Annotated in this window: 49 protein-coding genes (2 of these 49 cut by a window edge); 29 read left to right on the forward strand and 20 right to left on the reverse strand. The window is 65.2% G+C overall.

Annotated features, from left to right (window positions below; translation table 11 throughout):
• The 3 genes in view from priA to ABD154_RS17280 are tightly spaced (at most 40 nt apart) and all read left to right on the forward strand, a layout consistent with a single transcriptional unit that may run on beyond the window.
• Positions 1–363 carry the 3' end of a bifunctional 1-(5-phosphoribosyl)-5-((5-phosphoribosylamino)methylideneamino)imidazole-4-carboxamide isomerase/phosphoribosylanthranilate isomerase PriA gene (gene priA / locus ABD154_RS17270; protein WP_211979070.1) on the forward strand. The gene continues 366 nt to the left of window position 1, outside the view, so only the last 363 of its 729 coding nucleotides appear in the window; its start codon lies off the left edge, out of view; its stop codon occupies positions 361–363.
• A gap of 4 nt (positions 364–367) precedes the next feature.
• Entirely contained in the window at positions 368–1,114 is a 747-nt protein-coding gene (locus ABD154_RS17275) for an SseB family protein (protein WP_344251751.1), read from the forward strand.
• A gap of 40 nt (positions 1,115–1,154) precedes the next feature.
• Entirely contained in the window at positions 1,155–2,501 is a 1,347-nt protein-coding gene (locus ABD154_RS17280; protein WP_344251752.1) for a M20 family metallopeptidase, read from the forward strand.
• Between the two features lie 26 nt (positions 2,502–2,527).
• On the opposite strand, the gene ABD154_RS17285 is transcribed toward ABD154_RS17280, so the two are convergent.
• The 3 genes from ABD154_RS17285 to ABD154_RS17295 all read right to left on the reverse strand — a co-directional run bounded on the left by ABD154_RS17285 (position 2,528) and on the right by ABD154_RS17295 (position 6,453).
• On the reverse strand, positions 2,528–3,787 hold the full coding sequence (locus ABD154_RS17285) for a metal-dependent hydrolase family protein (RefSeq protein WP_344251753.1): 1,260 nt from the start codon (positions 3,785–3,787) through the stop codon (positions 2,528–2,530).
• 68 nt (positions 3,788–3,855) lie between these two features.
• Positions 3,856–5,085 (reverse strand): PucR family transcriptional regulator, encoded by a 1,230-nt coding sequence (locus tag ABD154_RS17290; protein WP_344251754.1) that lies wholly within the window; start codon positions 5,083–5,085, stop codon positions 3,856–3,858.
• 45 nt (positions 5,086–5,130) lie between these two features.
• Positions 5,131–6,453: an MFS transporter gene (locus ABD154_RS17295; RefSeq protein ID WP_344251755.1), complete on the reverse strand. Its 1,323-nt coding sequence runs from the start codon at positions 6,451–6,453 to the stop codon at positions 5,131–5,133.
• Between the two features lie 178 nt (positions 6,454–6,631).
• Between ABD154_RS17295 and ABD154_RS17300 the strand changes: the two genes are divergently transcribed.
• Both ABD154_RS17300 and ABD154_RS17305 read left to right on the forward strand, forming a co-directional pair.
• A complete protein-coding gene (locus tag ABD154_RS17300) occupies positions 6,632–7,903 on the forward strand; it encodes a M20 metallopeptidase family protein (protein ID WP_344251756.1) in 1,272 nt (423 codons plus the stop codon).
• Positions 7,904–8,106: 203 nt separating this feature from the next.
• Entirely contained in the window at positions 8,107–9,750 is a 1,644-nt protein-coding gene (locus ABD154_RS17305; RefSeq protein ID WP_344251757.1) for an AbgT family transporter, read from the forward strand.
• Positions 9,751–9,880: 130 nt separating this feature from the next.
• On the opposite strand, the gene ABD154_RS17310 is transcribed toward ABD154_RS17305, so the two are convergent.
• Positions 9,881–11,005, reverse strand: a complete 1,125-nt coding sequence (locus tag ABD154_RS17310) for an NAD-dependent epimerase/dehydratase family protein (protein ID WP_344251758.1) — start codon at positions 11,003–11,005, stop codon at positions 9,881–9,883.
• 147 nt (positions 11,006–11,152) lie between these two features.
• On the opposite strand from ABD154_RS17310, the gene ABD154_RS17315 reads away from it, so the two are divergent.
• Entirely contained in the window at positions 11,153–11,902 is a 750-nt protein-coding gene (locus ABD154_RS17315; protein WP_211979079.1) for a TetR/AcrR family transcriptional regulator, read from the forward strand.
• Positions 11,903–12,101: 199 nt separating this feature from the next.
• On the opposite strand, the gene ABD154_RS17320 is transcribed toward ABD154_RS17315, so the two are convergent.
• Entirely contained in the window at positions 12,102–12,473 is a 372-nt protein-coding gene (locus tag ABD154_RS17320; protein WP_137825247.1) for a DUF1844 domain-containing protein, read from the reverse strand.
• A 263-nt stretch (positions 12,474–12,736) separates the two neighbouring features.
• On the opposite strand from ABD154_RS17320, the gene infC reads away from it, so the two are divergent.
• The 4 genes from infC to ABD154_RS17340 all read left to right on the forward strand — a co-directional run bounded on the left by infC (position 12,737) and on the right by ABD154_RS17340 (position 15,186).
• A complete protein-coding gene (infC, locus tag ABD154_RS17325; protein ID WP_249121075.1) occupies positions 12,737–13,423 on the forward strand; it encodes a translation initiation factor IF-3 in 687 nt (228 codons plus the stop codon).
• 96 nt (positions 13,424–13,519) lie between these two features.
• Positions 13,520–13,726, forward strand: coding sequence for a 50S ribosomal protein L35 (gene rpmI, locus ABD154_RS17330; RefSeq protein ID WP_063250542.1), 207 nt, complete (start codon positions 13,520–13,522; stop codon positions 13,724–13,726).
• A gap of 102 nt (positions 13,727–13,828) precedes the next feature.
• On the forward strand, positions 13,829–14,218 hold the full coding sequence (gene rplT, locus ABD154_RS17335) for a 50S ribosomal protein L20 (RefSeq protein ID WP_137825246.1): 390 nt from the start codon (positions 13,829–13,831) through the stop codon (positions 14,216–14,218).
• Positions 14,219–14,364: 146 nt separating this feature from the next.
• Positions 14,365–15,186, forward strand: a complete 822-nt coding sequence (locus tag ABD154_RS17340) for a TrmH family RNA methyltransferase (RefSeq protein ID WP_198499095.1) — start codon at positions 14,365–14,367, stop codon at positions 15,184–15,186.
• A 518-nt stretch (positions 15,187–15,704) separates the two neighbouring features.
• Here the strand turns inward: ABD154_RS17340 and ABD154_RS17345 are convergent.
• Positions 15,705–16,124 carry a VOC family protein gene (locus ABD154_RS17345; RefSeq protein WP_198499094.1) on the reverse strand — a complete coding sequence of 140 codons (420 nt, stop codon included), beginning with the start codon at positions 16,122–16,124 and terminating at the stop codon, positions 15,705–15,707.
• Positions 16,125–16,197: 73 nt separating this feature from the next.
• Between ABD154_RS17345 and ABD154_RS17350 the strand changes: the two genes are divergently transcribed.
• Positions 16,198–17,007, forward strand: a complete 810-nt coding sequence (locus ABD154_RS17350; protein WP_198499093.1) for a pentapeptide repeat-containing protein — start codon at positions 16,198–16,200, stop codon at positions 17,005–17,007.
• Here the strand turns inward: ABD154_RS17350 and ABD154_RS17355 are convergent.
• Positions 16,959–18,596 carry an acetolactate synthase large subunit gene (locus ABD154_RS17355; RefSeq protein WP_198499092.1) on the reverse strand — a complete coding sequence of 546 codons (1,638 nt, stop codon included), beginning with the start codon at positions 18,594–18,596 and terminating at the stop codon, positions 16,959–16,961. The two genes, ABD154_RS17350 and ABD154_RS17355, sit on opposite strands and share 49 nt — an antisense overlap.
• 170 nt (positions 18,597–18,766) lie before the next feature.
• Here ABD154_RS17355 and pheS point away from each other — a divergent pair, with 170 nt between their 5' ends.
• The 5 genes from pheS to ABD154_RS17380 all read left to right on the forward strand — a co-directional run bounded on the left by pheS (position 18,767) and on the right by ABD154_RS17380 (position 26,622).
• A complete protein-coding gene (pheS, locus tag ABD154_RS17360; RefSeq protein ID WP_198499091.1) occupies positions 18,767–19,810 on the forward strand; it encodes a phenylalanine--tRNA ligase subunit alpha in 1,044 nt (347 codons plus the stop codon).
• Between the two features lie 3 nt (positions 19,811–19,813).
• On the forward strand, positions 19,814–22,390 hold the full coding sequence (gene pheT, locus ABD154_RS17365; RefSeq protein WP_198499090.1) for a phenylalanine--tRNA ligase subunit beta: 2,577 nt from the start codon (positions 19,814–19,816) through the stop codon (positions 22,388–22,390).
• Between the two features lie 55 nt (positions 22,391–22,445).
• Complete coding sequence (locus ABD154_RS17370) at positions 22,446–23,327, forward strand: SDR family NAD(P)-dependent oxidoreductase (protein ID WP_198499089.1); 882 nt, start codon at positions 22,446–22,448, stop codon at positions 23,325–23,327.
• Between the two features lie 127 nt (positions 23,328–23,454).
• The gene (pabB, locus tag ABD154_RS17375) at positions 23,455–25,749 is read left to right on the forward strand and encodes an aminodeoxychorismate synthase component I (protein ID WP_232623631.1); all 2,295 of its coding nucleotides are present in this window, start codon (positions 23,455–23,457) and stop codon (positions 25,747–25,749) included.
• 315 nt (positions 25,750–26,064) lie between these two features.
• Positions 26,065–26,622 carry a hypothetical protein gene (locus ABD154_RS17380; protein WP_198499087.1) on the forward strand — a complete coding sequence of 186 codons (558 nt, stop codon included), beginning with the start codon at positions 26,065–26,067 and terminating at the stop codon, positions 26,620–26,622.
• A 5-nt stretch (positions 26,623–26,627) separates the two neighbouring features.
• Here ABD154_RS17380 and ABD154_RS17385 read toward each other — a convergent pair whose 3' ends face one another.
• Entirely contained in the window at positions 26,628–28,187 is a 1,560-nt protein-coding gene (locus tag ABD154_RS17385) for a sodium:solute symporter family protein (RefSeq protein WP_198499086.1), read from the reverse strand.
• Between the two features lie 178 nt (positions 28,188–28,365).
• Positions 28,366–29,073 (reverse strand): aspartate/glutamate racemase family protein, encoded by a 708-nt coding sequence (locus ABD154_RS17390; protein ID WP_198499085.1) that lies wholly within the window; start codon positions 29,071–29,073, stop codon positions 28,366–28,368.
• A 149-nt stretch (positions 29,074–29,222) separates the two neighbouring features.
• Between ABD154_RS17390 and ABD154_RS17395 the strand changes: the two genes are divergently transcribed.
• Together ABD154_RS17395 and ABD154_RS17400 are read left to right on the forward strand one after the other, a co-directional pair.
• Positions 29,223–30,182 carry a LysR family transcriptional regulator gene (locus ABD154_RS17395; RefSeq protein WP_198499084.1) on the forward strand — a complete coding sequence of 320 codons (960 nt, stop codon included), beginning with the start codon at positions 29,223–29,225 and terminating at the stop codon, positions 30,180–30,182.
• A 56-nt stretch (positions 30,183–30,238) separates the two neighbouring features.
• Positions 30,239–32,254 (forward strand): ABC1 kinase family protein, encoded by a 2,016-nt coding sequence (locus ABD154_RS17400; protein ID WP_198499083.1) that lies wholly within the window; start codon positions 30,239–30,241, stop codon positions 32,252–32,254.
• A gap of 20 nt (positions 32,255–32,274) precedes the next feature.
• Here ABD154_RS17400 and ABD154_RS17405 read toward each other — a convergent pair whose 3' ends face one another.
• Positions 32,275–33,123 (reverse strand): MurR/RpiR family transcriptional regulator, encoded by an 849-nt coding sequence (locus tag ABD154_RS17405; RefSeq protein WP_198499082.1) that lies wholly within the window; start codon positions 33,121–33,123, stop codon positions 32,275–32,277.
• A gap of 224 nt (positions 33,124–33,347) precedes the next feature.
• Between ABD154_RS17405 and ABD154_RS17410 the strand changes: the two genes are divergently transcribed.
• The 8 genes from ABD154_RS17410 to ABD154_RS17445 all read left to right on the forward strand — a co-directional run bounded on the left by ABD154_RS17410 (position 33,348) and on the right by ABD154_RS17445 (position 43,235).
• A complete protein-coding gene (locus ABD154_RS17410) occupies positions 33,348–35,090 on the forward strand; it encodes an ABC transporter substrate-binding protein (protein ID WP_232623630.1) in 1,743 nt (580 codons plus the stop codon).
• A 7-nt stretch (positions 35,091–35,097) separates the two neighbouring features.
• Entirely contained in the window at positions 35,098–36,045 is a 948-nt protein-coding gene (locus ABD154_RS17415; RefSeq protein WP_232623629.1) for an ABC transporter permease, read from the forward strand.
• A complete protein-coding gene (locus tag ABD154_RS17420) occupies positions 36,042–37,037 on the forward strand; it encodes an ABC transporter permease (protein WP_198499080.1) in 996 nt (331 codons plus the stop codon). The genes ABD154_RS17415 and ABD154_RS17420 overlap by 4 nt, the downstream gene beginning before the upstream one ends.
• On the forward strand, positions 37,034–37,891 hold the full coding sequence (locus tag ABD154_RS17425; protein WP_198499079.1) for an ABC transporter ATP-binding protein: 858 nt from the start codon (positions 37,034–37,036) through the stop codon (positions 37,889–37,891). Before ABD154_RS17420 ends, ABD154_RS17425 begins: the two co-directional genes overlap by 4 nt.
• A complete protein-coding gene (locus ABD154_RS17430) occupies positions 37,888–38,679 on the forward strand; it encodes an ATP-binding cassette domain-containing protein (RefSeq protein WP_198499078.1) in 792 nt (263 codons plus the stop codon). Before ABD154_RS17425 ends, ABD154_RS17430 begins: the two co-directional genes overlap by 4 nt.
• 21 nt (positions 38,680–38,700) lie before the next feature.
• Positions 38,701–40,218 (forward strand): S10 family peptidase, encoded by a 1,518-nt coding sequence (locus ABD154_RS17435; protein WP_344251759.1) that lies wholly within the window; start codon positions 38,701–38,703, stop codon positions 40,216–40,218.
• 115 nt (positions 40,219–40,333) lie between these two features.
• Complete coding sequence (locus ABD154_RS17440; RefSeq protein WP_344251760.1) at positions 40,334–42,016, forward strand: DUF885 domain-containing protein; 1,683 nt, start codon at positions 40,334–40,336, stop codon at positions 42,014–42,016.
• 160 nt (positions 42,017–42,176) lie between these two features.
• A complete protein-coding gene (locus ABD154_RS17445) occupies positions 42,177–43,235 on the forward strand; it encodes an ankyrin repeat domain-containing protein (RefSeq protein ID WP_344251761.1) in 1,059 nt (352 codons plus the stop codon).
• A 149-nt stretch (positions 43,236–43,384) separates the two neighbouring features.
• On the opposite strand, the gene ABD154_RS17450 is transcribed toward ABD154_RS17445, so the two are convergent.
• The 3 genes from ABD154_RS17450 to ABD154_RS17460 form a co-directional block, all read right to left on the reverse strand.
• On the reverse strand, positions 43,385–46,021 hold the full coding sequence (locus ABD154_RS17450) for a sigma-70 family RNA polymerase sigma factor (protein ID WP_344251762.1): 2,637 nt from the start codon (positions 46,019–46,021) through the stop codon (positions 43,385–43,387).
• Positions 46,022–46,167: 146 nt separating this feature from the next.
• Positions 46,168–48,321 carry a GmrSD restriction endonuclease domain-containing protein gene (locus ABD154_RS17455; RefSeq protein WP_344251763.1) on the reverse strand — a complete coding sequence of 718 codons (2,154 nt, stop codon included), beginning with the start codon at positions 48,319–48,321 and terminating at the stop codon, positions 46,168–46,170.
• Positions 48,322–48,422: 101 nt separating this feature from the next.
• Positions 48,423–49,112: a hypothetical protein gene (locus ABD154_RS17460; protein ID WP_344251765.1), complete on the reverse strand. Its 690-nt coding sequence runs from the start codon at positions 49,110–49,112 to the stop codon at positions 48,423–48,425.
• Positions 49,113–49,262: 150 nt separating this feature from the next.
• Here ABD154_RS17460 and ABD154_RS17465 point away from each other — a divergent pair, with 150 nt between their 5' ends.
• Positions 49,263–49,607 carry a PD-(D/E)XK nuclease family protein gene (locus ABD154_RS17465; protein ID WP_344251767.1) on the forward strand — a complete coding sequence of 115 codons (345 nt, stop codon included), beginning with the start codon at positions 49,263–49,265 and terminating at the stop codon, positions 49,605–49,607.
• Here ABD154_RS17465 and ABD154_RS17470 read toward each other — a convergent pair.
• Positions 49,591–50,127: a TY-Chap2 family putative peptide chaperone gene (locus ABD154_RS17470; RefSeq protein ID WP_425546739.1), complete on the reverse strand. Its 537-nt coding sequence runs from the start codon at positions 50,125–50,127 to the stop codon at positions 49,591–49,593. The two genes, ABD154_RS17465 and ABD154_RS17470, sit on opposite strands and share 17 nt — an antisense overlap.
• A gap of 86 nt (positions 50,128–50,213) precedes the next feature.
• On the opposite strand from ABD154_RS17470, the gene ABD154_RS17475 reads away from it, so the two are divergent.
• Positions 50,214–51,361, forward strand: a protein-coding gene (locus ABD154_RS17475) for an IS3 family transposase (protein ID WP_100227560.1) whose coding sequence is annotated in 2 segments (ribosomal slippage) — positions 50,214–50,484 and positions 50,484–51,361 — 1,149 coding nt in all. Because the reading frame shifts where the segments join, the coding sequence is not laid out codon by codon here.
• Here ABD154_RS17475 and ABD154_RS18010 read toward each other — a convergent pair.
• From ABD154_RS18010 to ABD154_RS17490, 4 genes are all read right to left on the reverse strand, one after another.
• Complete coding sequence (locus tag ABD154_RS18010; protein WP_425546740.1) at positions 51,358–51,564, reverse strand: TY-Chap2 family putative peptide chaperone; 207 nt, start codon at positions 51,562–51,564, stop codon at positions 51,358–51,360. The two genes, ABD154_RS17475 and ABD154_RS18010, sit on opposite strands and share 4 nt — an antisense overlap.
• Positions 51,561–51,857, reverse strand: a complete 297-nt coding sequence (locus tag ABD154_RS17480) for a hypothetical protein (RefSeq protein WP_344251771.1) — start codon at positions 51,855–51,857, stop codon at positions 51,561–51,563. Before ABD154_RS17480 ends, ABD154_RS18010 begins: the two co-directional genes overlap by 4 nt.
• Before the next feature lie 335 nt (positions 51,858–52,192).
• The gene (locus ABD154_RS17485) at positions 52,193–52,987 is read right to left on the reverse strand and encodes a hypothetical protein (protein ID WP_344251772.1); all 795 of its coding nucleotides are present in this window, start codon (positions 52,985–52,987) and stop codon (positions 52,193–52,195) included.
• Positions 52,977–54,485 carry an ADP-ribosylglycohydrolase family protein gene (locus ABD154_RS17490; protein ID WP_344251773.1) on the reverse strand — a complete coding sequence of 503 codons (1,509 nt, stop codon included), beginning with the start codon at positions 54,483–54,485 and terminating at the stop codon, positions 52,977–52,979. The genes ABD154_RS17485 and ABD154_RS17490 overlap by 11 nt, the downstream gene beginning before the upstream one ends.
• 108 nt (positions 54,486–54,593) lie before the next feature.
• Here ABD154_RS17490 and ABD154_RS17495 point away from each other — a divergent pair, with 108 nt between their 5' ends.
• On the forward strand, positions 54,594–55,211 hold the full coding sequence (locus ABD154_RS17495; RefSeq protein ID WP_344251798.1) for an NUDIX hydrolase: 618 nt from the start codon (positions 54,594–54,596) through the stop codon (positions 55,209–55,211).
• A gap of 7 nt (positions 55,212–55,218) precedes the next feature.
• Here ABD154_RS17495 and ABD154_RS17500 read toward each other — a convergent pair whose 3' ends face one another.
• Both ABD154_RS17500 and ABD154_RS17505 read right to left on the reverse strand, forming a co-directional pair.
• Positions 55,219–56,670, reverse strand: coding sequence for an SIR2 family protein (locus tag ABD154_RS17500; RefSeq protein ID WP_344251774.1), 1,452 nt, complete (start codon positions 56,668–56,670; stop codon positions 55,219–55,221).
• Positions 56,671–57,102: 432 nt separating this feature from the next.
• Positions 57,103–57,671 carry the 3' portion of an IS481 family transposase gene (locus ABD154_RS17505; RefSeq protein ID WP_344251775.1) on the reverse strand. 460 nt of this gene lie beyond the right edge of the window, so the window shows 569 of its 1,029 coding nt (coding positions 461–1,029); its start codon lies beyond the right edge, outside the window — the gene reads right to left on this strand; it ends in the stop codon at positions 57,103–57,105.

Raw genomic sequence — 57,671 nt, forward strand, 5'->3', positions numbered from 1 at the left:
GGCGACCAGGTCGCCATCGGCCTCGACGTCCGCGGGCAGACGCTCGCCGCCCGCGGATGGACGAAGGACGGCGGGGACCTCTTCGAGGTGCTCACCGGCCTCGAGGAAGCCGGCTGCGCCCGCTACGTCGTCACCGACGTCCGCAAGGACGGCACCCTCCAGGGACCCAACCTCGACCTGCTCGAATCGATGTCGACGCGCACCGACAAGCCGATCACCGCCTCCGGCGGCGTCTCGAGCCTCGATGACCTCCGCAGCCTCCGCAGTCTCGTCCCCGCCGGCGTCGACTCCGCGATCGTCGGCAAGGCCCTCTACGCCGGGCAGTTCACGCTCGAAGAGGCCCTCGACGTCGCGGGACGCTGAGACCGTGTCGACCGATTCGGCCGGCCAGCCGTGGGAGGGCCGCAGCCTCGCCCCGAACCCGTTTTCCGGGGACACCGGTGAGGCCGACGCGGCCCTGCTCACGGCCCTCGAGACCGTGGCCGGGGCACCGCTCGACCCCGAGGCCCACCGCGGCGTCGTCACGGCCCTGTCCGGCACCCGCCTCTACGCGCCGATCGTGCCCCTGGCCATCGACCACGGCGTCGGGGAGAACGGGCTCATGGTCGACAACTCCTCGGACATGGCGATGGTCCGCCTCCAAGCCGCCGACGGTCGCGAATGCACGCCCGGGTTCTCCGCGATCCCCCCGCTGACGGCCTGGCACCCCGAGGCCCGACCCGTGCCGATCGAAGCCGAGCGCCTCGTCCTCGGCGCCGTCGAAGCCGAATCCCAGCTCGTCGTCCTCGACCCCGGAACCGCACGGTCGTTCCTGTTGCGGCGTCCCGCGCTGTTCGCGTTCGCGCAGGGCCGTCCGTGGACGCCGTCGTGGGCCGACGCCGAGGTGGGACAGGCGATCGCGACGATCGCCGAGGCCTTCCCATGGCTGGCGACGATCAGTCTCAGCCCCGGCAGCGCCCGCGTCCACGTCGAAGGACCGGAACTCGGCATCCGCCTCGGCGTCCGCGGTGACGTCGACGACAGCGAACTCGACCGGTTCCAGCATGCGCTGGCCGTCGATGCGCTCATCATCGACCGCGTCGACTCCCTCGCCCTCCAGCTCACCGCGGCCTAGCGCCTGGCTGTGGGCTTCGGGTCTCCTATGCTTGAGTGACATGAGCCCCCTGCGCGATCTCAGCCGCCCCGCCGTTCCCGACGAGTCCTACCTCGACCACATCTCCGCCGAGACGCAGGCCCGCGCCGGCGCGGCAGGGGAGTGGACCGACACCTTCACCGGCGCCCCGACGACGAGCACCGAGGCGATCGCGGAGGGACTCGAGACCGTCGGCGCCGACATCACCGAACTCCTCCGCACCATCCACGGCCTCGCCGAGACCGCGTACGAGGAGCACGAATCCGTCGCCGCGATCGCCGCCGTCCTCGCCTCCCGCGGCATCGCCGTCGAGACCGGGCGCTACGGCGTCGACACGACCCTGCGCGCGACGACCGGCTCCGGTGAGGGCAGGACGATCGCCATCCTCGCCGAATACGATGCGCTGCCGGAGATCGGCCACGCGTGCGGCCACAACCTCATCGCCGCCGCCGCAGTCGGGGCGTTCCTCGCACTCGACGACCTCGCCAAGAGGGATCCTGCGGCCGTGCCCGGCACCGTCGTCCTCCTCGGCACCCCCGCCGAGGAGGGGCATTCTGGCAAGGAGGTCATGGCCCGAGCCGGTGCCTTCGACGGCATCGACGCGGCGATCATGGTCCACGGGTACGGCTACGACTGCGCCGACCAGGTGTGGCTCGGCCGTCGCCTCCTCGAGGTCACGTATACGGGAGTCGCCGCACACGCCTCGGCGCAGCCCTTCATGGGACGCAACGCACTCGACGCCGCGACCCTCTTCTATCAGGGCCTCGGCCTGCTCCGGCAGCAGATGCCGCCGATCTCCCGCCTCCACGCCGTCATCGCCGACGGCGGGACGAGGCCCTCGATCATCACGGAATCGGCGACCGTACAGTGCTACGTCCGCTCGAAGTACCCGGAGACGCTCAAGGAGCTCTCGCAGCGGGTCGAGGAGGCGGCGATGGGGGCGGCGCTGATGACCGGCACCGGGGTCGAGGTGACGTGGGATGAGCACCCGCCGTCGCTGCCGGTGCGCGGCAATGCGGCGCTGACGACGCGCTGGGCCCTCCACGAGGAGGAGCGCGGACGCTCACCGCTGCCGGCGGGCGTCCTCGACGAGTCGATCGCGGCCTCGACGGACTTCGGCAACGTCTCCTACCGGATCCCCGGCATCCATCCGCTCATCAGGACCGCCGACGCCGAGGTGGCCCTGCATACCCGGGAGTTCGCCGCTGCCGCGATCACCCCGGCCGCCGAGGCCGCGGCCCGCGACGCCGCCTACGGGCTGGCGTGCACGGCGCTCGACTACCTCGTCGACGATGCTCTCGCCGCCGAAGTCGACGCGGAGTTCACCCGCGCCGGCGGCGCCATCGACGTCGAGCACTACTTCGACTGAACGGGTTCAGCGCAACAGGCCGACGATCACCCGGCAGCCGATCCCGCCACGCGCCTGCCGTCGAGGAAGACGTGTGCGATCGTCGACCGGTCGGTGAAGCGGGTGGGATCCTCGAGCGGCGACGCCGTCCACGCGACGAGGTCGGCGCGCTTGCCCTCCTCGATCGTGCCGGTGACCTCGCCGAGGTCGCAGAGCTCCGCGTTGATCCGGGTCGCGGCGATGAGCGCGGCCTCCGGGGACTCGAGCTGCGAGCGCAGCTTCATCTCCTCGGCCCGGTTGACCTGGTTGAGTCCCGTGAGATCCGAGCCGAGACCGATGCGCACCCCGGCCTTCCTGGCTTCGCGCAGGGACGACTCCATCCCGGCGATCACCCCGTCGATCTGCGCGGAGAAGTCGTGTTCGACCCCGGAGGCGCTCGACCCGGTGAGGTAGACGTAGGCGGTGGCGAACGTCGGAACGAGGGAGACGCCGTTCTCGACCATGAGCTGCGCGGTCTCCGCGTCGATGCCGGTGCCGTGCTCGACGCACTTGACCCCGGCCTCGATGGCGGTGCGGATGCCCGTCGCGTTGTGGGCGTGGACCGTGACGTACGTGCCGCGGGCGGTCGCCTCGTGGACGGCCGCAGCGATCTCGTCGAACGTGAACTGGGTGGCCTCGACGTTGTTGCGGAAGCCGAGCACTCCGCCGGTCACGCACATCTTGATGAAGTCGGCTCCGCGGCGGAAGGACTCACGGACGTTCCTGCGGACCTCGTCGGGACTGTCGGCGAGCAGGGCGATCGTCCGCAGCCCCGGGATCGCATGGGTGTCGAAGTACTCGGTCGGCTCCCATTCGCTCGAGTAGTGGCCGTGCCCGCCGGTCTGGGCCTGGATCGGACCGGACTGGACGATCCGCGGGCCCCGGACGCGGCCGCTCGCGATCGCCTGGGGGACGCCGAGGTCGAGGCCGCCGCAGTCGCGCAGCGTCGTGAACCCCGCGTCGAGGGCCTCACCGCAGACGTGGAAGATGTCGGCGGCGAGGACGGCGACGGGCAGATCGTGGCGCAGGCTCGCATCGACGGGACTCGCCATGCCCGCATGCGTGTGTCCGTCGATGAGCCCCGGGGTGAGCGTCAGGCCGGCGGCGTCGATGACCTCGTCCCCCGCCTCGGCGGACCCTCCGATGCGATCGATGAGGCCATCGTCGATGCGGATTCCCGTGACCTCCCGCGGTGCGGTGCCCGGACCCTTGTCGGTCTCGTCGCCGGTGCAGGGAATCACAGTGGGGTTGGCCAGCCAGATCGCCATGGTTACCTCTGATCTCGTCGTTGAAACGGTGGTCGTGTCTCGATTATCTCGAGGTGCGGCCCGTGCGACTATCGCTGACTGTCGTGTTCGACGGTCTCCGGCCACGACAGCTGTCCAGTCGTGCGGAGCAGTTTTAGGCCGAGATGGGCGCTCAGCCGGTCACCGCCGCTGCCGAGGTCGAGGTCGGTGAGCTGTTCGATCCGCTTGAGCCGGTTGTAGAGGCTGCCCCGGTGGAGGTACATCGCCGAGGCGGTGGCGCGGACGTCGCCGGCGGCGTCGAGGTAGCGCTCGAGCGTCTCGGCGAGCTCGGGATGATCGGTGACGAGGGCGGCGATGACTGCGGCGACCGGGGTCGCCAGGGTCTCCGGGCTCGCCTCGGGCAGGAGTCCGTAGTAGCCGAGCTCGGCGAAGCGGCGCAGGGCGACCGGGGCGGTGTCGGTGGTCAGGGCGATGCGCGCGGCCGTCCGGGCGTGACGGTAGGCGGCGAACGTCGCCTCGGCGTCGCGGAGGTCGTCGAGGGCGTCGCCGAGGCCGATGCCGACCCGGGCGATGACGTCCTGGTCGGTGAGCTCGCCCCGCCACCACTGCCGCACCGAATCGTCGGGGAACTCCGCGCCGAGGAGGACGACGCTGTGGTCGGCGAAGTCGTGGAAGAGGCCCGGAGCCAGGGAGAACCAGTCGGTGAAGCGTTCGAGCATGAGCGCGGCGCTCATCCCCGTCTGGGCGGTGCTCGCCGAGGCGGTGGCGGTGAAGTCGAGGACGAGCAGGGTCGAGGCCTGGGCGCCGAAGAGCCTCTCCTGGGCGAGTGCCTCAGCGCCCTTGGTCCGCTCCTCCGCGTCGGGGGAGAGGGCATCGGCGAGGTGCTGTTTGAGGGCGGTGTCCCGGGCACGGCCGGCGTGGGCCTGTCTCCGCAGCTCCCGGCTGATCGAGGCGGCCGCCTCGGCGACGGTCTTCTCCTCCTCCGCACCGAGCGGGCCTTCGCTGCGGAGGAGCCAGATGAAGCCCAGGGTCCGACCATCGGCGCTGATGGGGTGGCCGTAGCGGGCGATGCGGGCGTCGAGGCTCTCGTTTGCTGCGACCTCGAAGAGCCCGGTGGCGTGACGGGCGCCCTGGGAGTAGATGAACTCCTGGAGCTGGGGTGAGACGCGGCGACGGAGCACCGAGTCGATGCGGGCCTGGTCGACGGCTCCCATCTGCCTCGAGTGGGCGATGTGGCGGATCGAGTAGTCGCTGACCGAGACGGTGCGCCCCAGCGCCGTGCTCAGGGCATCGACGATGGACTGGACCTCATCTTGCATGCCTCCAAGAGTAGAGGACGCGGACGCGGCCCAGCCCATGTCGTCTCAGCGGGTGCGCAGCTGCGCACCGTGGGCGATCGAGGAGTCCCTAGTCTCCGGCAGCCACCGGGCGAGGACGAGGAACGCGATCGCACCGATCGCCAGGGTGTAGAACCCGGGCGCCAGGGCGGTGCCGAAGGCGGAGATGAGACTCGAGTTGACGAGGGGAGCGGTGCCGCTGAAGATCGCGTAGGCGATCGCCGTGGGCAGGGCGAGACCGACGAAGCGGAACTGCGGGGGCAGGAGCTCGGGAACGCTGATGCTGCCGACGACGCCGACGAAGTTCGTCGCGACGACCATGACGATCATGCCGAGCCAGGCCAGTGCCGCCACGCCGAGGAGGCCGTAGGCGGGGACGACGGCGATGGCGGCGATCGCGACGCTGGGGATGAGGAGACGGCGGCGACCGTATTTGTCGGCCAGTGCCCCGATCATCGGGCTGGTGATCGCGGCGACGATGAGCATGCCGGTGACGGTGATCGTGGCCTGGAGCGGAGCGAACCGGAGCTCGGAGATGAGGTAGCTCGGCAGGTAGCCGACGACGGAGGAGGTGAGGATGCCGAGGAAGACGTTGTAGACGAAGACGATCATGATGATGCCCTTGTGCTTGGCCCAGAGGTCGCGCAGGCGGGGAGCGTCGTCGATCTTCTCCTCGGTCTTGATGAAGACGGGGGTCTCGGCGAGGCGGAGGCGCACGTAGAGGCCGACCATTGCGATGAGTCCGCCGAAGACGAACGGCACGCGCCACACCCATTCCTGGTAGACGGGGCCGAAGCTCGCCTGGAGGACGAGGATGAGGGCGGTGGCGCCGACGGTGCCGAGCCACGTCGAGGTGGTGACGAAGCTGCACCACAGGCCGCGACGGCCCTGCGGGGCGTGCTCCATGAGGAACGTCGTCGCCCCGACGAACTCGCCGGCGGCGGAGAACCCCTGGAGGCAGCGGAAGACGAGCAGCAGCGCCGGTGCCCACCAGCCGATCGCGGAGAAGCTGGGGATGAGCCCGATTGCGGCGGTGGCCAGGCCCATGATGATGACGGAGATCGACAGGGCGCGGCGGCGGCCGTAGCGGTCCCCGATGCGACCGAGGACGTACCCGCCGACGGGACGGATGACGAACGCCGCGGCGTAGACGGCGAACGTCGCCGCCAGGGCACCGGCACCGCCGTCGGGCGGGAAGAACGTCGCGGCGATGATCGTCGCCGCGAACCCGTAGAGGGCGAAGTCGAACCACTCGACGAAGTTGCCGACCGTGGTGCCCGCGATGAGCGGGAGCGGTGACGATTTCTTCGGAGGTGAGTCCGGTGAGTCTGTGGCCTTGGTCTGCATCATTGCCTCCCTGTGCGACCTGGTGTGTGATGAGTGTCTCAATCCTTGCGCCTCGCCTCTGACCGGAACAATGACGGATTGTCGCGTGTTGGCGGGCGCGGAGACGACAGTTGTCGAGACCTTCGCCGAGCGGCTCGCGAACCGTTGCCGGTCCGCAGCCGCCGACCCTACGTTATTGCCCATGACACCCACAGAATCGCCCACGGACACCCAGCCGACCACGACCGCCGCGCCACAGGCATCCCGGACTCGGGAGCTTGCGCAGAGCTTCGCCGAGGACCTCATCGCCCTGCGCCGCGACCTCCACCGGGAGCCCGAGCTCGGTCGCCAACTGCCCCGAACACAGCAGCGGGTGCTCACCGCGCTCGAGGGACTCGACCTCGAGATCAGCCTCGGCGAGGAGCTGACGAGCATCACCGCGGTGCTGCGCGGGACGAAGCCCGGAGGCCGCACCGGTGCGGACCGGCCGGTGGTCCTCCTGCGCGGTGACATGGACGGGCTGCCCGTCGTCGAGGAGAGCGGTGAGGACTTCGCATCGACGACGGGGGAGACGATGCACGCCTGCGGGCACGACCTCCACACCGCCGGACTCGTCGGCGCGGCGCGGATCCTCCACGCGATGCGCGAGGAGCTCGACGGAGACGTCGTCTTCATGTTCCAGCCCGCCGAGGAGATGGACGGCGGGGCGGAGCAGATGATCGCCGAGGGCGTCCTCGACGCCGCCGGCAAGCGCGCCGACGCCGCCTACGGTCTCCACGTGCTCGCCCACGAGATCCCCCGCGGGGTCTTCACCGGCCGCCCCGGCACCCTGATGTCGGCGCCCGATTCGCTGACCGTGCGGTTCAACGGGGCGGGCGGTCACGGGTCGGCGCCGCACACGACGATGGATCCGATCCCCGCGCTCTGCGAAGCGGTGACCGCACTCCAGACGATGGTGACGCGGCGCTTCAACATCTGGGACCCCGTCGTCGTCACCGTCGGGCGGATCGCCGGGGGCACGAAGGAGAACATCATCCCGGACTCCGCGGAGTTCAATGCGACGATCCGCTCGTTCAGCCGGGAATCGCGCGCCCTGCTCGCCGAACTCGTCGTCCCGCTCATGGAGGGCGTCGCCGCGGCGCACGGACTGGAGTCGGAGGTGACGATGCGCAACGTCTACCCGCTCACGGTCAACAACCCCGATGAGCATGCGTTCATGGCCGAGACCGTCGCCGACGTCTTCGGTGAGGACCGCTTCGCCCTCAAGCCCACGCCCGACGCCGGGGCTGAGGACTTCTCCTTCGTCCTCGACGAGGTGCCCGGGACGTACCTCTTCCTCGGAGCGTGTGCGACGGGGGACCCGGCGACGGCCCCGAGCAACCATTCGCCGCTCGCCCGCTTCGACGACTCCGTCCTCCCCGACGGGGCTGCCCTGCTCGCCGAACTCGCCGTGCGCCGGATCAACCGCGTCTGAGGACGAACCCGCGCAGAGTCCCGCGCACGCATCCGCGCATGTGAGCTCGGACACCGAGGTGTGCCAGACTGTTCCACGACAGCACTGTGATCGTCGGACAATTCCGGCGGACAGGGCAGTCGCGAGTTCAGTGAGCACCACCTCGGCGGTTCGGGCCCTTCACCGGTTTCCTCCCGAACTCAGCGCGTTCATAGGAGAGAGCCATGTCAACGCAGGCGTCAGGGAAAGTCGGAATCGGGCAGCGGATGCTCGACGGGATCGAGCGGATCGGCAACAGACTGCCCGAGCCCTTCACGCTCTTCCTCGGTCTCTTCCTCCTCACCGGGGCGATCTCAACGGCGATGGCGCTCGCCGGGGTGTCGGTGACGATCCCCGGCAGCGACGAAGTCGTCGCGATCAGGGGCCTCTTCACCGGGGAGGGCCTGGCGTGGCTGACGACGACGATGGGCGAGAACTACATCGGGTTCCCGCCGCTGGCGACGGTGCTGCCGATCCTGCTCGCCGTCGGCGTCGCCGAGAAGTCGGGGATGCTCGCCGCGGCCGTCCGCGTCGCCTTCGGCAAGAGCCCGCGCTGGCTGCTGCCCTACGCCGTCGGGTTCGTCGGCGTCGTCGGGTCGATCATGGCCGACTCGGCATTCATCATCATCCCGCCGCTCGCCGCGCTCGTCTTCAAGGCCGCGGGACGGCACCCGATGGCCGGTCTCATCGGCGGGTTCGCCGCGACCGGCGCCGGATACTCGACGTCGATCGTGCCGACGAGCCTCGACGCACTCTTCGCCGGCATCACCACCTCGGTGATGGAGACGCTGCCCGGGGTCGAGTACCAAGCGGTCAACCCGGTCTCGAACTACTACTTCAACATCGTCGCCTCGATCGTCCTCGCCCTCATCGCCGGGCTCATCATCGACAAGCTCATCGAACCGAACATGGTCCGCAAGGGCGTGCCGCGCGACTACGTCGATGCGACGACGCAGGGACTCGACAAGAAGTACCAGGCGTCAGGCTCGGAGTATGCGGAGAACTCCGTGTCGGCGCAGGAGATGGAGGCCGCGCAGACGGCGATGAGCCCGACGCTCGAGCCGGCGGAGAAGCGGGGTCTGCGCTGGGCTGTCCTCGCCGCGCTCGCCCTCACCGCGGTCATCCTCTTCGCGGTCCTCATCCCCGACTCCCCGTGGCGCAACGAGGAGGGCGGCTTCCTGCCGCGGTCCCCGCTGCTGTCCTCGATCGTCTTCATCGTCTTCGCGTACTTCATGCTCATGGGCGTCGTCTACGGTCTCGTCGTCGGCACGATCCGGTCGATGAACGACATCGTCAAGATGATGGGGCAGTCGTTCGTCGACATGATGTCGTTCCTCATCCTCGCGTTCATCCTCGGCCAGTTCATCGCCCTCTTCAACTGGTCGGGCATCGGCTCGTGGATCGCCGTGGCCGGCGCGTCCGGGCTCGAGTCGATCGGCCTCACCGGCTTTGCCGCGATCATCGGATTCATGCTGCTCGCGAGCGTGCTCAACCTCTTCATCGTCTCCGGATCGTCGATGTGGACGCTCATGGCTGCGGTCTTCGTCCCGCTCTTCGCCCTGCTCGGCTACGAGCCCGCGTTCATCCAGGCCGCGTTCCGTGTCGGCGACTCCGCCACACAGGTCATCACCCCGCTCAACCCGTACATGATCGTCCTCCTCGGCCTCGTCCGCCGCTACGAGCCGAACGCCGGCCTCGGCACCGTGATCTCCCGGATGTTCCCGTTCGTCATCCCGTTCTGGCTCGCGTGGGCGGGCCTGCTGGCGATCTGGTACTTCTTCGACCTGCCGCTCGGACCCGGCAACGGGATCTTCCTCGGGCAGAACTGAGATCGATCCCCGCCGAGGTGGGGCTGTGGTGAGTGCCCATCCGCGGTGGGGTGGTGGTTCCGCAGGCGGTGACGAACCGCGCCGAGGTGGTTCCGCGGTCAGTGGGGGACCGCGCCGAGGTGCCCCGTCCTCAGGCGACCATCTCGTCGATTCCGCGGCGCCAGTCGCCGACCGTACCCGACTCGATGAGGCAGGGGCGGCGCCAGATCGGGGCGAGTTCGGCGAGTTCGAACATCGTCCGGTCGAACCATCCGGCGGCTCGGACGACGGCGTGGGGGATGGCGCCGGGTTGTCTGGGGCGTGAGCCGATGGCTTCGTGGGTGTACGCGGCGATGTCGGCGAGCGTGGGATTGGCGCTCGGAGCGATGACGAGACGGTGACGTCCCGCGCCGGCCGTGACAGTGCGTTGCCGGGGAACGTCGGCGGTGGCTGGGTGCTGTCGGCCCGTGTCGGCGATGGTTGCCTGATCGGCGGGGTCGGTCACGGTGGTGGCGGGACCGGCTACGGCTGTCGTGGGACCGGCAACGGTGGTCGCGGGATCGGCAATCTCCGCCGCCGCGTCAATCTGGCCGGCGACCACCGCGTCGGCGGTGTCGGCGAGATCGGCAGCCGCGTCGATCATCGTCCGAGCCATGTCGCCGATGACGGTGATCCCGTGGGGAACATCGGTGCGCGCGAGCACGACTGCCCGACGGCCGGCGGCGATGCGGTCGGTGATGCAGAGGCGCACGACCGAACTCGTCGGCGTGGCCGTCGCTCCGATGAGGTCGCCGGCGAGCACGCTCGCGACCTGCGCCGGGTGAGCCTCGCTGGCGTCGATGAGCTGCCGGCGGATGCGGCCCTTGTCGTCGACCGGGGAGAACGGTGAGTCGGCGGTGATCGGGGTGTCCAGCCCGGCGAACGCGTAGACCGATTCGGGAAAGACGACGGGGATGCCGAGCTCGGCCGCCGCATCCATGATCGCCGCCTCAAGGCCGGGCAGGGTCGTCGCCCACACGCGCGAGTCGTACGCGGCGTGGACACACGCGAAGATCGCTTCGGCATTCGCCTCCTCGGCGGCGGAACGGACAGCTGCGGCGTTCGACGCATCGCCCTGCGTCCACGTGATCGACCCCATGGTGCTGGCGGGAACGGCGAGAGCCTCGGCGGGCGGCGCCGAGCGGGTCATGACACGGGCATCGGTGCCGGCGGCGGCAAGGTCGCGGGCGATCTGGGCGCCGATCTGACCGAGGCCGAGGACGAGTGCTGAGCGCATGGCGGTGTTCCCTTCGTCTGGCGAGCAGCCACGAGATGTGAGCACTGCTCTCTGTTGGTGACGATATGAGCGTAGACCCGTCGCAGCGATAAAACAAGAGCAGTGCTCACATTCAATTCCGGTGCTCTCTCACCGTAGAGTGAGGGAATGGAGAAGAAGCGGACTCCGCGAGAGAAGGCGCGTGCGGAGACCGAAGCGCGCATCGTCGAGATCGGCAATCGGATGCTCGACGCCGAGGGGGCGGAGGCGCTCTCGCTGCGGGCGATCGCGCGTGAGCTCGGCATCGTCTCGAGCGCTGTCTACCGTTACGTGAAGACCCGCGACGAACTCCTCACGATCCTCATCGCCGACGCCTTCACCTCGATCGCCGAGGCGGTCGATGCCGCCCTCGAACGCGACAGGTCGGTGCCGACGCTGGGGCTGGCGATGCTCGCGTGGTCGCGGAGGTTCCCACGGCGCTGGGCACTCATCTACGGCACGCCGATCGCCGCGTATGCGGCGCCGCGCGAAGTGACGGTCGAGCTGGGCACGCGCGTCATGGCCACGCTTGTCACCCTCGTCGACGAGGCGGGCGCTGCGGACTCGGGGGACGCCCCAGAGGTGGGCACTGCAGGCGCACCAGGGTCGGGTGCAGCTGGCACCGCAGATGCGGGCGCAGCGGATGCCGTGCGCGGGCAGGTTGCCTGCGCGCAGCCGAACCCGGGTGTCGAGCGCGTCGCCGCCGAACTCGCCACTCTCGGCATCGACGTCGATGCCGCCACGACGCTTCGGGCAGTCACCGCGTGGGTGGCGATCATCGGACTCATCAGCTCGCTGCGGTTCGGGCAGTTCGGTCCCGGCTTCGATGACGTCGAAGACGACCTCATGACCGCGGTCATCGCCGAACTCGGGTGGTGAGACTGTGCACGCGGTAAGCCCGCGAACCCGGTGAGCCCGTGCACGCGGTGAGACCGTGCACGCGGTGAGACCACGCACGCGGTGAGACCGTGAATGCACTGACGGCCCCCGCTCAGTGAACGGGAGCCGTCAGGGACAAAAAAGCGTCAGGCGACGAGCTGCGAAGAGCCAAGCCCCAAAGGAGCGAGCCTCGACTCGATCAGCGGACGGGGCCGGTGAACTTCTCTCCGGGACCCTGGCCGGGCTCGTCGGGAATCGTCGAGGCCTCGCGGAAGGCCAGCTGCAGGCTGCGGAGGCCGTCGCGCAGCGGGCGGGCGTGATGGTCGCCGATGACGGTGGCGGCACCGGTGACGAGGCCGGCGAGTGCGGTGATGAGCTTGCGAGCCTCATCGAGGTCGATGAGGTCGGCGGCGGACTGGCCGGGGGTGTCCTCGGCCAGGCCGGTCTTCACGGCGGCGGCGGACATGAGATGGACGGCCGTAGACGTGATGATTTCGACGGCGGGCACCTCGGCGATGTCGCGGGTGACGTCGCCGACCGCCTCGGCGGTATTGGGGTCTTGAGAGGTCATGGGTCAAGCTTGGCACATTCCCACGTCCCGGGTGGCCGGGAGGGGTGGCGATGTGCGAAGAGTCATGAACCGTAGTACACTGGATACGGTGCGAAGCGGAGTCTGACTCCCACCTGGATCGCGACGAGCGATCGGGTCCGAAGATCTGATGTTCTTCCCCTCGTTGGAAATCGGGGATGAAGGCAGCGGGTCGAGGTGTATTCACGGAAAGATCCTGTGGTCTCAGACCCCGGTGATCGTGTGTGCAGGCTCCCTTGGCATTCGTGTCGATGGGAGCCTTTTTCATTGCCACGACACCATTTGAGCTAAAAAGGAGTGAACACATCAGCGAGACGCGCATCAATGACCGGATTCGGGTTCCCGAGGTCCGGTTGGTCGGACCCAATGGTGAACAGGTCGGTATCGTTGCCATTCGCAAGGCACTCGATCTCGCCCGAGAGGCAGATCTCGATCTCGTCGAGGTCGCCCCGCAGGCGAAGCCCCCCGTGGCCAAACTCATGGACTACGGGAAGTACAAGTACGAATCTGCCCAGAAGGCCAGGGAAGCCCGGAAGAACCAGGCGAACACCGCGCTGAAGGAGATCCGCTTCCGTCTCAAGATCGACGAACACGATTACGAGACGAAGAAGGGTCACGTGACGCGGTTCCTGTCCGGCGGCGACAAGGTCAAGGTCATGATCATGTTCCGCGGGCGCGAGCAGTCCCGTCCCGAGATGGGCATCAAGCTGCTCAACCGGTTGGCCGAAGATGTGTCGGAACTCGGCACCGTCGAATCCGCCCCGCGGGTCGACGGACGCAACATGGTGATGGTCATCGCTCCTCACAAGTCCAAATCCGACGCCAAGGCCGAAGCCCGCAAGGCATCCTCTGATGCCAAGGGCCGCAACGCCGAGGTCAAGTCCCGACGCGATCGGGTCGCTGCGGAGAAGAACGCAGCGCCCGAGGCGTGAGCAACAGGTAACGAATTGCCGGACACCTGTGTCCGGTGGGTGAAGTAGTTGTGGGCGCCCCCTTGCCCACAACGAAATGCAAAGGAGAACGGCACGATGCCGAAGCAGAAGACGAACAGCGGCGCCAAGAAGCGCATGCGCGTGACTGGCAGTGGCAAGATCATGCGCGAAGGCGTGAACAACCAGCACAAGTTCGAGGGCAAGTCCTCGAGCCGCAAGCGCCGTGTCGGTACGGACCAGGTCCTCACCGGCGGCGATCGCGCCAAGGCCCGCAAGCTTCTGGGCAAGCTCAAGGGCAAGTGACTCGGCCGCTCTGAGGCCGAACGGTCCGCTGCGGACCGATCCCCACAGCTTGAACCAGACTCCGGACTGAGATCCGGACGCAACGAATCAAAGGAGTAACACGTGGCACGTGTGAAGAGGGCAGTCAACGCCCACAAGAAGCGCCGGGTCATCCTCGACCGGGCAAGCGGCTACCGCGGACAGCGCTCGCGCCTGTACCGCAAGGCCAAGGAACAGGTCATCCACTCGCTGGTCTACAGCTACCGTGACCGCCGCGCTCGCAAGGGTGACTTCCGTCGCCTCTGGATCCAGCGCATCAACGCCGGCGCCCGCGCCAACGGCATGACGTACAACCGCTTCATCCAGGGCCTCAAGGCCGCTGGTGTCGAGGTCGACCGCCGCATGCTCGCCGAGCTCGCCGTCAACGACGCACCGACCTTCGCCCACCTCGTCAAGGTGGCCAAGGACGCCCTCCCGGCCGACGTCAACGCCGCGAAGACCCCGGCAGCCTGACGTCCCGCCCGGACTGACGCTTGGACAGCCCGCTGACGCAGTGAATGCGCGCTGACGCTGTCCCAACGGCCCCGAACCCCTGCGTTCGGGGCCGTTGGTCTGTTCTCCCACCCTGTTTTCTCCCACCCCGATCACGAAGGTGCGCCATGAAGCTGCCCGATGTCATCTCCTCGCCGCAGTCGAAGCGGATCAAGAACGCCGCGAAGCTGCTCAGCCGCCGTGGGCGCAAGGCCGCCGGCCGGTTCCTCGCCGAAGGTCCGCAGGCCGTCCGCGAAGCCCTGGCCACCGACGGTGCCGTCGACGAGCTCTTCATCACCGAGGCGGCCGCTGAGCGCCATCCGGAGTTCGCCGAGGCGGCGGCCGGGTCGAGGATCTTCCTCTCCACCGTCACCGAGGAGGTGCTCACCGAGCTCGCCTCGACCGTGAACTCGCAGGGCGTCGTCGCCGTGTGCCGGGCACTCGACGTCGAGCTCACCTCCGTCGTCGACAAGGACGCGCAGCTCATCGTCGTCCTCTCCCAGGTGCGCGACCCGGGCAACGCGGGCACGATCATCCGGCTCGCCGATGCCGCCGGGGCCGACGCCGTCGTGCTCACGTCCTCGAGCGTCGACGTCTACAACGACAAGACCGTCCGCGCCACCGCCGGGTCGATCTTCCACGTCCCCGTCGTCACGGGTGTCGGCCTCCCCGAAGTGACCGAACTCGCCCGTGCCCGTGGCCTGCAGGTCCTCGCCGCTGACGGCAACGACGCCGCGCACGACCTCCACCACCCGTGGGAGTCGGGCCTCGACCTCTCCGCACGCACCGCGTGGGTCTTCGGCAACGAGGCGTGGGGGATGCGGCCCGAAGACCTCGAGGTCACCGACGCCGCCGTGGCCGTGCCGATCTACGGTCAGGCCGAGAGCCTCAACCTCGCAACCGCCGCCGGCATCTGCATCTTCGAATCCGCCCGCAACCAGCGGATGTGAAGGCGTGGCCGCCGTGCGGGTCGGCGGCCGCGGCTGAGCAGGCGGTCAGCAGAGGCGTTTCGGGGCCGCGACCGGGCGAGCGGGCCGCGGCTTCAGCCTTCTGGGCCGCAGCTGCAGCGTCCTGGACAGGGGTCTCACGCACGCTCATGGCGAGTTCTCGCTCGTTCAACACTTGGCGTGAATATGTGGGCTTTGGGGACGACATTTTCACGCCACCTGTTGAACGAGCGGCGACCTCGTCGCCGAACCGTCGATATTCACGCCACCTGTTGAACCAGCCCACCACTTGCTCGCCGTCCGTGACGGCCATGTCACCGCCCGCCGATAGTCTGCACCCATGACGACGACACTTCTCAAGGAAGATTTCGTCTACGCCGCAGCAGTGAAGAGACTGGGGATCATCGATGTTCCGAAGGCGGCTATGGCGGACGCCTCAGCTTCCTACCGACACTGAATCGCGGACGACTGTGCGTTCATCGTGCGCGAAAGCCCTCCGAGACCGGCCGCCAGTTGCGAAACTATTCCGCCGCATCTGCGGCCTTGGCGGTCTGATAGTTGGCGACGAGTTCCCAGATGTAGCCGTCGATGTCGGCGAAGTAGCCCATGTACGAACCATCGACGTCCTGACCCCCATCGGCTGACCCGCCAGCGGCGACAGCACGGTCGAGCACCTCATCGACCTCAGCTCGGGTGGCGAAGGCACAGGAGATGATGCTGGCGCCCGGGACAGGGTTCTTCGAACCGGGCTGGCCTGAGAGCTCGAGGTACTGGCCGTATTCGTCTGCGGCGATGAAGAAGATCGAAAGATTGGGCAGTTCGAAGGCGACGATACCGTCCTCGACTCCGTCGGTTTCGAGTCCGAGTCCATCGACGTAGAAGTTCGCGGTGGCCTGAGGGTCGGCGACGGGCAATGACAGGATCGTCGTCAGTGGCTTCATGCCTGCAGTCTAGTGGGGACGAACACGGTTGGGCAGGGGCAGCCGTGTCACCGCTCGCCGATAGTCTGCACCCATGACGACTGCCGCACCGAAGCCACCGACGATCACGCATGGACAACTCGCTCAGGGCCTCCTCGGCGATATCGGGTCCGACGAGTTCCTCGAAGGGCTCGATTTCACCGACCTCGACCTCGCCGAGGCGGATGCCAAGGGAGCGACGTTCCTCGACTCCGCGCTCACCCGGGTGACGTTCGGCGGGTCGGACGGGCACGCCGACCTCACCGGCGCGCGTCTGTCCGGGGTGCGGCTCACGGACTCCCGCGCGGACACGCTGATGATGCCGCGGGCGAATCTCGTCCACACGGAGGTCTCCGGGTGCCGGATCGGTGCCGGTGTCTGCTACGACAGCGTGTGGGAGAAGGTCGTCATCGACAACTGCCGGATCTCCTACCTCAACCTGCGTTCGGCGAAGCTCACCGATGTCGAGTTCCGGGGCTGCGCGATCGACGAACTCGACCTCGACATGGCGACGGCCACCCGCGTCGCATTCCCGGGCTCGACGGTCGGAAGCCTCCAGCTCGCCGGCTCGACGCTGCGCAGCGTCGACCTGCGGGGACTCGCCCCACACAGGATCACCGGCATCCAGGCGCTGCGCGGAGCGACGATCGACGACCAGCAGCTCATGGTCTTCGCCGAACTCTTCGCCCGCGAACTCGGGATCATCGTCGAGCGAGCGTGCGCGCCGACGGATCAGCCGCCTCGGCGACGGACATCGACACCCCGGCGCCCACGGCCACGCAGAGCCCCAAGCTCACGCGGTTCACGCGCCGGTGATCACCGGTTCCGCAGCTCCTCGGTGAGCACCCGCTGGTTCTCCGAGTAGTCGATGGGGATGACGATGAGCTGGACGCCGCCCTCCTCGAACGCCGTCTCGAGCGCACCCTGGAGGTCATCGACGTTGTCGAGGCGACGCCCCTTCGCCCCGTACGATTCGGCGTACGTGACGAAGTCGGGGTTGCCGAACTGCAGTCCGAAGTCCGGGAACCCGTCGACGGCCTGTTTCCACTGGATCATCCCGTAGCCGCTGTCCTCGAGGATGAGGACGACGAGATCGAGGCCGAGGCGCACCGCGGTCTCCATCTCCTGGCTGTTCATCATGAACCCGCCGTCGCCGGCGACCGCCATGACCCGGCACTCGGGATGCGTGAGCTTCGCGGCGATCGCCGAGGGCAGCCCGGCCCCCATCGTCGCCAGCGCATTGTCGAGCAGCAGAGTGTTCGCCCTGGTGGTGCGGTAGTTGCGGGCGAACCAGATCTTGTACATCCCGTTGTCAAGCGCCACGATGCCGTCGACGGGCATGACGGCGCGGACATCGTGGATGATCCGCTGCGGAGTGAACCGGTGCTCGGTCGAGCCCTCCTCGATCTTCGCGAGGATCCCCGAGCGCATCGGCAGCAGCGCCTGCGCATTGGGCACCTGCCCCTCGAGCAGGTCGGCGAGCCGGTTGAGAGTGGGACCGAGATCCCCGACGACCTCGAGCTGCGGGAAGTACACCTGTTCGACGACTGCGGCGCGGAAGTTGAGGTGGACGACGGTCGGACCGTCCTCGTCCATCGTGAACGGCGGCTTCTCCGTCGTGTCGTGGCCGATCGTGACGATGACATCGGCGCTCTCGATCGCATCGTGGACGTAGTCGCGTTCGGTCAGCGCCGCCGTGCCCATGTAGAGCTCGCTCGACCCCGACACCGACCCCTTGCCCATCTGCGTCGTGAAGTAGGGGATCCCGACGCGGGGCACGAACTCGGCCAGGGGGAGTCGGCAGCCGGCGCGAGAGGCATCGGCGCCGAGCATGAGCAGGGGACGCTCGGCTTCCCGGATGATCTTCGCGGCCGCTTCGAGCGAAGCGTCCGGGGCGACCGGCTGGATCATCCGGTGCGGCGGGATGAGCTCAAAGTTGTAGACCGGGGTGGCGGCGATGTCCTCGGGCAGTTCGAGGTGGACGGGCCCCGGACGTTCGTCCTGCGCGACCCGGAACGCCTCCCTGACCATGGTGGGGATCATCGTCGCCGAGGTGATCTGATGCGTCGACTTCGTCAGCGGGCCCATCGCGGCGACCGTGTTGACGATCTGGAAGCGCGCCTGCTCCGCGGTCCGAATGCCCTTCTGACCGGTGATCATGACGACGGGCATCCCGCCGAGGTTGGCGTACGCGGCCCCGGTCGCGAGGTTGAGTGCCCCCGGCCCGAGCGTCGTCAGGCACACGCCGGGCTTGCCGGTGAGCCGGCCGTAGGTCGCGGCCATGAAAGCGGCGGCCTGTTCATGACGAGTGATGATGAGTTCGATCGAGGACTCGCGCAGGGACTCGACGAAGTCGAGGTTCTCCTCCCCGGGGATCCCGAAGATCCTCTCGACGCCTTCGTTCTCGAGCGCCTGGACCATGACATCGGAGGCTTTGACTGGATTCGTCGTCATGTCTCGACACTAGCGCGACTGGACCCGCAGAGCACGGGTGGGTGATGAATCGGACACGGAGGACTGCCTCGGCGCCGGAACGTGGTCAGCACCCGGACGCCGACCGTCGGGGGAGGGGGGGCGAAGGGATAGACTGTTCTGCGGCATAGGCACACGCGCAAAGGACATCGATGACAGACCACTTGGACCCCTTGGACGAGTCAGCCGTGCAGGCCGCCGTGGACACGGCACTGACCGCATTCGCTGACGCCGCCACCCTTGATGACCTCAAGCAGGCGAAGATCGACTTCATGGGCGACAAGTCTCCCTTGGCACTGGCGAACCGCGCGATCGGCGGACTCGACAAGGCCGACAAGGCCACCGCCGGCAAGGTCGTCGGACAGTCCCGCGGACGGGTGAAGAAGGCCCACGACGACCGCCTGGCCGAGCTCGAGGCCGAACGCGACGCCGCGGTCCTCGTCGACGAGGCCATCGACGTCACCCTGCCGAGCGATCGGCGCGGGCTCGGCGCTCGCCACCCGCTCTCCCTCATCCAGGAACAGGCCGCGGACTACTTCGTCGGCCTCGGCTGGGAGGTCGCCGAGGGACCTGAGATCGAAGCGGAATGGCTCAACTTCGACGCCCTCAACTTCGGTCCCGACCACCCGGCCCGCCAGATGCAGGACACGTTCTTCGTCGACCCGCCCGAGGCCGGTCTCGTCCTGCGCACCCACACCTCGCCGGTGCAGTCGCGGTCCCTGCTCGAACGCGGAGTCCCGCTCTACGTCGTGTGCCCGGGCAAGACGTTCCGCACCGATGAGCTCGACGCCACCCACACCCCGGTCTTCCACCAGATCGAGGGCATCGCGATCGACAAGGGTCTGACGATGGCGAACCTCAAGGGCACCCTCGACGGCTTCGCCCGGGAGATGTTCGGCCCGGAGTCGATGACCCGACTGCGCCCGAGCTTCTTCCCGTTCACCGAACCGAGCGCGGAGATGGACTTCTGGTTCCCCAACAAAGTCGGCGGTCCCGGCTGGATCGAATGGGGCGGCTGCGGCATGGTCCACCCCAATGTGCTCCGCGCCGCCGGCATCGACCCCGAGGTCTACCAGGGCTTCGCGTTCGGCATGGGCATCGAGCGCACGCTCATGCTCCGGGAGGGAATCAACGATATGCACGACATGGTCGAAGGCGATGTGCGCTTCTCGGCCCGTTTCGGAATGAAGGCTTGAGAGATGCGCGTCCCACTTTCCTGGCTGGCCGACTACGTCGACTACCCGGCCGACACTGATGCCCACGCCCTCGCCGCGGAGTTCGCCGCGATCGGGCTCGAAGAGGAGGACTACTTCGGCGCCGAGGTGACCGGACCCCTCGTCGTCGGTCGTGTCCTCGACCTCGTCAAAGAGGAGCACAAGAACGGCAAGACCGTGAACTGGTGCCGGGTCGACGTCGGTCCCGAGCACAACGAGGCCGCCGACGATCCGAAGGACCCGCAGCCCGGCGAGGAGCGTCCGAGCCGCGGCATCATCTGCGGTGCCCACAACTTCGTGCCCGGCGACCTCGTCGTCGTCAGCCTGCCCGGCGTCGTCCTCCCCGGTGACTTCCGGATCGCTGCCCGCAAGACCTACGGTCACACCTCGGACGGGATGATCTGTTCGGCCGCCGAGCTCGGCCTCGGCGAGGATCATGACGGCATCATCGTGCTCACCGACCTCGGACTGAGCGGCGAACCGGGCGACGACGCGATCGCCCTCCTCGGCCTCGACGATGTCACCCTCGACGTCAACGTCACCCCCGACCGCGGGTACCAGCTGTCGATGCGCGGCATCGCGCGGGAGTACGCGCAGATGAAGGGGCAGTCGTTCACCGACATCGGCAGCCCCGAGGTCGCCGCGGTCAACGCCCCCACCGCTGACGGCTTCCCGGTCGTCATCGACGACGCCCGTCCCATCGACGGCGTGCCCGGATCCGATGTCTTCACCGCCCTGCAGGTCACGGGCATCGACCCGACGAAGACGACGCCGTACTGGATGCGCCGTCGCCTCATCGAGGCGGGCATGCGCCCGATCAGCCTCGTCGTTGACATCACGAACTACGTCATGCTCGAACTCGGGCAGCCGCTACACGCGTACGACACCGCACTGCTGGGCGAGGAGATCGTCGTCCGACGCGCCGAGGCGGGGGAGAAGTTCACGACGCTCGACGACGTCGAGCGCACCCTCGATGCCGAGGACCTTCTCATCACCGATCGCAGCGCCGACGGCTCGTCGAAGATCATCGGCCTCGCCGGGGTCATGGGCGGTGCGGCCGTTGAGGTGAATGACGCGACGACCGACGTCGTCATCGAGGCCGCGCACTTCGACCCGATCTCGATCGCCCGGACCTCGCGGCGGCACAAGCTCTCCTCCGAGGCCTCGCGTCGCTTCGAACGCGGTGTCGACCCGCGGCTGGGACCGGTGGCCGCCCGGCGCTGCGCCGACCTCCTCGTCGAGCTCGCCGGGGGCACGCTCAGCGCCGCGACGGCGCAGATCGGCGACGCACCGGAGCCCACCGTCATCGACCTCGCCGTCGACCGGGTCTCCTCCGTCGTCGGCGTCGACTACTCCGCCGCCGAGGCGATCTCCCTGCTCGAGGGCATCGGCGCCGGTGTCGAGGACCGCGGCGACGGACTGCTGCGGGTGACCGTGCCGAGCTGGCGTTCGGACATCACCGCCGACATCGACCTCGTCGAGGAGGTCGCGCGCACCGGCGGCTACGACAGGATTCCCTCGGTCCAGCCGGCCGCACGTGCCGGTGCGGGACTGACCGACGCCCAGCGGGCACGCCGTCGGATCTCCAATCTGCTCACCGCGGACGGGTTCACGGAAGTCCTCAGCTACCCGTTCACCTCGGCGAAGCGCGATGACGAGATGCGGCTCGAGGCCGACGATCCCCGGCGCCTCCACATCCGGTTGGCCAACCCGATGTCCGAGGACCTGCCGCTGCTGCGCACCACCTTGCTCTCGACGCTGCTCGACGTCGCGACCCGCAACTTCGGTCGCGGGGCCAAGGACGTCGCGCTTTTCGAAGCCGGACTCGTCTCCTCGGCAGCGGACCTGCCGACCACACCGGGACCGCGCTTCCTGCCCGGCTACCACCCGACGGCTGAGCAGCTCGAGGAGATCTACGCCTCGGTGCCGGCACAGCCCTACCACTACGCGGGAGTCGTCGCCGGACATGCGGAGTTCCCAGGAGTGTGGGGCAAGGGCCGGCGGGCCGACGCCGCCGATGTCATCGACATCGTCCGCCGGATCGCCGCAGTCAGCGGTGACGAGGTCAGCGTCGAGGCCGAACGCGGAGCCCCCTGGCACCCGGGCCGGGCCGCGAAGTTCACACTCGCCGGCGGCGGCGTGCTCGGATACGCCGGTGAGCTGCATCCGAAGGTCATCGAGAACCTCGGCCTGCCGGCGCGCACCGTCGCCTTCGAGATCGACCTCGATGCGCTGCTGGCGCAGGCGGACCTGCGGACGTGGGACGGCGCACTCTCGACGTACCCGGTGTCCCGGCAGGACGTCGCGCTCGTCGTCGATGCCGACCTGCCCGCGCAGACCCTCGCGGCGACGCTGACCGAAGGGGCCGGCGACGACCTCGAGGCGCTCGAGATCTTCGACCTCTACACCGGCGACCAGCTGCCCGAGGGCAAGAAGTCGCTGGCGTTCCGGTTGACGTTCCGGGCCCCGGATCGCACGCTCAAGGCCGATGAGGCCTCGGCGATGCGGGAGGCCGCGACGGCGCTCGCGACCGAGCGCCACGGTGCCCAGGTGCGCAGCTGACACGGTGCGCAGCTGATCCGTCTGATCACCAGTCGACGAGTGAGGAGACCGACCCATGAGTGAGAACCTTCCGTACGGGACGAAGCTGCCCGGCCAGCAGGCCGGTGGCGGGGCCACCGCGGTGCCGCGTGAGACGATCGCGCTCATCACCGGGGGTGCCCGCGGCATCGGGCGTCACCTCTCCGAGGCGTTCGCGAAGGCCGGCTACCGCGTCGTCCTCACGGCCACCTCGGCGACGAAGGCCCGGGAGGCGGCTGCCGAAGTGGCGCTCGCGACCGGGGGAGAGGCCACCGGCTTCGGACTCACGGTCGACGACGTCGATTCGGTCGCCGAGCTCAAATCCCAGGTGACGAGCCTGGAGAAGGAGACCGGGCAGCGTCTGCAGGTGCTCGTCAACAATGCCGGGCGGATCGAATCGACGGAAGGTCCGCTCTGGGACGCCGATCCTCAGAGCCTGGCCCTCGTCGTCGAAGCGAACGTCCTCGGGGTCGCGCTCATGGTCAACGCGTTCGCGCCCGTGCTCATCGATGCCGCCGTGGCGACCGGTCGGACGAGTGCGATCATCGATCTCAACTCGGGGTCGGGGGCGACGGGGACGCCGGCGTATTCGGTGTACTCGGCGTCGAAGGCGTCGCTGTTCCGGATCGCCGATTCGGTTGTCCACTTCGGGCATGAGAAGGGTCTGCGGATCTTCGAGATGGCGCCCGGTGTCGTCGAGACGTCGATGACGAAGTCGATGCCCGTCCACGATCACCGCACCACCGGTGATTGGACGACCCCGCAGCAGGTCACCGACCTCGCGTTGGCTCTGGCCTCGGGCTCGCTCGATGCGTTCACCGGGCGGTATGTCCGCGCAGGTGCCGATACGGAGCAGTCCCTCCTCGCCGAGGCGGCCGGCGGTCTCTCCGACTCGACCCGTCGCCTGGTGCTCGGCTGACCTGGGTCCACCCGTGACCGCAGTGACCGTGCCAGGGTCGGCTTCTCGGGGTGCGTCTCAGCCACCTTCCGGTCGCTCGGCAACCCAGCGCCACGGTGCTCAGCGCCCTGACGGTGGCTCGAATCGGGTGCGAACGCTGCTCATCGACAATGCCGACTCGTTCACGTTCAATCTCTTCCATCTCCTCGCCGAGGTGAATGGCTGCGAGCCGGTCGTCGTGCCCAACGATTGGGCAGAGTACTCGCTGGCCGTGCTTGAGGAATTCGACAATGTCGTCATCTCACCGGGGCCGGGGACGCCCGAGGTTCCCGCTGACTTCGGGATCTGTGCCGACGTCATTGCACATGCGGAGATTCCGGTGCTCGGCGTGTGCCTCGGGCACCAGGGGATCGCCTACGTTCACGGCGGAACGGTGGCGCACGCGCCGGAGCCGCGGCATGGGCGCGTGTCCGAGATTCAGCATTCGGGTACGGATCTGTTTGCCGGGCTGCCGTCGCCGTTTGAGGCGGCGCGGTATCACTCGCTCGCAGTGACCGAGTTGCCGTCGAGCCTTGTGCCCACGGCATGGTCGGATGACGGTGTGCTCATGGGGCTGGCGCACACGACGCGACCACAGTGGGGTGTGCAGTTCCACCCGGAGTCGATCGTCACCGAGCACGCGGCTGACCTGTTGCGGAACTTCCGGCGACTGACCGAGGAATGGTGGGCGCGGACGGGGCACGAGGTGTCTCCTTCGACGGCTGATTCGGTGGCCGGCGAGGGGACGTCGCCTGCGCGCTTCCTTCGCAATGAAGCGGTCGAGGGTGATCAGCTCGCGAATGAAGATGTGTCGCGTCGGGAACTCGCCGTGCATGTGCGTCAGCTGCCACTTCGCGGCACCGCATTGAACGTGTTCAGCGCGCTCTACGGCGACGAGCCCGAAGCAGTGTGGCTCGACGGCAACATGCCCGGTCATCCCGATTCGAGGTTCTCGATCATGGGCGCCCCGACGGGGCCTTTGAGTCGGTCGGTGAGAGCAGACGTCCCCACCGGGACGCTCGAAGTGCGGTCGGGAAACGGCACTGAAACCATTGAATCGGGATTCTTCGATTGGCTCAAGAACGATATCGGCTCGGTCGACCTCACCTACGCCGATGACGGAGGCGATCTGCCGTTCGCGTTCCGCCTCGGATGGGTCGGGTATCTGGGCTACGAGCTCAAGGCTGAAGTCGGTTCGCCGCTCAAGCGCGAGGCCGACACCCCGGACGCTCTCATGATGTTCCTCGATCGCGCCGTCGTCATCGACAACGAGACGAGCACGCTCTATCTGCTGGCGCTCAGCGGGGACGGAGTTGATAGCGCCCAGTGTGAAGGGTGGCTCGATGTGGTTGCCGAAGTGATCGGCATGCCGTCACTCGATGATGTATCAGTGACCGCTGCGCGATCGGTGGATGAGCCTGCCGACGTCGAGATGCAGGCCGCAGCTCCAGAAGGACACGAGCATCGAAGCGTCGCTGCGGAGGATTTCGCCGGCATCCCTGGTCTCAGCGCCCGACATTCGAAAGCGGAGTATCTTGAGCTCATCGCCGAGGCACAGCGACTTATCAATGACGGGGAGACCTACGAGGTCTGCCTGACGAACATGCTCGAGACGCAGTGGACGCGCGACTCCCTGGAGACGTATGTCGATCTGAGGCGAGATAATCCGACGCCGTTCGGTGCATTCCTGCGATCGCCCGAGGTGAGCGTGCTGAGCACGTCGCCGGAACGCTTCCTGCGGATCTCGGCTGGTGGCGAGGCGGAGTCGAAGCCGATCAAGGGAACTCGACCGCGGGGGAGCGGAGCTGAGGAAGACGAGGCTCTCAAGGACGATCTGCGGTCGTCGGTCAAGGACCGTTCCGAGAATCTCATGATCGTCGATCTGGTTCGTCACGATCTCGGCATCACTGCCGAGCTGGGATCGGTCGAGGTTCCCAAGCTCTTCGACGTCGAGACTTATGCGACGGTCCATCAGCTGGTGTCAACGGTGCGCTCGCACCTGGGCAGGGGAGCGACTCCCGTTGACTGTGTTCGAGCAGCCTTCCCGCCGGGCTCGATGACGGGAGCCCCGAAGCATCGCACAATGTCGATCATCGACGAACTTGAGAGCGGCCCCCGCGGCGTCTACAGCGGAACTATCGGATACTTCTCCCTCAACGGTGCCGTCGACCTCAGCGTCCTCATCCGCACAGCGATCGCCTTTGAGCAGTCGATGTCGTACGGAGTAGGCGGGGCCATAGTCGCGCTGTCGAGTCCTTCGGAGGAGCACCGAGAAACCATCGTGAAATCGAGACCATTGCTTCGAACTTTTAACGAGAAGGTTGAACCAGCAAGCTCCCTGCAGTCTCGGGCCTCGGGGCATGGATTGCGAAGTTCGACTGGAAAGCTTCCCCTCTCCAGCTGAGCGCCGGTCTTCAGACCAACGAATACGACTTTCAATCACTAAGCAACCTCTGTGGTTCCTTCGCTGTAACCCTTGTTTGTGAGAATATGACACTCACTCAGAGCCTATAGAGAGTGTAGATTGATAACAACAGACATTGTTCGTGCTTGTTGCTCTATAGATGAAGCGGGACTAGGTGGCGATGAAGTGCATGATGATGCGCGCTGGATGGCCTGGAAAACTGGCCGTGGGGATCACGATGGGAGGTCAGGATCACGGATCCACGGCTAGTTGAATCCAAGGCGCCGACGCATTGACATAGCTAGGAGTAGAAAAGTGGGTAACGTTGCAGAGTGGGTCTCGGCGGTTGTCGCTTTATGCGCACTCATTGCTGCTGTATGGGCGGCTCGGACCTCAAGAAACCTGTATGAGACCTCAAGAGACCTCTATAAGGTTGAGTCCAAACGAGATGAAAAATCGAGAGAGCGGGAGAAGAGGATCCAGGCGAGCGGCATAGCATCGTGGTGTGTCAGGATCATTCCTCACGATGGCTCGGCCCTGAGCAACGGAATCCTAGTGCACAATAGTACCGATTCTCCCGTGTACGACGTAGAGGTCACCAGCATCTACTCGGTGTCCAAGGGAAGTGATCCTGTCAAACTAGCACCATTCACTATGGAGGTGTTGCCTCCCGGTGATTTTGTCGCCGGAGAGCACCCAAAGTACGGTTGGACTTTCCCCGACCAGCGAGAAGACATCGACGGGATTGTTCGCCCGATTACGAAGAATAGGAACTGGCGGGTGGTGACACTGAAGTTCACTGACTCATATGGACTGCGGTGGATGCGTGATAAGAACGGGCTTGAGGAGATTCCTGTTTCTGCACAGGCATGAGCCGACTAGCTACGGCTTTCTGCTTCTGAGAACCCTCGGTCGCTAGGTGGCACATAAGTCTCCCGCTTCCCGTAGATCGTCAACGGCAGGACGTCGCGATCCGTGCGACCTGCGAGCGACCCTGTCAGCAGAGAGATCACATATCCCAGGACTACCGACGCCACGAACGCGACGATCGAGATCGCGAACGGGTTGAGGCCGATGATGTTCTGGACGTACCAGGCCAGCCCGGCACCGAGCAGCAGACCGCTGAGCACCCCGAACGTGTTGGCGCGCTTGGTGAAGATCCCAAGCGCGAAAACCCCGGCCAGTGGAACACCGAAGAGCCCGGTGATGCTGAGGAACAGATCCCACGTCTCGGCCTGATCGGTGGCGACGAGATAGAGCGCCACGGCGACCGACGCGGCACCGACCACGACGATGACCATCCGAGAGAACCCCACACCTGAGCGGGCAACACCATCGCGCGGTGGGAAGAACCGATCGCGCAGATCGACGGTGACGCACGCCGAAATGGAGTTGAGGCTCGACGAGATCGTCGACTGCGCGGCCGCGAAGATCGCCGCGATGAGCAGTCCCGAGATTCCCGCCGGCAGCACGTTGACCGCGAAGTACGGGACGAGCGCCGAGGTGTTGAAATCCTCGGGAAGCGACCCTGCATGCCGGTAATAGCTGTAGAGCACCGTGCCGATCCCATAGAAGAGCGGAATCGTCAGCAGCGCGAGGAACCCGTTGACCATGAGCGACCTCGCCGCCGCCTTCGGAGAATCCGTGGTCTGATACCGCTGCACGACGTCCTGGCTCGCCGTGTACTGATGCAGGTTGTTGAACACCGATCCGAGGAAGATGATCGGAATCGCCGCTGCCGCCCCGCCGATCGTCCAATTGTCAGCCGTGATGAACTTGCCGTCATTCGCCGCATCAGAGGCAACAGTCGCCATGCCGCCGTCGATGGCAGCGATGCCGAAGACGAGGATGACCCCTGCCCCGACGAGAAGAATGATGGCCTGAGCAACGTCCGACCAGATGACGCCCTCCATCCCACCGAGGAACGTGTAGATCACCGAGAGCACACCGACGGCCGCGGCAATGAGTGCCGGGCTGATATCGGTGACCGAACTGATCGCCAACGTCGGCAGATAAACGACGATCGCGACCCGCCCGATGTGGAAGAGCACGAAGAGCACCGACCCGAGGACTCGGATGCTCGGCCCAAAACGCGCCTCCAGATACTCGTACGCCGTCGTGACGTCGAGCTTGCGGAAGAACGGAATGTAGAACGCGACGAGCACGGGCACAAGGAGGAAGATCGCAATGTTGCCGGCCGCATAGGACCAGTCATTGAGGAACGACTGCTCAGGAGTCGACATGAACGTGATCGCCGACAGCGTCGTGGCGTAGATGCTGAACCCGGCCGCCCACACGGGGATGCGCCCATCAGCTCTGAAGAACGCATCCGTGCTCTCACCAGCCTTGCGAGTGAACCACACGCCGATGGCCAGCGTCGCCAAGAGATAGATGATGATCACGGCCCAATTGAGCCCGCCAAGACCTGGAGCGTCCATGCTCCTCCTCCGATGAAGGTCGATCGGGACGCCTCAATCCTCGGGTCCCGAAGTGAACATAAAACGTGGGATGTCCTACGCGGGAAACCTACCGGAATGAATCTTTGGATACAAGCTTGATTGCTTTTGGGGCATCGGTCGTCAGAGGGCCGCAATCCTCAGCGGATCAGCGCCGACCTCACGCCGAGACGAGTTCGTCCGCCATCATCCACTCGACGATCGCCGCGACATGGGCGTCGACGGAATCGATCGCCGGCAGGGGAGCGACGTCCGGCGGGACAAGGAGACCGATCTCCGTGCAGGAGAGCGCCACGGCATCGGCACCGCGATCGGCCAGCGACTGCATGATCTCGATGTAGCGGGCACGGGAGGCCTCGGTGAAGCTGCCCTGAGTGAGCTCGTCCCAGATGATCTGATCGACCTCGAGGCACGTCTCCTCATCAGGGATGAGCGTGGCAATGCCCTGCGCCTCGAGGCGCTCGGTGTAGAAGCCGTCGAGCATCGTCCATTTGGTTCCGAGCACCGCCAGCGTCGAATACCCGCGGTCCTTCGCCATCGCCGCGATCGAATCGACGATGTGGATGAGCGGGACGTCGACGGAGGCCTCGACCGTCGGCGCCGTCTTGTGCATGAGGTTCGTCGCGATGGCCACCGCCTCGGCGCCGCCGTCGACGAGACGCTGACCGGTCGCAGCCAAAGCAGCTGAGGCGCCCTCCCAGTTCTCGGCGATCTGGAGGTCACGGATCCCGGAGAAGTCGCACGAGTCGAGGAGGATCTGCGCCGAATGATGACCGCCGAGGCGCTCGGCGACCGCCGCATTGATCTTCGTGTAGTACTCAATGCTCGAGTGCCAGCTCATTCCGCCGAGCAATCCGATTCTCCGCATCGTCAATCTCCTTCGATACCCGTTCCCGCACGCGATCCGCGCCGAAAGCGACCGGCCGCATGATCCGCATTCCTTATGTCTTCCAGTCTCCCGCACCACGAACATCCCGAGTAGACCCAGTTCGCGCTGACTTGCCATAAGCTGGACTTATGTCTCAGCAGTTCGACCACGCGCTCACCACCGGCGACCCCAAACGACTCCTCCTCTTCGGCGCTGTCGCCCAGGCCGGCAGCCTCGGGGCCGCCGCACGGGAGATCGGGTGGTCGCAGCCGGCGCTCTCCCAGCACATGAGCGCCCTCGAGAAGGACCTCGGCGTCTCGCTGTTCGACCGGACCCCGCGCGGCATCGTGCTCACCACGGCGGGTCAGCTTGCCCTCATCCGCGCGACCGAGGTCGCCGCCTCGGTGACGGGATTGCGCCGCGACCTCGCCACGGCCTTCGGCCTCGGCGGACGCAACGTCCGGCTCGCCGGCTTCCCGAGCTTCGTCATCGGACCGCTGGCCGCCGCCCTCGGCACTCTCGAGACTGGCGATGACACCCGCCCGGACAACGTCACCCGCCACTCCTACGAAGTCGTCGAAGCCGAACCGCCCGAAGCGCTCACCCTGCTCGAGAACGGCGCGATCGACGTCGCCTTCGTCTTCCACCACGAGGACGAAGACCCACCTCAGCTCGACAACGCCACGGTCGTCGACCTCGGCGAGGATCGACTCGACCTCCTCGTCCCGGAACGCTGGAACCGGGCCGGCCAGATCCACGCGCTCACCGACGTCGCCGAGCTGCCGTGGATCATGGGGTGCGAACGCTGCCGTTCGACCGCGGAACGCCTGTGCCGTCGGGCCGGTTTCGAACCCCGCACCCGGCATATCACCGACAATCCCGGAGCAATCCAAGCGCTCGTGTCGAACAGCCTCGGCGTGGCCCTGCTCCCGCAGAGCGCCCGACGAACGACCGCGGTCGAGGGCATTGCGGCGATCTCGATCCCCGAGGTCGGCACTCGCCGCATCAGTGCCCTTGTCCCCACCGAGCTGGCTACCGCCGGCGAGATCACCGACCTCCTCGATGCACTGCGAACTCTCAATGACGATCCACAGGTTCATCAGAGGTGATCAATTAGGCTGGTGACGACGGCAACGAGGATTAGGGCGACGAAAGGGGAGTGCGGATGACGATCCTCTACTCCATCGGATTGGGTCTCATCAACGCTGTCATCGTCGGATTCCTCGTCAGGCGGATGATGCCGGTCGGCACCGGCGCCGCCCGCAACATCGTCGTCTCCCTCATCATGGGCCTCTCGATCTGGCCGATCACCCTGCAGGCGTACCGGCTGCTCGGCATCTCCGAGGACAACGCCTACCCCGGCCTCGACATGAGCTTCCCCGCGATCATGGTCTTCCTCCTCCTCTTCGCGTGGTTCATCGTCATCCAGATGTTCATCCTCCTCGCCATCGAACTCGTCATGCCGACCGGCACGATGTCATCGGTGCTGCGCTCCGTGCCGAAGGTGCCCACCTGGTATCGCCGCGTCAACCGGCTCGCCCAGGTCCAGAAGATCCTCATCCGCTTCGGCCTCGGTCGGTACCTCAAACCCCGTATCCCGACGCTCCGGGTGTCCCTGCGCGAGATCGCGGCGACGACCCGTGACGCCCTGGCCGCCGCCGGGGTGACGTTCGTCAAGCTCGGACAGTTCATCGCGACCCGCGGTGACATGATCCCGCACGAGTTCGTCGAGGAGTTCTCCAAACTCCAGGCCGGGGTGCCCCCGGTTCCCTTCGCCGAGGTGAAAGGCCAGTTGGAGGCCCTGTGGGGCCGTCCCGTCGCCGAGGTGTTCGCTGAGTTCGACGAGGTCCCCTTCGCGGCCGCGTCGGTCGCCCAGGTCCACCGTGCCGTGACGTGGGAGGGTCAGGTCGTCGCCGTCAAGGTGCAGCGGCCGAAGATCCGCAAGCAGGTCAAGGCCGATGCCGACATCGTCCTCACCCTGGCCGTTCGGCTCGAGCGGTCGACTGACTGGGCGAAGAAAGTCGGGGTCGTCAAACTCGCCAACAGCTTCGTCGATTCGCTCATGGGGGAGCTCGACTACCGGGGCGAGCTCGCCCACATCGAAGCGCTGCGGGAGGCCGACGAGGTAGGGCGGCAGAACTCCTCGCGGCCCTCGGTCGTCCACATTCCCAATGTCTACCCCGAGCTGTCGGGGGAGTACGTCATCGTCATGGACCTCGTCGAGGGCGTTCCCCTGTCGCATGCCACCGAGGTGGTCTCCGAGCTGTCGCAGATCGCCCGGGCCGAGATCGCTCAGGACCTCTTCCTCATGGTCGTCCGGCAGGTGCTCGGCAAAGGGATCTTCCACGCCGACCTCCACCCGGGCAACATCGTCGTCTCCTCCGCCGGACGGGCGGGACTCGTCGACTTCGGGGCGGTCGGATTCATCGACAAGCGGGATCGGCGGGCGATCGCGCTCCTGCTCATGGCGTTCGATTCGCAGAACTCGCAGGCGGCGACCGCGGCGATCCTCGAACTGCTCGGGGCGCCGAGCGATGTCGATCTGCGCGAGCTCCAGCGCGAGATCGGGCAGATCATGCTCAAGTACGGCGACGGTCGGCCCGGGTCGACGTCGGCGGCGCTCTTCGGCGAGCTCATCGACTTCGTCGTCGACTACGGGTTCCCGATGCCGACGTCGGTCGCCACGGCGTTCCGGGCGATCAGCACGCTCGAGGGCTCGATCATGAAGCTCGACCCGCGGCTCAATCTGCTCACCCTCGTGACGCAGAACGGGAAGGACCTGCTCCGGCAGGTCGGTGGTCTGGGCATCGACCGGCAGGAGATCACCCTCTACTTCGCGGCGACGCTGCCGCAGATGGCGGAGCTGCCGGCCCAGGTCGCCCGCATCGCCGGACACCTGCAGGACGGCACTCTCGATGTCGGCACGAGCGGGTTGAACATTTCGATGATCAAGAACCTGCTCAAGTCCACGGTCGAGCAGTTCATCCAGGTGATCGTCTCGACGGCGCTCATCCTCGGCGGAGTGATCCTCATGGCCGCCGACTTCGGGCCGCCCTTGGCGCCTGAGCTCAAGCTCTTCACGTACTTCGGGGCGTGGGTGCTCTTGGCCGGCAGTGTCCTCGCGGCGCTCGTGCTGGCGCCGGCGCTGAGGCAGCGGATGGCCTGGGACAGTCTGGGATAGCCGGACTCAGCCCGACGGCCTCAGTCGCTGGCGACGGCGCCGGTGAGGGACCACACCTTCTGCAGCTCTTCGAGGGTGGCCCGCGACCGTTCGGGATCGAGGTTCGCCAGGGCGCTGATGATGCATTGGGCGACGACGACCGCGCCCGTCGCCGACGCCGTGGGCCCGGTGCCCTCGGACGGCACGAGGATCAGCTCATCGGCGAGCTCGGCGAGCTGCGAGCGCTGATCGGCGATGACGATGAGCCTGATGCCCTGGGTCTTGGCGTATTCGCACAGCGGGAGGATGCTCGCGCTGGTCTTCCAGATCGAGAAGGTGAGCAGGCAGTCTCCGGGCTGGAGCATGCGGACGTCGTTGATCATGCTCGTCATCGGGCCGTCGCTGAGGGTGATCCGGTAGCCGAGGGCCTGCCCGTTGTGGGCGAGCACGGCACCCGGGGCCAGGAACGAGCCGGTGGCCACGACCGTCGTCGCCTGCGCGGCGGCGATGAGGTAGGCGACGTTGTCGATCGCCTCCTCGGTCAGCGTCTCGGCGAGGAGCTCGATGAGCTCAAGATCCTTGACCAGCGATTTCAACGGCTGCCCGGCCCCCGCCTCGGCGTTGCGGGCGAAGTGCTTGTCGGCATCGAGCGATGACAGGAAGCGATTGCGCACCTCCGTCGACAGCTCCGACCAGCCGGAGAAGCCGATCGCCTGCGCCGCGCGCACGACGGTTGCGACATTGACTCCCGCGGCGTCGGCCAGCGCCGCCGCACTCGAATAGGACGCCGTCTCCGGATCATCGGCGATCGTCCGGAGCACGGCCGTCGACCCCGGTGACAGCTTCCGCTGCGCCATCAGGCTGTCCACCCACGTTGCGATGATCCCCATCGGACACTCCCTTTGCAATAAATGTTGCACTGACTTATATTGATAAGTGTGGCTCGGGTTACACATGACGCTGAAGCTTCGCGGAAGCGTCAAGGAAACCCTCTTAATCACGGGAACTGACGCCACCGGCTTGACTGCAGTATATGTTGCAATCCCGGTTGTGTCTGCCCCGACATCTACATCGAGCCCATGTTCCACGACAGTACAGTCGAAGGAGACGACGAGTGAAGAACCGAGCTGTGTCGATCGCCGCACTCGCGGCGGCGACCACGCTGTTCGCCAGTGCCTGCGCCACCGGCAGCACCGGAACCGACAGCGCATCGCAGGCGATCATCGATGAGCAGACCGGTTTCGCCGCCCACACCGGACAGCCCCAGCGAGGCGGGGTCGTCGAGATCCTCGGAGGCGTCGACTTCTCCTACCTCGACCCGGCGATGGGCAACGACGGCAACGTCCTCAACCTCTACAACCTCCTCTACCGCACGCTCACCCAGTACCAGCACGACCCGGAGACCGGGGAGGTCGAGCTCGTCGGCGATCTCGCCGAGGACACGGGCACGCCGAACGAGGATGCGACCGAATGGACCTTCACCCTCAAAGAGGGCGTGACGTTCGAGGACGGAACCCCGATCACCGCCGAGGATGTGAAGTTCGGCTTCGAACGCTCCTTCGACCCGTCCCTGGCCATCGGACTCGAATACCTGCAGAACTACGTCAAGGGCGCGTCCGACTACGCCGGCGTGTTCCAGGACCCCGCCGGCCTCGACTCGATCCGGGTCATCGACGACCGGACGATCACCATCGAGACGAATGAGCCGATGGCGGACTTCCCCGACGTCGTCGCCACGGCACCGGCGACACCGTTCCCCAAGGACCAGGTCACCGCCGTCGATCAGATCCAGAACGATCCGATCTCCTCGGGGCCCTACGTCGTCGAGTCCTACGAACCCGGCGAGACGCTGACACTGGCGCGGAACGAGAACTGGAACCCCGAGACCGACGACATCCGCCCGGCCTATCCCGACGGCTACGAGTTCACGCTCAGCCTCGACCAGAACACCATCGACCAGCGGCTGATGTCCGGCCTGGGCGCCGATTCCAACGCCGTCTCCGCGGCGACGAACGCCGCCGGGGCGGCCAGTCTCGCGCGGATCATCGGCGACCCGAGCCTGTCCGCGCGAACCGTGCAGAACATCCCGGCGTGCAACTACTACATGGTGATGAACACGAGCAAGGAGCCGTTCGACGACCTGCAGGTCCGGCGGGCGATCAACTGGGCCGTCGACAAGGCGAGTGTCGTCAACGCCAGCGGCGGCCCGAACCTGGCGAACGTCTCACCCAACCTGTCGCTGCCGAACATGCCGGACTTCAGCGACGCCGATCCCTACGGCACGCCCGAGGACCGGGGCGACCCGGAGAGGGCCGCGCAGATGCTCGAGGACGCCGGGGTCGAGAACCTCGAAGTGACCATGGACGTGAGGTCCTCGCCGATGGGCCAGGCGCAGGCCGAAGCCCTGCAGCAGTCGCTGCGGAAGGCCGGCATCGACGTCACCCTCAACGTCATCGACCAGGCCACCTACTACGAGGTCATCACCACGCCGAGCCAGCAGAACGAGCTGACGATCGCCGGATGGTGCACGACCGGGTGGTTCTCCGGTGAGACGGTCGCGCCGCTCTTCGACGGCGACCGCATCGCCGAGACCGGCAATGCCAACATGTCGCAGGTCGACGACCCCGCACTCAACGAGGCGATCGACGAGGCGGCCGTCATTCCCGACGTCGACGAGAAGAACGCCGCCTACACCGCGATCAGCGAGCGCGTGCTCGAACTCGCCCCCGTCGTCCCGCTCGTCCGACCCCAGCCGCTGCAGCTCGTGGGCACCAACGTCGGCGGTGCCTTCGCCAGCCCGCCGCGGACCGGGTCGATCGACTACGCGCAGCTGGGTCTGCTCGACCCGGAAGGATGACCGCGCCGTGACCACATCGCAAACGACCACCGCACAGGAGTTCGGGCAGCCCGGCCCGGGGGAAACGTTCTCCCCGGAGCGACAGGCGCTGCGCCGGATCCTCCGCAGACCATCGGTCATCCTCTCCCTCGGCTTCCTCGGCGTCATCGTCGTGCTCGCCGCCTTCGCCCCGTTCATCACGCAGCTCTCCGGCTACAGTCCCTTCGAATACGACGAGTCCGCGGTCGATCCGGCGCTCGGCGGGGTCCCGCGGGGCGCGTTCGGGGGCATCAGCGGCGACCACTGGTTCGGAGTCGAACCCCAGACCGGGCGGGACATCTTCGCCCGGATCGCCTACGGGGCCCGGATCTCGATGCTCATCGGCATCGGCGCGGCCGCGATCACGATCCTCATCGGCGTCGTCATGGGTGTGCTCGCCGGCTTCCTCGGGGGCATCGTCGACGCCGTCATCTCCCGCCTCATGGACTTCCTCATGGCGTTCCCCGCCCTGATCTTCATGATCGCGATCCTCTCGGCGCTGCCCCAGGGCAACCGTCCGCTGCTGCTCGTCATCGTGCTCAGCCTGTTCTCGTGGCCGGGCACCGCGCGAGTCATCCGCGGACAGACGCTGGCGCTGAAGAACCGTGAGTTCATCGAGGCGGCGAAGACGTCCGGGGCCGGCTGGGCGCCTCTGGTGTTCCGGGAGGTCCTGCCCAACCTGTCGGGCACGATCATCGTCATGGCGACCCTGGCCGTGCCGATGTTCATCGCCACCGAGGCAGGGCTGTCCTTCCTCGGCGTCGGAGTCACCCCGCCCGACCCGTCGTGGGGGCAGATGATCTCCGCCGCGGTGCCGTGGTACTCGACGGCCCCGATGTTCTTCGTCATCCCCGGCATGTTCCTCTTCCTCACCGTGCTCTCCTTCACGGTGCTCGGTGACAACCTCCAGAAGATTTGGGCGGGTGGCCTGCGATGATCTCCTACATAGCCAAGCGACTGGTGGCGGCGGTGATCGTCATGCTCTGCGTCGTCTTCTTCACGTTCCTCATCTTCTTCCAGCTCTCGCCGGACCCGGCCGCGAGCATCTGCGGGCAGACCTGCACCCCGGACCGGATCGAGGCCATCCGCAACCAGCTCGGCCTCAACGAACCGTTCCTCACCCAGTTCCTCACGTTCCTCGCCGGGCTCGTCGTCGGCCGTGACTACGGCACCGGCGGCTCCGTCATCCACTGCGACGCCCCGTGCATCGGCTACTCCTTCCAGTCCAACCAGGATGTGCTGCAGGGGATCCTCGACCGGCTTCCGGTCTCGGTGACCGTCGCCGCGGGTGCGGCCGTGCTGTGGCTGCTCACCGGTGTCGCCGCCGGGGTGATCAGTGCGGTCAAGGAGGGCACGTGGTGGGACAGGGGCGCGATGATGCTCGCCCTGGCCGGCCTGTCGCTGCCGAGCTACTTCGTCGCCCTGGTCCTCCAATACCTCCTCGTCGTCGAACTCCAGTGGCTGCCGTTCCCGTCGGTCGTGCCGTTCACCGAGGACCCCGTCCAGTGGTTCCAGGCCTACCTCATGCCGTGGATGGTGCTCGCGCTGATGTATGCGGCGATGTATGCGCGGCTGACGCGCACCAACGTCATCGACACCCTCGGCGAGAACTTCATGCGCACCGCCCGGGCCAAGGGACTGCGGCCTGCGACGGTGCTCACCCGCCACGGCCTGCGTCCGTCGCTCACCCCGATCGTCACCCTCCTCGGGGTCGACTTCGCGACCCTGCTCGGGGGCTCGCTCATCATCGAGACCGTCTTCGGTCTCAACGGCGTCGGTCGGTATGCCTACGACGCGCTGGCCGTCAACGACCAGCCGGTGATCATGGGCGTGACGCTCCTGGCCGCCTTCGCGGTGATCATCGCCAACCTCGTCGTCGATCTGCTGTACCGGGTCCTCGACCCGCGAGTGAGAGTGAGTGCCGCATGACCGCCCTGCCCCCTGCCGCCGGACCGGACGGCCCGGTGCTGTCGGTGACCGACCTGCGCATCGCGTTTCCGCTCGGCACCGTCGTCGACGGGTCCTCGTTCTCGATCGAGCGCGGGCAGACGATGGGACTCGTCGGCGAGTCCGGATCGGGCAAGTCGATGACGTCGCTGGCGATCATGGGACTCCTGCCGAAGGAGGCGACCACCTCGGGGTCGGTGCGCTTCCGCGGTGACGAGCTGCTCGACCGGTCGGAGTCGTCCCTGCGCCGCCTCCGCGGGGATCGGATCGCGATGATCTTCCAGGATCCGCTGTCCTCCCTCAACCCCTATTACACGGTCGGCTTCCAGATCGCCGAGGCGTACCGGACCCACAAGGGAGGGTCGAAGGCGGCCGCGATGGTAAGGGCCGCCGAGGCGATGGACCGTGTGAGCATCCCCGACGCGGGCAACCGGGTCAGTCACTACCCCCATCAGTTCTCCGGGGGGATGCGTCAGCGGGTGATGATCGCGATGGCGCTCGTGTGCGAACCCGAGCTCATCATCGCCGACGAACCGACGACGGCCCTCGACGTGACCGTGCAGGCGCAGATCCTCGATCTCCTCGCCGAGGTGCAGGAGACGACCCGTGCCGCGATGCTCTTCATCACCCACGATCTCGCCGTCGTCAGTCAGATCGCCGATCACGTGACCGTCATGCGCGCCGGCGTCACCGTCGAACAGGGCACCGCCGCCGAGGTCTTCGCCGCACCGTCCCATGAGTACACGCGCGCGCTGCTCGCAGCGACCCCGCGCCTCGACGATGCCATCGACCTGCCCGAGCCGATCCTCACCGGTGCAGAGAGGACCCAGTCATGACCCCGACGACCACCCCGCTCCTCGCGGCGACGAATCTGCGCAAGGAGTTCCGCACCGGGCGCCGGCAGACGGTCACCGCCGTCGATGATGTCTCGTTCCGGGTCCACCGGCGCGAGACCCTCGGCATCGTCGGTGAGTCCGGTTCCGGGAAGTCGACGACGGCCCGGATGATCGCCCGGCTCATCGACCCCACCTCGGGGACAATGGAGTTCGACGGAGTCGAGGTCACCGGACGCTCGGGGGCGGCGCTGCGGGACTTCCGCAGCGGAGTCCAAGTGGTGTTCCAGGACCCCTACTCCTCGCTCAATCCGCGTCACACCGTCGAGGAGGTGATCTCCGCACCCCTGCGCTACCAGAAGCGCCGCGTCGCCGGCGGCTACCGACAGCTCGTCGGAGCCGCGATGGAGCGCGTCGGACTCAACCCGGACCACGCTCGTCGCTACCCCAGGCAGTTCTCCGGGGGACAGGCGCAGCGCATCGGCATCGCCCGGGCTCTCGTCGTCGACCCGAAGCTCGTCATCTGCGACGAGGCGGTCTCGGCCCTCGACGTCTCGGTCCAGGCGCAGGTGCTCGACCTCCTCGTCGACCTGCAGAGAGAACGGGACCTCTCCTTCATCTTCATCGCCCACGATCTCGCCGTCGTCCGGCAGGTCGCCCACCAGGTCGCGGTGATGAAGGCTGGTCGCATCGTCGAACAGGGCGCCAGGGACCAGATCTTCGACGCACCCCAGCACGACTACACGAAGGCACTGCTCGCCGCCGTGCCCACGATCTCCCGCACCCACTGACCGCCTCGGCGAAAGGACATGATGTCGGATACACCCACGCAGACCCAGCCTGCGGATGCCGCACCGCAGAAGCCGGATCCGGTCGATGACTTCGTCGTCACCGACCATGAGCTCGCCCTGCCGACCGGGACACTGAGGTACCGGGCGCAGACGGGACGGATGGTCGTCGGCGCCGAGGTCGTCGAGGACGGAGTCTTCGAAGGCCTCAAGCCCAAGGCGCAGATCTTCCTCACGTCCTACACCGCGGTCGCCGACGACGGCGGTCAGGATCCCGCCCGGCCGGTGATCTTCGTCTTCAACGGCGGGCCCGGATCCTCCTCGGCGTGGCTGCACATCGGCCTCTTCGGCCCCCGCCGGGTCGTGACCAACGACGTCGGCGATCGCACCCCGCCGCCCTACGGGCTCGTCGACAACCTCGAGACGACCCTCGCCTACGCCGATCTCGTCTTCATCGACCCTGTGACCACCGGCTATTCGCGGACCGCGGAGGGGGAGAAGCCGGCGGACTTCCACAGCTTCACCGGTGACCGGGACGTCGTCGGCGAGGTGATCCGACTGTGGCTGAGCCGGAACAACCGGTGGATCTCACCGAAGTTCCTCGCCGGCGAATCGTACGGGACGACGCGGGCGGCGGCCCTGGCCGGCCATCTCGCCACCCGCCACGGCATCGCGCTCAACGGGATCATCCTCATCTCGGCCGTCCTCGACTTCGGCACGCTGATCTTCAACGAGGGCAATGAGGCACCCTACGCCCATTTCCTGCCGACATTCTCCGCCGCGGCGCACTACCACGGCAAACATCCCGGCCGCAGCGTCGAGGAGGTCGTCGCCGAGGCCACCGAGTTCGCCTACGGGGACTACAGTCGCGCCCTCGAGCGGGGCCACCGCCTCGGCGAGACCGAACGCGCAGACGTCGGACGGCGGCTGGCCGAGCTGATCGGAGTCAGCGAGGACTTCGTGCGGCTCGCTGATCTGCGGATCGACGATGTCACGTTCTTCGCGGAGCTCCTCCGCGATGAGCATCTGCGGGTCGGGCGGCTCGATGCGCGGTTCACCGCGCATCCGGGCAAAGTCTCGGCGGGGACCCTTGGTGATGATCCGGCCTACCCGATCATCCAGTACCCGTACACCGTGGGCATCAACCAGCTGCTCCGTGCCGAGCTCGGGTACGAGACCGACCTGACCTATGAGGTGCTCACCGGTCGCGTTCATCCGTGGTCGTTCAAGGAGTTCGAGAACGCGCTCGTCAACACCGCGGAGGATCTGGCGTCGGCGATGCGGATGAACCCGGATCTCAAGGTGCATGTCGGCTTCGGGTACCACGATGCCGCGACGCCGTTCGCCGCCTCGGAGCATGTGCTCGCTCATCTGCGGATCTCCGCGGAGGGCCACGATCAGATCGTGCGGCGCTACTACCCGGCCGGGCACATGATGTACGTCAATCAGCAGGTGCGCGTCGATCAGCTTGCGGACATCGAGGATTTCGTGGCGTGGGCCGCCCTCGGTGGACAGAAGCCGGAGTCGAATCAGCCGGTGTGACGGTGTGTCCCGTTCGACCGTGCGCTGGACTGTGCTCTGGACAGTGCTCTGAGCACGGTCGACGGGAGCGGGCCGGACGCGCGAGGACAGTGGAATGGGAAGGGAATGGACCGACGTGAGTGAGTCGGCAGCGGAGAGGACAGCCGAGGGTGCTGTTCTTGTGGAGATCATCGAGGCGGAGTGGTCGTGGCGGGAGGCGGAGTTCGGTCCGCTCACGCACATGGCCACGGTCGTCGACTTCCTGCCCGACGTCGGTGAGGAAGCGCAGCGGCGTCGGCAGGAGCGGTGGGAGGAGACTCTCGTCGCCCTCGAGGCGATCGATGTCGCGCAGCTCTCCGCGGAGGAGACGGTCGATTTCCTCGTCTACCGCCAGCAGGTCGAGGCGCTTGTCGAGGCGCAGCGGCATCGGATGTGGGAGCGTCCGGCGACGGCGGATTCGGCGTTCTGGCGCAATCTCGCCTTCGTCGGCTATCGGCTCGTCCTGGAGGACGCCGAGGCGGCGCGGGACTACCTGAGCATGCTGCGGGACATTCCGCGGCACTTCGCCCAGCAGATCGAGAACATGCGCGCCGGTGTCGCCCGGGGCTTCGGTCCGGCGCGGGTGAGCATGGTCGGGCGGGAGGTGCCGGTCAGGGCTGTCGCCGAGGCGGCTGATGTTACCGAGCTCGCGTTCTTCGGGCCGTTCGATCGGCTGCCGGCGGTGATGCCGGTCGACGTTCGCGAGGATCTGCGGGAGGAGGCGGTCCGGGTGCTCGGCGCCGAGGTGGTTCCGGCGTATCGGGAGCTGCTGGCGTTTCTCACCGAGGAGTATCTGCCGCATCTTCCGGAGTCGATCGCGGCTGCCGATCAGCCCGGGGGCCTTGAGTTCTATCGGTCGCAGATCAGGGAGTATGCGACGACGGATCTCACCCCGGAGGAGATCTTCGACCTCGGGCAGTCCGAGGTGAGGAAGATCCGTGCGGAGATGGAGGAGATCGCGGCCGAGGTCGGGTATGCCGGTGATCTGCCGGGGCTGTTCGAGCATCTGCGCACCGATCCGCAGTTCTATGCGACGACTCCGCGACAGCTTCTCGCCGAGGCGGCCTACACGTGCAAGGCCTTCGACCGGGTCGTGCACCAGTACTTCGGGCGGCTGCCTCGACAGCGTTTCGCGATCATGGAGACGCCGAGTGAGATCGCGCCCTTCGACACGTTCGGTCGTGGGGCGCCGGACCGGTATTTGGTCAACACGTACAACCTGCCTGCGCGGCCGCTCTATTCGCTGCCGGCGCTCACGCTTCACGAATCGGCGCCGGGGCATTCGTTCCAGCTGTCGCAGGCCGAAGAGCTTGATCTCCCCGAGTTCCGCAAGCTCTACATCTCTGCGTTCGGGGAGGGGTGGGGGCTCTATTGTGAGCGTCTCGGCGATGAGATGGGGATGTATGAGACGCCGTATGAGCGCCTCGGGATGCTGTCGTTCCAGATGTGGCGGGCGGTGCGCCTCGTCGTCGATCCCGGCATGCATGCACTGGGGTGGAGTCGCGAACAGGCGCAGGACTTCCTGCGGGCCAACACGGCGATCGCCGAACACGAGATCATCACCGAGATCGACCGATACATCTCGTGGCCCGGACAGGCGACGGCGTACTACCTGGGGCAGCTGACGATCGAGAAGCTGCGCGCCGAGGCCGAGGATGCGCTGGGGGAGTCATTCTCGATCAGGGACTTCCACGACTTCGTGCTCAGCCTGGGCAGCGTGCCGCTCACGGTCCTCGAGGACCAGGTGCGGGGATGGGTTTCGTACAGGTCGGTGGGGTAGTGCCACGGGCCCTGTAGTTCAAGATCTTCATGCGTGTCGGGACATGGGTGTTGTTGGTTGGCGGAGTCATTGCCGCATTAATCCTGGCTCCGGCACTGAGGCACCGGATAGCCTGAGAGTACTGAGGGTAGCCGCACTTCACGGTGGATGAAGGAGAGCCATGGCGAAGAAGCTCGTGACCTTACCGAAGGACTTCCGCGAGTTCGGAGAACCGTACACGCTCATTGAACTGCAGGAGATCTTCGAACGACGGTCAGTCGATGCCCGGGGTGGGTATGACAAGCAGACGGCGCTCGCCTTCAGCACCGTGGACGTTGACGGCGTGCGCTGGTTGCTTGACCAGGGAGCCGATATCGAGGCAGAAAGCCGCTTCGGGAACTCGCCGCTGGTTACGCGTGCCCGAGCCGGGGACGTCGAGGTCGTCCGTGAACTGGTGGAACGGGGTGCCGATCCGATCCGCTCCGGAAGCACGCACACGCCACTGGCCGCGGCGGCCGAGAAACACCGTCTTGGCATCGTCAGACTTCTCTTCGACGCCGGCGCGATTTCGGCGCTTCACGAGGAGGACACGATGGGGTGGACCGCCCTCGACCTTGCGGCCATTCGCTGCGACCCCTTCAAGGTCGAACAGGGTCTGCCGGTCGTCGAGCTCCTCGTCGAGCGCGGAGGAGAACTGAGCAAGGACGCGCGACCGTACCTGTCGAAAGCGATGAAGGAACTTCGCCGCTTCGAAGCGGCAGGAAACGCGCGGCCTGAGACCGTTGATGCGATGATCGCACTGCTGAAGATGTTCGACATCGAGCAGCCATCGCGCCCGCGCTCACTCGCCAGGGGCGAGCCCATCACTGTGACAGCGACCGGGTGGAAGAAGCAGTTCTCGGAGCTCTGGGACATGCTTGTGCCGGGGAACGGTCCAGCCGAGAGCGTGCAGGGCGAAGTCATTCGCATCGCGGGTCGCGTCGGCTACGAGTTGCTCAACAATGGCGGAGCGAACTGGGACGACGATTTCGACGCGATGGTGCAGGCATATGCGCGATACGTGCGCACCGGTGTGCCGCTAAAAGGGCAGGCTCTGCGGAAGGTGGATCGGGCGATCAAAGAGGTCAGCGGCGGTCGATGCGACCCGGCGGCTGTCGACGTGCTCACTGAAACAGCAGTGTCATGGGTGCTCCAGAACCCGGAGCGGACTGGGCTCGGCGCGCCTGACTACACTCGGTGAGACCTGGTGAATGTGGAACTGCAGGAGTCCTTCCGAGTCCTTCTGGAACCGACCAAGGTGCATGCAGACAAGCATTGACGCTGAGACGAGCTCTTGTGAAGGGAAGAGTGTCGCAAACCAGCGATTCTGTTCCGGACAAATGCCCTGATTCAATTGTCTGCTATTCGGCTGGGCTTGAGATCGTCACCGTCACGACTCGTCGCCACGGTCGAATTCGACGAGGTATGGACTGCTTCGCGCAGTTGCTCAAGAGATATCTTTTCAAGTTGGCGAATCCGTTCGCGGGTCACCTCGAAATGCTGGCCGATCGTGTCAAGAGTTTGCGGCGCGTCGTCATACCAGCCGAATCGGCGCCGGATGATCTCCGCCTCTCGTACGGGCAATGTATCGACCAGCTCGTTGACCTTCGCTGCCAATTCAGCTTCAAGGACAACATCCTCTGGGTCGTCGGTGAACACGCTGGGGTCGACGATCCGATCATCGAATGCTGAACTGCTTTCGCGGTAGTGCCTGTCCCACTGCATTTCCAGGTAGCCATCGAGCGAGAGTGGCTGTATACGCAGGGCAGATTCAGCCGCGGAGTGATCGTGAGCGCACGCTTCGCGTGACTCCTCCGTTGCGTTGCACTTCCAATACTCTGGCAGTTTTTCGAGCAAATGGATGGGTAAGCGAATCGTATTCGAGAAGTCGCCCAATCCGCGCGTGATGCCTTGACGAATCCACCACGTCGCGTAGGTCGAGAACTTGGTGCCCTTCGTGTAGTCGAACTTCTGCACTGCTCTGATGAGTCCCAGGTTGCCATCCTGGATCAGATCGAGAAACGCCATCTTGCGCCCGGCGTAGCGCTTGGCAATCGATACGACGAGACGGAGGTTAGAGCGGATCATTTGGTCGAAGGCAACCTCACCATCAGCGACGACCCATTCGAGATCGAGACGTTCTCTGCGTGTCGAGTACTCACCCTTGCTCAGCACGTGACTGGCGTACAGGCCTGCTTCAACGCGTTTGGCGCATTCGACTTCCTGTTCCGCGTTGAGCAGCGGATGACCCCCAATCTGCGTGAGGTAGACACCGACGAGATCTTCTGTATCCGGAATTGCGCCGAGCTGCTCAATCGGCTCATCATCCTCGTCCTTTCGAAGGATGATCGTCTTTTGATCACGGGGAATGGTTCGAGGAATCTCCCTGGGGACTGAACCACCGCTTGCCTGATCGGGTCCAGCGCTCTCGATCGCGGCAAGCAGCTGTGGGATGGAAGCGACTTCGCCGGTTCCACTCTCGTCCTCAACGTTCGGAACGTCGTTGATTCGAGCGCGCAAGAACTTGCGCAGTTCCCTCTGCTGAGATTGATGGAAGTCAGCTTGACGCCGTGCGAACGGCAGCATGGGGCCGAACTGTTGGTCTCGATTCCGCTCCTCGTCCTCAATCGTGTTCTTCGCATAGAGAACGACGAAGCGACCGTGGCGACCATCGGACTTCCGTCGAATCACACGGCCGAGACGTTGAATCGTCTGTCTTGGCTGCTTGCTGCCAGACAGCACCACAGCCAGATCGGAATCCGGGACATCGATGCCCTCGTCGAGGATCCGCGGTGCGCACAGTGCTTTCGCGATTCCATTGGCAAACAGCTGCAACGCCCCACGTCGCTCGTATGGCTTTGACTCTGATGAGACGGCGCGAGTCTCAATACCCTCACGCATGAGGAGATGGGTGGCACGAGTCGAGGAATCGACCGTCTGAGAGAATACGATGGTCCCTCGTGATTCGGCGATCACAGGGGCGATGCCCCGCAGGACCTCCATCTTGTGCTTCGCATTAGTCAGCACCTTTTGGCGTTTGACCACGGCTTCGAGATACTTCCTGGCCATAAACGCAATGGGTGACTGGTCGTTCTTGCGTGCGGCCAGACTTTGAACTGCTCGAGCGAACTTTTCGTAGGGAGCATGCTGAAGTTCAAGCTTGTTCTTCAACGACATCCCCAGTTTGCTCACCGCTGCACTGGCCAACTGGTAGGCTGCTCTTTCGTCGTCCGTCAGCGTCACCCCGACGAACGCCACATCGAACTCAGCGATCACCCCGTCCGAGAGTGCCCGGTCATACCACAACTGGAAAACGACTCCACCGAAATACGGGTCGAGCACTGCCGCACTTGCGTTGTCTGGGCGTCGGTATGTCGCGGTCAGCCCCAGCCTGTACTTGAAATCGGCGTGGAGAGCCTTCGCGAAGGTCGGAGCAGCATATCGGTGGCACTCATCTGCGATGAGCAGACCTTCGGAGTGAACATTGAGCAGTGTCTCTCGCGTCGCAGAATTGATGATCGCTACGAGGATGTCGCACGAACCCAGCGAATCGCGTCGACCGTTTCCCAGGGTGCCGACGGTTGCCTGGGGAAGCGTCTCGAGCAAGCGTCGTTGCCATTGAGCCTGCAACTCTGCCGTCGGGACCAACACGAGGACCTTGATGCCCTGACGAAAGGCCTCGAACGCGGCAGTGATGCCGATCATCGTCTTACCCGAGCCGGTCACTGCCTCTATGACGCCTCTGCAACCGGCACTATGCCAAGCATCGAGTGACTCCGCCTGCCACTGCCAGAGGTAAGGGTTGACCTCCAGACTTGACCATGACTCAAGGGATGAGACGAATGGATCTCGAGGTCCTGCGAGCACATCGACATTTTCATGCTGCGCAGTCGCGAGGCGACCGCCTGCTGAAGTGGACGTGACTTCGCTCGATTGGTCAATCGGCAACGACTCATCAGACGTCGACGTCGGCGACTGCTCGTCCACTCGGGTTTTCATCATGCTGCCTCTCTGCGAGTTCCTGACCACAACACTACGAGTCGGTACTGACACCGAATGTTCTGACGAGAATGCGGGGGCGTCTGACGGCCGATCATGGTGGCTGGAGTCCCGGAGACGTCACCGCGGCCGGCTCATTCGACGACGGCGTCGTCAACCGGTTCTTCCATGCTGATCTCATCCTCGCCGAGGCTGGCAACAAACTCAGCCCTCACGTCGTGAAGCGATTTGCCGGTTGATCTGACGGTCCACCACCACCATCCGTTGTTGGCAGCTCCGTAGACGGAAAAAGAAGCGGCGGTTGGAGTTTGGAACGGGGTATCGCCAATGTACAGCCGGCCATCTTGTGCAACTGTTGCAGACGTATCTGCATACTTGCGATTCCGGGGCACGAGCTCGGTTCCGGCTTCTATCCATCCGGAAGCGACCAGCTGCGCGACATCCACTGTGGCGGTTATCAGTTGAGACGGCACCTCGATGGTGAGTCCGACATGATCAGGCGGGACCGGCCACACTTTGAGGATTTCGTCGATCAAGAGAGTGGTGCGCAAGTCGATTGTCGTTTCGTCCCACGCCGATGCGCCGATGTTGAGTGCGTCTTTCGTCAGCAGGACATCGTCGTAGCTGAGGAAGTGCTTCCGCTTTGCCTCCCACGATCCGTTGCTGATTTTGCTGTTGAGCTTCTGCGTGACAAGGGTCAGGTTCCCTAATCGCTGGAGAACGCGATTGCGTTCGATCTCTTGGTCGTGAGTCAGTTCTGCCGACCAGTGCTCCCGCCATTTTTGAGGCATAAGGTGTTCGATTGTTCCCTTGCCGCGAACAATCGGCCCCATCGCAAGCTGGCTTCCGGAGGGGTACCCACGCTTGAAGTCTTCAAGAGCTTCGAACACCATGCGAAGGCGATCGCGACGATACTTCGTATACGCCGGCGCATCCACCAAGGCGTTCCTGACTTCTCCATCATCAGGCCAATAGCCATTCACCACGTGACTTGACGCGAGATAATCGCGCGTTGCCTGAACAAGTTGGTGCTTCGGCTGGGAGCTCAGTCGGCGAAGAAGGTCAATGATGAATCGGTTGGTTCCTTGGGACGACGCTTTGACCAGTGCGCGGCGAACGAACCAGCTCTCCAGCATCGACAGGATTTGTTCACGGTCTGTGAGCGTGATTGATTCCTGTTCAGGCTCGTCTAGCCAGATGAGGAGTGGCCGGGCGATCTCAGAATCGAGGAGACCAACCCGGTAACTGAACAGTTCGATTCTGGAAAGGGTCCCGTTCGGATCATGGGAGCGGTCGATGATCCCCCGATAACGATCGGCAGCCCTCTTTATCTGGGGGAGCAGTGCACTGACGTCCGTCGATGACGTGTTCACATAGTGCTTGAATTGTGTGAACACTTCGCGAATGGGAAAGTCATCGAGCGTCCGCGCAGTGAGCCACTGCCACAGGAACAATGACGAGCGGGTGTTCTTGATGCGCCCAGAAGTGATCAGTTGCTCCCACCACGGAGTTTCGAACTCAGCCCAATAGCTGTGATACGCGTACTCTGCTTCCTCGGGCTGACCGGTGAAATTCTGGAAGACGAAGTTCTTGATGAGGTCGGCAGCGGAGAGCGGCGTCCCTCGCGCATTGAGAGTCTCGAATATCGCTTGGGCGTCTTCGTCTTCATCGAGCCGGATGCTGGCGACCTCAAGACGGTCCATGACGGTGGCGACAAGCATCCGGCCCCGCTTCTCGCTGTCCTCATCGTCGCCAAGCCATACTTTTATTGAGTCGGCAAAGAACCTATGCGCTTCGCCGAGGCGAGATCGGCCGTGGACAGAATAATCTACAGGTGCAGGGGCAGACATGACGGAAGCGAAGTCTGCTCGATCACGATTCGTCGGCCAGAGTTTGAACTGATCGATGTCGGCGTTGCGGAAGTCACTGGGGTTCTCCACCAAGGCCAAGACTCGGCCAGCGAGCTGCGACCAGGACCTGTCGCTGAGTTCGGTATGCAATGCGTCGAGAAACAGTTGGAGAGTGGTGAGTCGTTGTTGTCCGTCTATGACATTCCACGTCGGAAGGTCTGCGAGTCCAGTCGGAACCGACTGGATCACGATGGCACCGAGGAAGTGCGTTGCTGACTTGTTGTGATGGTTGATGACCTCGATGAGCCGGGTGATGTCGTTCCACAGCGGAAGCCACTGAGTCTCCTTTGACCACACGTACGGACGCTGGAACAACGGCACGACGAATCGAATGGGATTGTAGAAGATGTCTTTCGGTTTGACGACATCGGTCTTCACTGGTGTGACCTTTCCACGTTGACAGTGACGAGGGGCTGCTGCTGAGGACAGAACGGGCAGTGGGTACAGGTGCCGAGCATGGCCCGAACCCGACGGTGAACTCAGTCCACGAGCTCACGCCCGGATGCGGCTCTCCATGCAATATGGTCGAGGGCTCGCGGGTCGACCTGCATTTTCTCGGCAGTCCGCATGATGAGTTCTCGAGCCCGCGAGTGATCAAGCTCTGTCGCTTCGCCGAGAGCCTGAGCCAGGAAACGGAAGATCATCCGATCCGGTTTCACCGAGGGCAATCCGGCCAGGATCAGCAGATAGTTGTAGGTGACTCCTGAGCTCTGGCTGGGAAGGTGCTTCCAGGCCCTGTGCACGTCATTTTCGAGGGGGTCGTCGTTCTTGCTCACACAGGCCACCAGTTCGGGCACCGTGTCAATCCCATTGCGAACCATGAGCTGGGCGGCCTGTTCGATGATCTCCGCCTTGAGCGGAGCGCCTGGTTTGGTATGGGCGGGCTTGAGGTTCTCAGCAACGGTGGTCGCCCACGCCTGTGCGCTACCGGCAGTATTGATCGACGCGAGGAGCGCCTGCGCGCCGTCCGTGGAGCCGTGCTTGTCCTTGTACCGATTGATGACGCGAACGACCGAGGAGTAGTGCGAACCCGTCGAGTAGAGGGAATCGATGATGCACAGCGCCAAACTGTTCGGATAGCCTTCAGGAGTGGTCCACAATGTCGGATCACCGAGGTTGTCCTCGCAGTATTTCACCAAGGTGCTGATTTCGTGCTCGGTGACAGTCATCGTTCTCTCCATGTCGTGATTGTTCAGTGTCGTGAACACTACTATGACGCGCTGACATCGGTAGTGATCGCGTGACGTTGAGAGTGGTGTTTCGACCACGATCGGCCTGAGGCCGACGCTTGGCGGAGCCACCGCTCCGCTACTACTGTCATGATCAAACGGACTGCGGAAGGGGCAGCCATCTATCCCGGCGCCGAGGTGCTCCCCGAGCAGCCGATCGCCTGGCGCAATGACGTGGACCAGGTGATGGAGGGCTGGATCGACACCAGGTTGATGCTGCCGTCCGGAGAGCACATCCTCGTCGACCACAAGTCGTACCCGGGCACTGACCCTGTCGGCTATATACGGGAGCACTATCGGGGCCAGCTGGGCGTCTACGGGCAGGCGCTGAAGGCAATCACGGGCTCACAGCCGGTACAGACCTTGGTCCACCTGCCACTGTTGGGCGCGGTGGTGGAGGTGAGTGTGCTTCCCCAGGTCACGCTTGCGCAATGATGAGCTGTCTCACCTTGAGAGAAGCCCCCAGAATGTCGCGGTGTGCGGCATCGTACAGACGCATCATGTTCTCTGGTTCGGCACCGGGTCGATGGAGGGTGCCGTCTTCTTGCAGCAGAGCCAGACACCGGCCGTCTCTCAGCATCGCCCAGAAACCCGACTGCCGATTCGCTTGTTTTGAACTGTCGGCCATTGCGTCTCTGGCAGAGCTGATGTCAGCGAAATAGTTCGGGTCCCATTCTGCGTCGATTCCGGCGGAGTCGAAGAGTGCATTACGAGCCTCCCAATCTCGTGTCTCGTTCAAGGCGAACAAGAGGAGTTGGTAGATCACGCGAAACACGAGGGTCTTCTCAGTGGTCATCGGAGTCTGCGTCGGTGCTTGCAGGTCCACGGCTGCCTCGAGGACTCGCGGAACCTTACGTCGATCGTCCTGCAGGTGCTCATCGGACCATTCGACCGGAACTGCGATGTCCCACGTGTGTCGGTCGAGTTTCGGTGAAACTGCACTATGGATGTGCATGCGTGGGCTGACCCCGGGATGTAGGTCCAGTCGTTGTGTGAGTCGTCTTGATGCTCGCTGCTGCGGGCAGGAAGACTGGTCTCATCATGACGAACACGAGGAAGCGGCACACGCCTGAGCAGGTCGTGCGCAAGCTCGGACAGGCCGACCGGATGCTGGCCGATGGCGCGGACGTCGCGGCGGTGTGCCGCGAGCTGGGCGTGTCGGAACAGACGTACTACCGGTGGCGCAACCAGTACGGCGGGCTCAAGGCCGACGACGCCAAGCGCCTCAAGGAGCTCGAGAAGCAGAACGCCACCCTCAAGCGTCTGCTCGCTGAAGCAGAGCTGGAGAAGGCGGCGCTGAAGGAGCTGGCAGAGGGAAACTTCTAGGCCCGGGCAGGAGGCGCGCCGCTGTCGCTCACCTCATCGCGAAGATGCGGGTGAGCGAGCGGATGGCGTGCCGGCTGACCGGGCTATCCAGGTCCGCCTACCGGCGCACCCTCAAGGCCGATACCGTCGCCGACCCCGACGCCGCCTTGCGTGAATGGCTGCGCGGTTACGCGAAGAAGCACCCCCGCTGGGGCTACCGGCGCGCGTGCCACGACGCCCGCGGCGAGGGCTGGCAGGTCAACCACAAGAAGATCCAGCGGCTATGGCGCGAGGAAGGCCTACGCGTGCCCCAGCGACGTCGCCGTAAGCGCATCGGCTCCTCGACCACGGACGCCCCCAAGGCGTGCGCCCCGAACGTGGTGTGGGCCATCGACTTCCAGTTCGACGTCGACGAGGCCGGGCGTCCGATCAAAATCGCGTCGATCGTGGACGAGCACACCCGGGTCTGCCTCGGCGGCCTCGTGGAACGCTCCATCACCGCCGACCGTCTCACCGACCATCTCGACGACCTCGTTAAGCTGCACGGACCGCCCGCGGTCCTCAGAAGCGACAACGGGCCCGAGTTCATCAGCCAGGCGATCGCCGACTGGGCCGGCACCCGCACCGGCTTGTCGTACATCCCGCCCGGCTCGCCGTGGCTCAACGGCTACGTCGAGTCGTTCAACTCCCGCCTGCGCGACGAGTGCTTGAACATCAACAGCTTCTACTCACTGCTGCACGCCCAGGTCGTCATCGGCGACTGGAAGGTCGAGTACAACACCGTGCGACGCCACTCGGCGCTGGGCTACCTCACCCCGGCCGACTATGCTCGCCACTGCACCCACGAAATGGAACCCGACGACTCACACAGAGACCGGACCTAACAACGGGGGCGGCCCATGCGACCTGTGCGGTTGAGATCAATGTGCACAGGGTTTCTTGTCGGTTCGCGGCTGACGATCGTCAGGCAGTCATAGAGGCCCCCGCCTGGATGAGTCTCGATGAGTTCCAACTCGGGGTGGCGACGCAGGAGTTCGGAGGCCACCCACCAGGATTGCAGGTAGACCAGGCGGTCCTGGAGGTTCATATTCTCGCCTTTCGTCGAGAGTCAACGGACAATAAGAGCTGAATTGTCAGCCCGGTGTTCAGAATCGTCCCCGCCGGACCATCCTGGAACACAGGGCGTCGACCGATCTGTTCCAGTCGGCCGACCCACTGCTTCGCATGCGCAGCGGGGGACCGCACCTTGAACGGACCACAGGCATCGTATTGATCAGATGAACGTACACCTAGGGCGAGGTCCAACGCGGAGTCAAGGGGGGTGACGATGCAGCCCTCTGCATCGGTGTCCTCGTAGTCAGGTTCGATTTCGTCGTGCATTCTTCTCCTCCGCCCGCGGCATTTTGACGATCATGGCAGCGGGTCCACTCGGTCTCTGCGTCAACCCTCGGGTGAGCCGAGGCTTCGGCCATGTCTTACCCATTATCCAAGTGCTTGAGAAGCGCCCTCTCGTGCCGTCGGCTCGATCAAGTTCGGCATACTGAACCGGACACTCGATTCCCCTGAGGAGCAGACTGGGGGTCGTTTCGATGCGGAACCGGGGCCCGACGAGAGCAGATCGATGATCGTGCCGAGCGCAGCATTGGCGGCCACGGTCGGGTCCGTTCGGGCCGGAGAGGCGAGTTGTCCCAAAGATATGTCATTCGTCTGCGACGTCAGCTGACGATGTCCCATTCGTTGAAGAGCTCGTTCCAGTCTTCAGGCCCGTCGATATCGAACTGAGGGAAGACGAACTGGTTGAGTTTGTGGAGCGGCACGGCGGAATGGCCATGCTCAGATGCCGCATCGAAGGAAGCCACGCCGGAGTCAAGGAACGGCGCTAGGAAGACATCGACGTTCTCACCGATGTTGCGGGTGTCCGCGTCGAAGTCGCACTCGAGCCATTTGTCGTCAGCTCGTCGCAGAGTCCGATCGTTGGGTTCGAAACGGTAGAGCCCGATCGTCGTCGTTTCGGAGTCGTCCCGGAATACCAAGCCGAGTCGACCGGTGAGCACAGGGTCGAAGTCCAGTCCGAACTGCGCCCGCCGTTTCGTCTCGAGTTCAGCCATCACAACCCGTGCCCCGTCGTCGAAAGACGTCACGGCGATGCCCGTGGGGATCGATTGACGGTAATCCTCGAGTGTCGCCGCAGTGAGAGTGAACACGGTGAGCTTGCTGCCTTCGAATCCGAACAACCAGATGATCGAACCGTTGTCGCTGGCGCGAATGCTGACAGCATCGCTCATGATGGTTCGACCGAAACTGCTGCCGTCCTGAAATACCAGGTGGTCGCCGACCTGTTCGAGCCGGTAACCCCAGCGCCACGATTTCGTGTCGGGGGAGTGGATCTTGAAGGGGCCTCGCGCGAGGTAGTCGTCGTCAGTCCGGAAGGCCGAGTCGAGATCATACTTCGAGGTGAGATTGGTGATGATGAAACGTTCGACGTCATCATTGAGGTGGTCATCTGACACGGGAGTGACCTCCTCCTGCGATGCGACGGACCGCTGACCTGAACGCGGGGTTGGGGTGTGCATCCGGCAGGACTGCAGTGATATCCCGCAGCGCAGTTTCGGCATCGACTCCAAGATGTCGCGCGGAGTAGAGCGCTGCGACGGTTGGGGTGCGACTGTGTGCCTGCACGCAGTGAACCAGCACGGTCTTCCCCTCAACACGCATGCGCGCGACCATGTCGGCCGCCTCGGCGAGCACATAGTCGAGGTGTTGGTTGTCCGCTGGGTCGTCCGAATCGACCAACCAGACGGCAACTCGATCTTCACGAGGAATGGAATCAGGCACGTCCTTCCGACCGATGCGACACAGAGAGACAACGGCGTTGACATCGTCGGGGATTTCGTCGAGCGCATCGATCCCACCCAGGTAGACGCCGCGATCGTGTGGATGCTGCACACACGTGTCGGTCTGTCCCCAGCTCGAATAGTCGACGTGATCGGCCGACGGCCACTCGCGTGGATCGGTTGGCCGCGATTCCGTCCAGGTGCGGTGAGCGATGACTGCGTGCTCCACGAGCTCCTCAGCATGCCATCCGGGCAACCCGTGGATCTTTCGCTTCCACTCCAGCGGAATCGCACTCACTCCGTAGGCGCCGCCGATGAGTCCGCCGGCGATGGCTGCGACAGTGTCGGTGTCTCCGCCACCGCGCACGGCCATCTCGAGGGCTCGGCGCAGGTGATCAGGGTCATTGTCGGATCGATGTCCGGTGTGCACGATCGACGACCACGCGCCCTGAAATGCGTGTACGACCCAGCCGTTCTCTGTGAAGTAGTCGGGGAGATGGTGCTCCGCCTCGTCGATCCGTGTCTGCCAGAGACTGAAACGCGCTGGTTCTCTGGCTTCGGAGACGCTAGCTCGCAGCCCGACTCGAACGTCGAGTTCTCCGGTTTCAACGGCATGTCTGATTGTGGCTGACCAGATCGCGCAGGCGGTGACTGCATCCTCATGGTGGTGGGTGAGTTCGCTCTGACCCGCGGCAGTCTTCGCGACATAGCCGAGATCCTGCCCAACGAGGCCGTAGGGTGCTGTGCGCATGAGCGAACCATTGCCGGCAGCGTCGGGAAACTGCTCCTGAAACTCTTGAGCAGCTCTCACAGCAGCCAAATTCATAGTGCAGAGTTCGCTTTGCGCGATCCGTTCTGCCTCTCCGAGGACGGCGGACGTCTGATTTCCGACGTCCTTCGCGTCCTCCATCCATTCGATCCACCGTGTCACCGCGGATCGGAGATTGTCATCGCGCGTTCGATCACCGGTTTCGATGACCTCCAAGAGCGGAATCGCCATTGATGTGTCGTCAGTCCATTCGCCTGGGTCCCAATCGAACGCGCCGCCGCCCGTCATATCGACTCGCATATCAGCGGAGTAGGGACCGCCGAACTCATAGGCCGCGCCCAACGCGTCTCCACACGCGAGGCCGACCATCACTCCGGCTGCTCTGTCCAGGTGCCCAGGCTTCATTTTCAGTCCTCCGTGGTCATTGTCGCGATGCTTGCGTCAGTCGATTAAAGCAGAAGTGCTCTAACGGAAGACAGGTTAGCGCGAATCTGCTTTAATGTAAACGTGGCAATGTGGACTGATGCACTGGGCAAGCGATTGATCGACTATCCGCGGCCTTCTGTCGCCGTCGACACGGCAGTTCTCACCGTCCATGATTCGGAACTCTGCGTCGCCACAGTCGAACGCGACGGCATTAAGCGCCTGCCGGGGACGTTCCTTCACGAGGGTGAGCTGCTCGCCGAGGCGGTGGAGCGATCACTGCGAGAGCGAGTCGGTCTGCGCGGCGTCTTTCCTCGCCAGTTGCGAACGTTTGACGCGGTGGACAGAGACGACAGAGGGCGGGTGCTGTCGGTCGCGCATATGATCGCCCTGCCGAGTTCTGACCTTACCGAGGTCGGCCTCGTTCCGGTCGCTGATGTTCACGGTCTGGCCTTCGATCACGACTTCATCGTCGCCGAGGCGGTTGCGGCGCTGCGGCGTGCGTACGCAGAGCATCCGGATCCCGAGAGGTTACTGGGGGAGCGTTTCACAGTGCTTGAGCTCCACCGACTTCACAGCGCAATCGATCCGGACACAGCCCAGAAGGACACGTTTCGCCGTGCCATGATGCCGCTGCTCGTGGCCAGTGACCGGCTCGAAACCGGAACGGTCGGAAAGCCGGCGAGGCTGTATCGGCGGGCTCAGTGAATCGGTTTCACCGATGCTCACCGAACCCGCGGATCGCGGTGATCGCTGCATCGATCGATGGGTCGGACTCTGAGCTCTGCAGTTGGTGGAGCTCGGTGACGAGTGCCTTGAGGCGCCGTTCGGGCGCGGTGAGCTGCGATTCGAAAGCGGGATCCATCAGGTATTCGCGGCTGTCGGTGGCCAGCATGAGGACGTAGTCGAGGAAGATTTCGAGGACGCGTCCTGCAGTCGCAATGGTGGTGCCGTGGGGTGTCATCGGCAGGAGAGTGATCTTGTTTTTCCACGCCTTCTGTTCCAGTGAGTCCTCATTCAATGTCAGTGCCATAGCTCGGCGAGCGATGTTCTGGGGAGAGATTTCGCGGACGTCGTGGAGGATCTGGTGGAAGTGGTCGTCCCCGAGGCCGAACCCGATGAACACGAGCCGCTTGGTGACAAGGCTCGCTTTGACGAGGGCAGCAAGCACATTTCGATTGGCGTCGAAGCCGAGGTAATCGCTCCGAGTGAGGACGATTGTGGAGTCGTCGGCGATGTTGCCGTGCATTTTCAACAGCCACCGCGAAGCGTTGGGCACCTCTGCGCCGGGGATGACCGCACACTGATACCCTGCGTCCTCGCTCGCGATCTCGAACAGTTCGTCGTAGTTGAGAGTGATGGCTTGGTCGAGCGGAAGGTTGGCGATGAGCGACGGTGCAAGGCCATAGGCTCGTCTGTTGACGAGTTTCGCAACTGCAGCGTTGAACTCGTCGGGGCTGTCAAAGAGATTCTTGAGAATCTCGGCCTGATCGAGCACGTTCTTCTTTTCCAGCCTTGCTGCCTCCGCTTCTGTCAGTCGGTCGGCGACGGTTCGCGAGAGTTCCGCGACGAGGTCGTTCCACGACGGTGCTCCAGCGGAGATGCTGATTCCGGCGCCGAGGAAGGGGACGACATTACCGGCAATGCAGTCGTTGGCCAGCTTTTGCCCCGCGGCTTTCACTTCGGACGAGAGTTCTCTCCAAGGGCTATGGCCCCGATCACGACGAATTCGCTGCGCAAGGCCCATCTGTGCGGCATCGCGCACGACAACGACGATGTCAGCACCGTGCCGCTCAGCAGCTTCCTCAGTTGCAGAGAGCACAACGCGGAGGAGGTCTCCAATGACATCGGCGCCGCCTCCTCCACCTGAGCCGATGATCGGCATGGCAAGAAGGCGCAACGGGCGCGTCGAGGTGCTCCCGGCGCCGGCTAACGAGTGGACAGAAACCCGCGCGAAATCGTCAATGATCGCAGCGAATTCAGAGGTGTCGGCGAAACCGAAGAACGGCACCGCTGTGAAGACGGGCAGGGGAGCAGGGGACGCCCATGAGGCCGGTGCGGACGCATGAACTTCGCCATTGAGAAACCGGTCGTCCTTGAATTCTGCGATAGCGTTCTGCAGCGCCTCGTTGCCGTCAGTCCAGTGAGGGAGGACGTTGAGCGTCATGTCCGTCGGCACCATCCATGCGTCGCAGGCGACATGTGTGAGATCGCCCCTCGTGACGAACACGTGGGGATTGGGACCCGAGCTGGAACTTTCTGATTCAACGGCCACAGATCCATTATGAGTGCGCATGACGCATGTCCGGCGCCAAAGGGCGCTGTGATGTGTCGCGACATCGTTCACTCGATGTCGCGGCACATTTCTCTTTTCTGACCCGGGTATGTCTCACGACATCGTTCCGGTTTTTCACCGGATGTCTCACGACATCGTTCAGTCGATGTCTCACGTCATCGTTCACCGCTTCGCCTGGTAGTTCTTCGTGGCATCGATAACGTGTTCGGCGATGATCTCTCCGGCCTGTCGATCCACGATCATGGTCTCAGCGCCCACCGCTAACACGATCACCCGGCGCCCGGCATACGCCCGCCCCACCCCTCAGTGACGCAGCTTCCCGGCGTAGCGGAAGCTGATCGTTCCCGTCGCCCCGACCAGGTCATAGCGGATCCTCCACGCCTGTTCCCCGGCCCCGACCGTCGGTGCTGCCTTCGGGGTTGCGGAGTACACCTCGGCGGGAGTGGACCGCCCGATCGCCCGGTGGGGTCGCTGAGTGTTGTAGACGTGGGTGAAACGCTGCAGTTGAGTGGTCAGGTCGGTGAGGGTCTCGGCGGGGCCGGCTGCGGCCAGCCAGCGTTTGAGGGTCTGGTGGAAGCGTTCGATCTTGTCCTGTGTCGTGGGATGGTTCGGTGCCCCGTTGCGTTGGTCGATGTGCAGATCGGCGAGGAGCTGTTCGAACCCGTTGGGCTGCCGGGCCCGTCCGTCCTTTCCCTGCGCGAACCGGGTCGTGTAGACCATCCCGTTGTCAGTCAGTGTCGCTGCTGGCAGCCCGTGCTCGTCCATCGTGGTGATGAAGGTGTCGATGACGATGGGTCCGGTGACTCTTGGGTGGGCGCTGGTGTGGAGGAGTGTGCGGGAGTGGTCATCGAGCCAGGAGAGGATCTCGATAT

The sequence above is a fragment of the Brevibacterium sanguinis genome, from assembly GCF_039528855.1.
GTDB classification, from domain to species: Bacteria; Actinomycetota; Actinomycetes; order Actinomycetales; family Brevibacteriaceae; genus Brevibacterium; species Brevibacterium sanguinis.

Bases quoted from the DNA above. Each gene is read 5' to 3' on its own strand.
- ABD154_RS17495 (WP_344251798.1), top strand. From the start codon at position 54,594: ATGTGGACTGATGCACTGGGCAAGCGATTGATCGACTATCCGCGGCCT.
- ABD154_RS17370 (WP_198499089.1), top strand. From the start codon at position 22,446: ATGAGTGAGAACCTTCCGTACGGGACGAAGCTGCCCGGCCAGCAGGCC.
- ABD154_RS17425 (WP_198499079.1), top strand. From the start codon at position 37,034: ATGACCGCCCTGCCCCCTGCCGCCGGACCGGACGGCCCGGTGCTGTCG.
- ABD154_RS17430 (WP_198499078.1), top strand. From the start codon at position 37,888: ATGACCCCGACGACCACCCCGCTCCTCGCGGCGACGAATCTGCGCAAG.
- ABD154_RS17465 (WP_344251767.1), top strand. From the start codon at position 49,263: ATGATCAAACGGACTGCGGAAGGGGCAGCCATCTATCCCGGCGCCGAG.
- ABD154_RS17405 (WP_198499082.1), bottom strand. From the start codon at position 33,123: ATGGGGATCATCGCAACGTGGGTGGACAGCCTGATGGCGCAGCGGAAG.
- ABD154_RS17480 (WP_344251771.1), bottom strand. From the start codon at position 51,857: ATGCACGACGAAATCGAACCTGACTACGAGGACACCGATGCAGAGGGC.
- ABD154_RS17350 (WP_198499093.1), top strand. From the start codon at position 16,198: ATGACGACTGCCGCACCGAAGCCACCGACGATCACGCATGGACAACTC.
- ABD154_RS18010 (WP_425546740.1), bottom strand. From the start codon at position 51,564: ATGAACCTCCAGGACCGCCTGGTCTACCTGCAATCCTGGTGGGTGGCC.
- ABD154_RS17295 (WP_344251755.1), bottom strand. From the start codon at position 6,453: ATGATGCAGACCAAGGCCACAGACTCACCGGACTCACCTCCGAAGAAA.
- ABD154_RS17460 (WP_344251765.1), bottom strand. From the start codon at position 49,112: ATGACTGTCACCGAGCACGAAATCAGCACCTTGGTGAAATACTGCGAG.
- ABD154_RS17290 (WP_344251754.1), bottom strand. From the start codon at position 5,085: ATGCAAGATGAGGTCCAGTCCATCGTCGATGCCCTGAGCACGGCGCTG.
- ABD154_RS17420 (WP_198499080.1), top strand. From the start codon at position 36,042: ATGATCTCCTACATAGCCAAGCGACTGGTGGCGGCGGTGATCGTCATG.
- ABD154_RS17385 (WP_198499086.1), bottom strand. From the start codon at position 28,187: ATGGACGCTCCAGGTCTTGGCGGGCTCAATTGGGCCGTGATCATCATC.
- ABD154_RS17320 (WP_137825247.1), bottom strand. From the start codon at position 12,473: ATGACCTCTCAAGACCCCAATACCGCCGAGGCGGTCGGCGACGTCACC.
- ABD154_RS17490 (WP_344251773.1), bottom strand. From the start codon at position 54,485: ATGAAGCCTGGGCACCTGGACAGAGCAGCCGGAGTGATGGTCGGCCTC.
- ABD154_RS17280 (WP_344251752.1), top strand. From the start codon at position 1,155: ATGAGCCCCCTGCGCGATCTCAGCCGCCCCGCCGTTCCCGACGAGTCC.
- ABD154_RS17345 (WP_198499094.1), bottom strand. From the start codon at position 16,124: ATGAAGCCACTGACGACGATCCTGTCATTGCCCGTCGCCGACCCTCAG.
- ABD154_RS17310 (WP_344251758.1), bottom strand. From the start codon at position 11,005: ATGCGCTCAGCACTCGTCCTCGGCCTCGGTCAGATCGGCGCCCAGATC.
- ABD154_RS17500 (WP_344251774.1), bottom strand. From the start codon at position 56,670: ATGACGCTCAACGTCCTCCCTCACTGGACTGACGGCAACGAGGCGCTG.
- ABD154_RS17355 (WP_198499092.1), bottom strand. From the start codon at position 18,596: ATGACGACGAATCCAGTCAAAGCCTCCGATGTCATGGTCCAGGCGCTC.
- ABD154_RS17400 (WP_198499083.1), top strand. From the start codon at position 30,239: ATGACGATCCTCTACTCCATCGGATTGGGTCTCATCAACGCTGTCATC.
- ABD154_RS17390 (WP_198499085.1), bottom strand. From the start codon at position 29,073: ATGCGGAGAATCGGATTGCTCGGCGGAATGAGCTGGCACTCGAGCATT.
- ABD154_RS17470 (WP_425546739.1), bottom strand. From the start codon at position 50,127: ATGCACATCCATAGTGCAGTTTCACCGAAACTCGACCGACACACGTGG.
- rpmI (WP_063250542.1), top strand. From the start codon at position 13,520: ATGCCGAAGCAGAAGACGAACAGCGGCGCCAAGAAGCGCATGCGCGTG.
- ABD154_RS17445 (WP_344251761.1), top strand. From the start codon at position 42,177: ATGGCGAAGAAGCTCGTGACCTTACCGAAGGACTTCCGCGAGTTCGGA.
- ABD154_RS17285 (WP_344251753.1), bottom strand. From the start codon at position 3,787: ATGGCGATCTGGCTGGCCAACCCCACTGTGATTCCCTGCACCGGCGAC.
- pheT (WP_198499090.1), top strand. From the start codon at position 19,814: ATGCGCGTCCCACTTTCCTGGCTGGCCGACTACGTCGACTACCCGGCC.
- ABD154_RS17340 (WP_198499095.1), top strand. From the start codon at position 14,365: ATGAAGCTGCCCGATGTCATCTCCTCGCCGCAGTCGAAGCGGATCAAG.
- ABD154_RS17305 (WP_344251757.1), top strand. From the start codon at position 8,107: ATGTCAACGCAGGCGTCAGGGAAAGTCGGAATCGGGCAGCGGATGCTC.
- ABD154_RS17300 (WP_344251756.1), top strand. From the start codon at position 6,632: ATGACACCCACAGAATCGCCCACGGACACCCAGCCGACCACGACCGCC.
- ABD154_RS17315 (WP_211979079.1), top strand. From the start codon at position 11,153: ATGGAGAAGAAGCGGACTCCGCGAGAGAAGGCGCGTGCGGAGACCGAA.
- ABD154_RS17395 (WP_198499084.1), top strand. From the start codon at position 29,223: ATGTCTCAGCAGTTCGACCACGCGCTCACCACCGGCGACCCCAAACGA.
- ABD154_RS17435 (WP_344251759.1), top strand. From the start codon at position 38,701: ATGTCGGATACACCCACGCAGACCCAGCCTGCGGATGCCGCACCGCAG.
- pheS (WP_198499091.1), top strand. From the start codon at position 18,767: ATGACAGACCACTTGGACCCCTTGGACGAGTCAGCCGTGCAGGCCGCC.